Source organism: uncultured Altibacter sp. (assembly GCF_963972995.1).
GTDB lineage: Bacteria > Bacteroidota > Bacteroidia > Flavobacteriales > Flavobacteriaceae > Altibacter.
Map to the genome: position 1 here is coordinate 113,395 of NZ_CAXAXI010000003.1, position 40,861 is coordinate 154,255.

At 41.3% G+C, this 40,861-nt stretch carries 42 protein-coding genes (1 of these 42 cut by a window edge); 9 read left to right on the top strand and 33 right to left on the bottom strand.

The annotated features are described in order from the left end of the window. A protein-coding gene (locus AACZ11_RS02275) for a cytochrome c (protein ID WP_290627717.1) crosses the window boundary here: on the bottom strand, positions 1 to 132 show its beginning. 300 nt of this gene lie to the left of the window's left edge; only the first 132 of its 432 coding nucleotides appear in the window; it begins with the start codon at positions 130 to 132; the stop codon falls past the left edge of the window. 174 nt (positions 133 to 306) lie between these two features. Between AACZ11_RS02275 and AACZ11_RS02280 the strand changes: the two genes are divergently transcribed. After that, positions 307 to 2,385 (top strand): acetate--CoA ligase family protein, encoded by a 2,079-nt coding sequence (locus AACZ11_RS02280; protein WP_290627719.1) that lies wholly within the window; start codon positions 307 to 309, stop codon positions 2,383 to 2,385. A 2-nt stretch (positions 2,386 to 2,387) separates the two neighbouring features. On the opposite strand, the gene AACZ11_RS02285 is transcribed toward AACZ11_RS02280, so the two are convergent. The 17 genes from AACZ11_RS02285 to AACZ11_RS02365 form a co-directional block, all read right to left on the bottom strand. Next, entirely contained in the window at positions 2,388 to 2,621 is a 234-nt protein-coding gene (locus AACZ11_RS02285; protein WP_290627721.1) for a cytochrome C oxidase subunit IV family protein, read from the bottom strand. Positions 2,622 to 2,623: 2 nt separating this feature from the next. Then, a complete protein-coding gene (locus AACZ11_RS02290) occupies positions 2,624 to 3,208 on the bottom strand; it encodes a cytochrome c oxidase subunit 3 (RefSeq protein ID WP_290627723.1) in 585 nt (194 codons plus the stop codon). Between the two features lie 4 nt (positions 3,209 to 3,212). Further along, positions 3,213 to 4,982: a VWA domain-containing protein gene (locus AACZ11_RS02295; protein WP_290627725.1), complete on the bottom strand. Its 1,770-nt coding sequence runs from the start codon at positions 4,980 to 4,982 to the stop codon at positions 3,213 to 3,215. 11 nt (positions 4,983 to 4,993) lie between these two features. Beyond that, entirely contained in the window at positions 4,994 to 5,833 is an 840-nt protein-coding gene (locus tag AACZ11_RS02300; RefSeq protein WP_290627727.1) for a CbbQ/NirQ/NorQ/GpvN family protein, read from the bottom strand. A 105-nt stretch (positions 5,834 to 5,938) separates the two neighbouring features. Then, positions 5,939 to 7,279: a cbb3-type cytochrome c oxidase subunit I gene (locus tag AACZ11_RS02305; protein WP_290627729.1), complete on the bottom strand. Its 1,341-nt coding sequence runs from the start codon at positions 7,277 to 7,279 to the stop codon at positions 5,939 to 5,941. 10 nt (positions 7,280 to 7,289) lie between these two features. Then, complete coding sequence (locus AACZ11_RS02310) at positions 7,290 to 7,739, bottom strand: cytochrome c (protein WP_290627731.1); 450 nt, start codon at positions 7,737 to 7,739, stop codon at positions 7,290 to 7,292. Positions 7,740 to 7,884: 145 nt separating this feature from the next. Then, positions 7,885 to 9,756: an anaerobic ribonucleoside-triphosphate reductase gene (gene nrdD / locus AACZ11_RS02315; RefSeq protein WP_290627733.1), complete on the bottom strand. Its 1,872-nt coding sequence runs from the start codon at positions 9,754 to 9,756 to the stop codon at positions 7,885 to 7,887. A gap of 4 nt (positions 9,757 to 9,760) precedes the next feature. Beyond that, positions 9,761 to 10,210, bottom strand: a complete 450-nt coding sequence (gene nrdG / locus AACZ11_RS02320; protein WP_290627735.1) for an anaerobic ribonucleoside-triphosphate reductase activating protein — start codon at positions 10,208 to 10,210, stop codon at positions 9,761 to 9,763. 186 nt (positions 10,211 to 10,396) lie between these two features. Then, a complete protein-coding gene (locus AACZ11_RS02325) occupies positions 10,397 to 11,692 on the bottom strand; it encodes an acetyl-CoA hydrolase/transferase C-terminal domain-containing protein (protein ID WP_290627737.1) in 1,296 nt (431 codons plus the stop codon). Positions 11,693 to 11,755: 63 nt separating this feature from the next. Next, positions 11,756 to 12,538: an ABC transporter permease gene (locus AACZ11_RS02330; RefSeq protein ID WP_290627739.1), complete on the bottom strand. Its 783-nt coding sequence runs from the start codon at positions 12,536 to 12,538 to the stop codon at positions 11,756 to 11,758. Beyond that, positions 12,531 to 13,241, bottom strand: coding sequence for an ABC transporter ATP-binding protein (locus AACZ11_RS02335; protein WP_290627740.1), 711 nt, complete (start codon positions 13,239 to 13,241; stop codon positions 12,531 to 12,533). The genes AACZ11_RS02330 and AACZ11_RS02335 overlap by 8 nt, the downstream gene beginning before the upstream one ends. Continuing rightward, on the bottom strand, positions 13,234 to 14,502 hold the full coding sequence (locus tag AACZ11_RS02340; RefSeq protein ID WP_290627742.1) for a nitrous oxide reductase family maturation protein NosD: 1,269 nt from the start codon (positions 14,500 to 14,502) through the stop codon (positions 13,234 to 13,236). Before AACZ11_RS02340 ends, AACZ11_RS02335 begins: the two co-directional genes overlap by 8 nt. Position 14,503: 1 nt before the next feature. Continuing rightward, a complete protein-coding gene (locus tag AACZ11_RS02345) occupies positions 14,504 to 14,935 on the bottom strand; it encodes a nitrous oxide reductase accessory protein NosL (protein WP_290627744.1) in 432 nt (143 codons plus the stop codon). A 12-nt stretch (positions 14,936 to 14,947) separates the two neighbouring features. Then, positions 14,948 to 15,538 (bottom strand): hypothetical protein, encoded by a 591-nt coding sequence (locus AACZ11_RS02350; protein ID WP_290627746.1) that lies wholly within the window; start codon positions 15,536 to 15,538, stop codon positions 14,948 to 14,950. Between the two features lie 103 nt (positions 15,539 to 15,641). Continuing rightward, positions 15,642 to 17,603, bottom strand: a complete 1,962-nt coding sequence (gene nosZ / locus AACZ11_RS02355; RefSeq protein ID WP_290627748.1) for a Sec-dependent nitrous-oxide reductase — start codon at positions 17,601 to 17,603, stop codon at positions 15,642 to 15,644. A 34-nt stretch (positions 17,604 to 17,637) separates the two neighbouring features. Then, on the bottom strand, positions 17,638 to 18,213 hold the full coding sequence (locus tag AACZ11_RS02360; protein WP_290627750.1) for a fasciclin domain-containing protein: 576 nt from the start codon (positions 18,211 to 18,213) through the stop codon (positions 17,638 to 17,640). A gap of 81 nt (positions 18,214 to 18,294) precedes the next feature. Further along, positions 18,295 to 18,801, bottom strand: a complete 507-nt coding sequence (locus tag AACZ11_RS02365; RefSeq protein ID WP_290627753.1) for a cytochrome c — start codon at positions 18,799 to 18,801, stop codon at positions 18,295 to 18,297. Between the two features lie 135 nt (positions 18,802 to 18,936). On the opposite strand from AACZ11_RS02365, the gene AACZ11_RS02370 reads away from it, so the two are divergent. Together AACZ11_RS02370 and AACZ11_RS02375 are read left to right on the top strand one after the other, a co-directional pair. Further along, positions 18,937 to 19,335, top strand: coding sequence for an Rrf2 family transcriptional regulator (locus AACZ11_RS02370; RefSeq protein ID WP_290627755.1), 399 nt, complete (start codon positions 18,937 to 18,939; stop codon positions 19,333 to 19,335). 77 nt (positions 19,336 to 19,412) lie between these two features. Continuing rightward, entirely contained in the window at positions 19,413 to 20,243 is an 831-nt protein-coding gene (locus tag AACZ11_RS02375; RefSeq protein WP_290627757.1) for a universal stress protein, read from the top strand. 5 nt (positions 20,244 to 20,248) lie between these two features. Here the strand turns inward: AACZ11_RS02375 and AACZ11_RS02380 are convergent, their stop codons facing one another. The 12 genes from AACZ11_RS02380 to AACZ11_RS02435 form a co-directional block, all read right to left on the bottom strand. Continuing rightward, positions 20,249 to 20,890 carry a hypothetical protein gene (locus tag AACZ11_RS02380; RefSeq protein ID WP_290627759.1) on the bottom strand — a complete coding sequence of 214 codons (642 nt, stop codon included), beginning with the start codon at positions 20,888 to 20,890 and terminating at the stop codon, positions 20,249 to 20,251. Positions 20,891 to 21,032: 142 nt separating this feature from the next. Beyond that, positions 21,033 to 22,403 (bottom strand): MBL fold metallo-hydrolase, encoded by a 1,371-nt coding sequence (locus AACZ11_RS02385; RefSeq protein WP_290627761.1) that lies wholly within the window; start codon positions 22,401 to 22,403, stop codon positions 21,033 to 21,035. Further along, positions 22,400 to 23,254 (bottom strand): ATP cone domain-containing protein, encoded by an 855-nt coding sequence (locus tag AACZ11_RS02390; RefSeq protein WP_290627763.1) that lies wholly within the window; start codon positions 23,252 to 23,254, stop codon positions 22,400 to 22,402. Before AACZ11_RS02390 ends, AACZ11_RS02385 begins: the two co-directional genes overlap by 4 nt. Positions 23,255 to 23,260: 6 nt before the next feature. Further along, positions 23,261 to 24,067, bottom strand: a complete 807-nt coding sequence (locus AACZ11_RS02395) for a universal stress protein (protein WP_290627765.1) — start codon at positions 24,065 to 24,067, stop codon at positions 23,261 to 23,263. 202 nt (positions 24,068 to 24,269) lie between these two features. Continuing rightward, positions 24,270 to 24,476, bottom strand: coding sequence for a DUF2892 domain-containing protein (locus tag AACZ11_RS02400; protein WP_290627767.1), 207 nt, complete (start codon positions 24,474 to 24,476; stop codon positions 24,270 to 24,272). Positions 24,477 to 24,526: 50 nt separating this feature from the next. Then, a complete protein-coding gene (locus tag AACZ11_RS02405; protein ID WP_290627770.1) occupies positions 24,527 to 24,832 on the bottom strand; it encodes a hypothetical protein in 306 nt (101 codons plus the stop codon). Between the two features lie 39 nt (positions 24,833 to 24,871). Further along, on the bottom strand, positions 24,872 to 28,084 hold the full coding sequence (locus tag AACZ11_RS02410) for an efflux RND transporter permease subunit (protein ID WP_290627772.1): 3,213 nt from the start codon (positions 28,082 to 28,084) through the stop codon (positions 24,872 to 24,874). Between the two features lie 2 nt (positions 28,085 to 28,086). Next, positions 28,087 to 29,187, bottom strand: coding sequence for an efflux RND transporter periplasmic adaptor subunit (locus AACZ11_RS02415; protein ID WP_290627774.1), 1,101 nt, complete (start codon positions 29,185 to 29,187; stop codon positions 28,087 to 28,089). Between the two features lie 38 nt (positions 29,188 to 29,225). Beyond that, positions 29,226 to 30,530, bottom strand: coding sequence for a TolC family protein (locus AACZ11_RS02420; RefSeq protein ID WP_290627776.1), 1,305 nt, complete (start codon positions 30,528 to 30,530; stop codon positions 29,226 to 29,228). 149 nt (positions 30,531 to 30,679) lie between these two features. Beyond that, complete coding sequence (locus AACZ11_RS02425; protein WP_290627778.1) at positions 30,680 to 32,020, bottom strand: MBL fold metallo-hydrolase; 1,341 nt, start codon at positions 32,018 to 32,020, stop codon at positions 30,680 to 30,682. 228 nt (positions 32,021 to 32,248) lie between these two features. Further along, entirely contained in the window at positions 32,249 to 33,097 is an 849-nt protein-coding gene (locus AACZ11_RS02430) for a universal stress protein (protein WP_290627780.1), read from the bottom strand. Between the two features lie 15 nt (positions 33,098 to 33,112). Further along, positions 33,113 to 33,961, bottom strand: a complete 849-nt coding sequence (locus AACZ11_RS02435; protein WP_290627782.1) for a universal stress protein — start codon at positions 33,959 to 33,961, stop codon at positions 33,113 to 33,115. A gap of 140 nt (positions 33,962 to 34,101) precedes the next feature. On the opposite strand from AACZ11_RS02435, the gene AACZ11_RS02440 reads away from it, so the two are divergent. Next, a complete protein-coding gene (locus AACZ11_RS02440) occupies positions 34,102 to 34,326 on the top strand; it encodes a hypothetical protein (RefSeq protein WP_290627784.1) in 225 nt (74 codons plus the stop codon). Positions 34,327 to 34,328: 2 nt separating this feature from the next. Here AACZ11_RS02440 and AACZ11_RS02445 read toward each other — a convergent pair whose 3' ends face one another. The 3 genes from AACZ11_RS02445 to AACZ11_RS02455 form a co-directional block, all read right to left on the bottom strand. Beyond that, on the bottom strand, positions 34,329 to 35,168 hold the full coding sequence (locus tag AACZ11_RS02445) for a universal stress protein (protein WP_290627786.1): 840 nt from the start codon (positions 35,166 to 35,168) through the stop codon (positions 34,329 to 34,331). A gap of 77 nt (positions 35,169 to 35,245) precedes the next feature. Continuing rightward, entirely contained in the window at positions 35,246 to 36,304 is a 1,059-nt protein-coding gene (locus tag AACZ11_RS02450) for a response regulator (protein WP_290627788.1), read from the bottom strand. 7 nt (positions 36,305 to 36,311) lie between these two features. Next, positions 36,312 to 37,559: a PAS domain-containing sensor histidine kinase gene (locus AACZ11_RS02455; RefSeq protein ID WP_290627790.1), complete on the bottom strand. Its 1,248-nt coding sequence runs from the start codon at positions 37,557 to 37,559 to the stop codon at positions 36,312 to 36,314. A gap of 88 nt (positions 37,560 to 37,647) precedes the next feature. Here AACZ11_RS02455 and AACZ11_RS02460 point away from each other — a divergent pair, with 88 nt between their 5' ends. Genes AACZ11_RS02460 through deoD form a run of 5 tightly spaced genes read left to right on the top strand, consistent with a single transcriptional unit; the run spans position 37,648 to position 40,644 of the window. Beyond that, positions 37,648 to 38,052: a hypothetical protein gene (locus tag AACZ11_RS02460; RefSeq protein WP_290627792.1), complete on the top strand. Its 405-nt coding sequence runs from the start codon at positions 37,648 to 37,650 to the stop codon at positions 38,050 to 38,052. 10 nt (positions 38,053 to 38,062) lie between these two features. Continuing rightward, positions 38,063 to 38,944: an RsiV family protein gene (locus AACZ11_RS02465; RefSeq protein WP_290627794.1), complete on the top strand. Its 882-nt coding sequence runs from the start codon at positions 38,063 to 38,065 to the stop codon at positions 38,942 to 38,944. Positions 38,945 to 38,991: 47 nt separating this feature from the next. Beyond that, positions 38,992 to 39,291, top strand: coding sequence for a thioredoxin (trxA, locus tag AACZ11_RS02470; RefSeq protein ID WP_290627796.1), 300 nt, complete (start codon positions 38,992 to 38,994; stop codon positions 39,289 to 39,291). Next, on the top strand, positions 39,291 to 39,935 hold the full coding sequence (gene deoC, locus AACZ11_RS02475) for a deoxyribose-phosphate aldolase (RefSeq protein WP_290627806.1): 645 nt from the start codon (positions 39,291 to 39,293) through the stop codon (positions 39,933 to 39,935). Before trxA ends, deoC begins: the two co-directional genes overlap by 1 nt. 7 nt (positions 39,936 to 39,942) lie before the next feature. Then, entirely contained in the window at positions 39,943 to 40,644 is a 702-nt protein-coding gene (deoD, locus tag AACZ11_RS02480) for a purine-nucleoside phosphorylase (RefSeq protein ID WP_290627798.1), read from the top strand. Positions 40,645 to 40,861 lie beyond the last annotated feature (217 nt).

Sequence of the window (40,861 nt, forward strand, 5' to 3'; positions counted from 1 at the left end):
CTCGATGGCTTGAGAGGTTAATGCAGATGAAGGCGTATAAGATTCTGCGCTGTAAATGAAATAATTATAAATTGAGAAAAGTACAAGTAACATTGCGATCACAAAAAAGTACTTTCTCGTAATTTTTGACATTTTGAACAAATAAATACAGCGATAAAAGTAACCATAACAGCGCCCTTCAAATATGACATTTATCATTTTTGACGACTATTGCTTCAGCATGCTTTTAGTGAAACATATATGATTTAAATCATACTCAAGTTGAGGTCGATTCTCTAGTTTTACTCCTTTATTCTCAAAAAGGATATGCTAAACAAAAAATTAATCTCCCCATCAAGTATCGCAGTTATCGGGGCTTCCAATGATGTGAAGAAGCCGGGAGGGAAAATGCTTAAGAATATTTTGGATGGAGGCTTTAAGGGAAACCTTTGTGTCGTCAATCCTAAAGAAGAAAAAGTACAGGGAGTACACAGTTTTCCCAATGTAGGATCCCTTCCAAATATCGATCTTGCGATCCTTGCCATTCCTGCCCGACATTGTTTAGAAGCAGTGACCGTTTTGGCAGAGCAAAAAAATACGAAGGCCTTTATAATTATTTCGGCGGGATTTGGTGAAGCCGATGCGGTCGGGGCATCCTTGGAGCGTCGTATCACTGAGATTGTAGAAAAGGTCGAGGGCTGTTTAATAGGTCCTAATTGTATTGGTGTGATCACAGAATACTATAAAGGCGTGTTTACCTCGCCAATTCCCAAATATGATTCAAGTGGTTGTGATCTAATCTCCGGGTCGGGTGCTACGGCAGTATTCATTATGGAAGCGGGAATGGCTTTAGGAGTTACATTTGCGAATGTTTTTTCGGTTGGTAATGGGGCGCAAACAAGCATAGAAGATGTATTGGAGTATATGGATCGCAACTATAATCCGGCTACCGATGCTCCCATTAAGCTTCTATATTTAGAGACTATAAAAGATCCCGAAAAACTCCGAAGACACGCTGCTTCTCTTATTAAAAAAGGAGTAAGGATCGCTGCAATTAAAGCCGGAAGTACCACAGAAGGAAGCAGAGCGGCAACTTCGCATACAGGTGCCTTGGCAAATAGCGACATGACAGTACGGGCATTATTCAATAAGGCCGGAATAGTATATTGCAGCAGCAGAGAAGAATTATTGAGTGTAGCTTCTATCTTTAAATATAAAAAGTTAAAAGGAAAGAACATTGCCATTATAACACATGCCGGCGGCTCGGCAGTTATGTTGGCCGATGCCCTATCCAAAGGCGGATTAAGTGTTCCGGTTATAGAAGGACAAGAAGCTGAAAAATTAAAAAGCTACTTATACCCGGGATCTTCGGTTGGTAACCCTATTGATTTCCTCGCTACAGGAACAGCCGAACAATTAGGTATCATTATAGATTATTGTGAACATAAATTTGATATAATCGACGCCATGGTGGTAGTTTTTGGGAGCCCGGGTCTGTTGGACGTGGAGAATGTGTACAACGTTCTGGGTGTTAAACTGGATGTTTGCAAAAAACCTATATTTCCCGTTTTACCTTCCGTAATAAATGCCCGGCGTGAAATTAGCCGGTTCATTGCGCAGGGGCATATCAATTTTCCGGATGAAGTTGTTCTGGGAAAAGCATTGGCTCAAGTTTATAAAACCCCTCAGCCATCTACTGAAACAATTGTTCTTCCTTCAATAGACCTTAAAAACATTAGAAAAATTATTGAACAAAACCCATCGGGATACTTAACTGCAAGTGATACTGAAGCGCTACTAAAAGCCGCCAACATCCCGCATGTTCCCACTATAGTTGAAAATACAAAAGCAGCACTGCTTTTAAAATTAGATGCGTTCGATTTTCCCATTGTAATGAAAGTAGTAGGACCCCTTCACAAGTCTGACATAAAAGGCGTGCTAATAAATATCGCTTCGGTAGCGGAAGCTTCTGATGCTTTTGATCAATTGATGAACATTGATAACGCAACAGCTGTAATGGCACAACCGCAATTAGCCGGTTTAGAGCTTTTTGTTGGTGTAGCAAAAGAAGCAGGGTTTCCCCATACCATAATTTGTGGTTTAGGAGGAATCTTTATTGAAATTCTCAACGATGTGGCGGCCGGATTAGCTCCTATTTCAGAAAAAGAAGCAAGAGCAATGCTTCAATCGCTGCGTGGTTATAAATTATTGCAGGGTGTTCGGGGTAAGGACGGAATCAACGAAGCTGCTTTCATAGCTATAATCCAACGTATTTCGGCACTTGTTCAGATCGCTCCGGAAATAACAGAAATGGACATTAATCCGTTGATTGGAAATCCAAAGGACCTTGTTGCGGTAGATGTTCGTATCAAAATTGAAAAAACAGTAGTTTCCGTAGCGAACTAATCCTAAAGAAGTAAAAGAATTACGCAAATTAGAAGCGTAAAACCTATTATGAGCACCTGCCAGAACAGGTGTGCCTTTTTCAGTTCCATGAAATTTAACGCGACACCAATAATCTTAAAAATCGCTAAGCCTAGAATAATTGCGGCTATATAATCTTTCACAAATTGCGATAGGATCACAGAGATACCTGTGAGTGCCAAAAGAATTATCCATGTAATATTAATTGTTCTTTCCATAATTAATACAGCAAATAAATAACAGGGAACAACAATAGCCATATTAGATCACAAAGATGCCAAAACGCGCCGGCAGCTTCAAAATCATCAAGTTGTATACGTTCCGGGTTTTTACGAAGCCCTAAAAGCATGGTTCCTAGTATCACCAAGCCTACAAATACGTGTATCACATGGAACAAGGTGAGCATCCAATAATATGAAAAGAATGTATTGAATCCCATGGTAAGACCTGCGTCTACTTTATCATAATACTCTATTCCCTTTATTACGATAAATAGTAAGCCTCCCAGCATACTGCCTACCAAAAATAGTCTGCTCTTAGCAAAATTCCCCTTTCTAAAAAAGTGTAGGGATTGCGCCATGGACCATCCGCTACTCAACAAAACTATTGTATTGATAGTGCCTAAAGACCGATCAAGAAGCAATCTTGATGCATGAAATAACTCCGGCATATCAGAAGCGTGAATACCCATAAATACGAGAGCAATCCCAAAAGTGATAAGTTCCAAATAGATAATTATCCAAAGTAAGATTCCCCCGGGAGGATAATACAGGTTTTTGTAGTTTATTATTTGCGTACGCGCCACTATGCTAGTTTTGATGTTTTATTTTATCGTATAATTTAACCAACGCCTCTAATAATGCTACCGGTGTGGTTAAGACTTGGTAGTGATTTTGCCCAAACATTTGCGGCAGGTAGTATTTTGCTTGTGCCTCTATTGCCAAAGCGTAAGAGTTTATACCTTGTTGATTCAATTCCCTCAATGCCTGTTTCACATCCTGTATCCCATACGTTCCTTCGTATTTATCGTAATCGTTGGGTTTTCCGTCAGAAAGCAAGATCACCCACTTATTTTTAGAGTTTCGTGATTCCAACAGTGCGCCGGAGTGCCTTAGAGCAGTTCCTATTCGCGTATATCCACACGGCTCAACAGCTCCAACCCTGTGTTTCGCCTTATTCCATTCTTCATCAAACCCCTTTAGCGTTATATAGGTGCTGTGGTTCCTGGTCTTGGAATAAAAACAATCAATGGAAAAATCCACTTTAAATTCTACCAAAATTTCCCCAAAAATAATGGAGACCTGTTTTTCCACATCGATCACCTTGTTTCCGGCGGCATATCCATCGCTGGAGAGACTGCTATCCAATAAGATAAGAATGGACAAATCCTTTTCTTTTTTTCGTTTTGAAAGATATATTTTATCTGAAGGTGTATGACCCGAATGAACATCTACAAACAGATCTGTAACAGCATCCAGATCGAGTTCTTCACCATCGGTTTGCCGCCGTTGTTGCCGGTATTTATTATTTACCGATGTAAGCATTTTACGAACTCCCATCAAGGTGGACGTGTGAAGCTTAAGTGTTTGTTTGTAATAATCGCTATTGGTTTCCGCTTGGATTTTAGGATATACCTTACAAAAATTAGGTTTATACGTACGTTTGTTATAATCCCACTCATCATACGAAAAATACTGTGCTTCCGTAAGGATCTCTGCACTTTCTGAAATAGTTGTATTTTCAATAAATTCGGCTTGATAGATCGAATGTGTAGGGTCATCGACCCGTACCGTATTTTTCATGTGTAAATCTTCCAAGGCGTTGGCATGCTCGTCCAGATCATCGTCGCCGTCAAAATCACGCCAGCCTCCTTCCCATTCTTCAGCAGTTTCCACTTTTTCAAAATTATGAGTGAGCACATAATCTTCCTGAGCCTTTTTATCTATTTCCAGAGAGACGATCTCTTCTACGGCATTGGCTTTTAGAATGGTATTGATCTCATCTTGGATAGCTGTTTTTACTTTTTCTGAAATATTCTGAAGTGCTTTCTTCTTGGTCACTTCGGGATCGTTCTGCATCCACTTTCCGTAGAGAAACGTATAATCAGCCTTCATTTTTTCTGAAGCTTTTTTCTGAAAAAGTTCCAACAATGCATCGTGAACCGGCTCTACCATTGGGAATTGGTGAAAAAGTTCTGCTAACACCATTTCCGAAGTATCCAACGCATTCTCCCGAGCCTCTTCCAGTGTGTGCTCCTGTTCCGACATATAATTGAGTTGTAAATCCATTTGAATGGACAGATATAGCACGCGGTAGAGATAAAAACTGGTGTTTTGAGCCGTTGTCTCGAATAGCGCGAAGCGTTCAGGTAGAAAGAAATTGGTATTCTTATACCCCCCTTCCCGTTCGGCGGGATAGATCTCTATGGAAACTCCCGTAATTGCCCTGGCAATAAGGGCAAGGCGGGGTTTTATTTCCTCCAACTTTACGGCATACGCAATTGAATCCTTGGCGTTCTTCTTCCGGGTTTTAAGGAATTTAGCAACTTTCGAAAATAGAAATTCATCTGGTTCGAACATAGAAAACACATTTAGATCATAAGATCACACAAGTCTGAAAGGGCTTCTGTAATCTCTAAATCGTCGGTGAGCGGTTCAATCACTGCAACACGTACCGATAGGCGTTTGGGTAAACCGGAACCAATTAGTTTTGCCGCATCCACAAGTAATCGCGTCGAAACAGTTTCTGTAAGACCTAGTTCTGTAAGGTTGCGGATTTTGTTAGCGATGTGAACCAGTTTTTTTGCGATCGGCCTATCGATCCCGGTTTCAATGGTAACGATTTCCGCTTCATCCTGAGGATTGGGATATTTGAAAGGAATCGCTACAAAACGTTGTCTAGTGGAGGGTTTCAGCTCCTTGAAACCTTTTTGATACCCGGGGTTAAAAGAAGCCACCAGCATAAAATCCGGGTGCGCCGAGATCGTAATTCCCAATTTATCAATATGGAGTTCTTTACGGTGATCGGTAAGTGAATGGATGGCGACGATTACATCGGGACGCGCTTCGGCTATTTCATCTAAATACAATATAGCGCCTTCTTTTATGGCACGTGTTAATGGCCCATCGATCCATATTGTTTCGGCTCCTTTAATTATGTAACGCCCTATAAGATCTGTTGAAGAAGTTTCTTCATGACAGGAAATGGTAATCAGCGGACGTTCGACTTCATGAGCCATAAATTCGACAAAGCGGGTCTTTCCTGTCCCGGTAGGACCTTTAAGAAGTAAAGGTAGTTTATTGATAAAAGCTTGTCTAAAAACATCCATTTCCTTGCCCGTTGCCTTATAAAAAGGTTGTTTCTGTTCCGGCTGTGAATTCTCGGGGGTAGTGATCGTTTTTTTTTCGTTTACTGAAGCAATGTTTGTCATATTGTATATTTTAAAAAAAGGCCCAAATTAATTATCGCATTGAAAGGAGACATTTTAGGTTTAGGTATATTGATAATTATCTCAAGCCTTTTTAAGTCAATAATTCTATCCATCTATCTTTTGGAGTGCTTCGTTATTGGGACGTCCATGTTTCACGAAGTCTATAATGTATGTCGTTATTCCTACGGCGAACAAGGTTGCGCAAAGTATGAGCACGACAAAGTGAATACTAATCTCTTCTTGTACTTCCATAAAATCCATCTTAAATTTTCGTTCCAAATAAACTTGAGCAACTCCTGCAACACCAAACGCTACCGTCATCCCGATCATGCCAATATTGGCCGTCCAAAAAGCGAGTCGGCCTCGTACTCCGTCGTATAATTTGCGACCTGTCATATTTGGAAGCGAATAACTTATAATGGCCAGAACGATCATAGCGTAAGCACCCCAAAAAGCAAGATGCCCATGCATGGCAGTAACTAGTGTACCATGTGTATAAATGTTGGTTTGTGGCAGCGTATGAGCAAAACCTAATAGTCCCGCTCCAACAAAAGATACAATTGCAGAGCCCAGGGTCCAAAAAAGAGCAATTTTATTTGGATGCTTCTTTTCGCCTTTTCGGTACATATTAACAGCAAACAATGCCATGGCAAGGAATGCCAACGGTTCTAAGGCCGAAAATATACCCCCAACAATGATCCAGATCTTATTCACACCAATATAATAATAGTGATGACCTGTTCCTAAGATACCCGATAGGAAAGTAAGTCCTACGATCACATAAAGCCATTTTTCAATCACCTCTCGGTCAACCCCCGTTAATTTAATTAAGAGGAATGAGAGAATACCTCCCATGATTAATTCCCATACACCTTCAACCCATAAGTGGACAACCCACCAACGGAAAAAGGAATCTGTCACCTGACTGTCGAACGGAAGCATTCCGGGTAAGTATAACAAGGCAGCAAATAGCAATCCCATTGTAAGCACCAGAGCCGTGGTTGTCTTTCGTTTACCTTTAAAAAGGGTGATTAAGATCAAGGTTAGGAACAATAGAACATTTACAACAACAAGATAATCCAGTTGCCGTGGTATTTCAAGGAATTTACGTCCTTCCCACCAATTGAAGTGATACCCAACAATAGCGGTTACCCCTACTAGAGCAAGAGAGATAAGTTGCACATAAGCTAATTTTACACTTACAAGCTCACGCTGGGCTTCTTCGGGGATAATATAATATGCTGCTCCCATAAAACCTGATAACAGCCAAACTACCAATAGGTTTGTGTGAACAGCTCTTGCTGTATTGAATGGAATAAACTCATGTAAGCCATCCATGCCAATTCTGGCAAAACCCATAATGAAGCCGTATGTAAGTTGTAAAACGAGGAGTAGCATGGACAATGCAAAGAACCAATACGCTACTTTTTGCGATTTGTATTTCATGATTTTTAGTTTAGTTTGTGTCTATTGATTTTTCATCTTTCGCAAGGGGCGATACCACGCGATCAAAACCATTAAGGTCGATGTCGCCTATCCAATCCAAAAATGCGATTACATCCATAGCTTCTTCTTCAGAAAAACCATAGGCGACCATTTTCCGACCGTTGGGAGCCCATGGATTGGGTGTCATGAGAACCGCTTTCACGTATCCTTCCCCTCGTCTATCCATAACTTTGGTGAGCTCGGGAGCGTAATAAGCCCCCTCTCCTAGAATAGTATGGCACCCCATACAATTGTTTGTTTCCCATATTTCTTTTCCACGCACTACGCTATCTGTAATAGCTTCGTAATTGGTTTGATCTTGGTCCTTACTGAAAGAGAAAATGGTGAGTCCGATGAACACTAAAAAAGTGACTAATGTCCCTCCGAGAAAAAAGGCTCGGGCTTGTTTTTTTGACAACATAGAAATCGAGTTATTAAATTATAAAAAGACCTTTTTATCTTTTTACAAAGATTTGATATTTTTTAAGTTTTAAATTATGACTAAAATCATTTCAGAAAATTTACTTTCAACTAAAAAGAATTGAAAGACCCAGTTTTCCTCACGATTAATCGATGTTTGGATGGTGGGTTACTTGCTCCGCTGTCTTTGGACGTAATGAAGAAAGCACTCCTACTCTATGTTCATTGAGCGCATTCTTTCGATTTTGTTTGTGGTAGTGTCTTAAGCCATGTTCCCTTTGTCGTCCCGAACTAAAACTAGAAACGCGTTTCAAGTAACCGATCACTCTTGTAGCGTGGTCGACATCCACCGAACCGCATTTTGAACAGCTATAAAGCGTTCTTTTATCGATGTGTTCACAATCATTGCAAAGGGTGATCCTGATATTAAAGCAAAAATAATTACATCCGGCGGCGGCAGTAGCGTGAATCAGTTTTACAAAGCCTTCTGCCGTTGGGGTTTCCTCTAGGTTAAGGTGGAGTGCGGAGCCTCCGTCGAGATATTGAATGATTTCTTTTCCGTGCAGAATGATCTTATCCAATGAATTTGTTTGTTGATCTTCAACGACATAGAAATAAGAATTGTAACAATCCCTAGGAACAAAAAAACCATCCTCCCGATCCCATTTCGCGTTCTTTACCCCTAAATTCTCAGCCGGCACGAACTCTGTATTGAACATATACCCATAGGTTTCTTTGGCTGCTTTATTTTCGTTATAGATGGCTTTAAGATAGGTATTGACAAACTGTTTATAGGTACTGTTATTTTTAACTTCAATACCTAAACTTTCGGCCGCTTCTACCATCCCATTAATACCAATGGTTAAGAATTGTTTGTCTAGCGAAATAAACCCTGCGTCATAGACAGGTAATAAGCCCGATGCCTCATATTCTTCAATTAACTTACGGTAGGCCACTTGGTATTGATGGACCTTTCGTACTTCTGTAACAATATCTGCTCCTTTTTGGATAAGTCTATTCATATTGAGGGTGATCACATTAATAGATCCTGTTGCAACGCCTCCGGCCCCTAAGGAATAACTAAAGGTATTATCACTTATCTCATTCCGAAGTCTGCAACAAGATGCCAAGCTGTCGGCGTTTTCAGATTGATAGATAAAAAAAGAATTTCCTTCGCTTAACTCCTGTGCACACATAGTCGTAAATTCTGTATCCACAGGTGCTCCATTTTGCACCAACATCGCAGCCGTTACTACGGGAAAGGTGAGTACAGCCTTGTTTCGCTCTTCGTTGAACCATTTCATAAAAAAGGTTTGTAAGCGCTTTACACTCTCCCATTCAGGTCTTACCATATCCGGAAAGACAAAGGCTCCAAACATGCTGTTAAAATAGGCTTCGTCGTAGAGTGAAATATTCCAAAACACCGATTGGTAACCACGTGCCGCAGCGGGTTGATTTATCGCGTAGACCACATGCTGAAGGTGATTCTCCACTGTTTTTGTATGTGTCGATACATAATTGGCGCCATAGTCTTTCTTCGCAAAGTGATCAAAATACAAGAGAAATTCTACGGTCGCTAACGCACCGGCAAATTGGGAACTCACTGCAAACACAAGATTAACGAACTCCCCGCAAAAACTTTCTAAGTGTTTTGGCGCCTTGCTCTCCCCTCCCATTTTAGTAAGTCCGTCAAGCAAAAAAGGATACATGCTTATACTTACACAATACGGTTTCAAAGAAGTCTCATCGTGGACATATATTTCATGGTTTTCAATTTGTCGCAGGTATTCTTTTGCACTAGCTTCTCCAAAAAGTTGCGAAATTTTACGCGCCACCAATGCCCTATTTACTTGAATATTGATGTCTTTATTTAATTCGGCCTCCATAGTGGCAATATTCTTGGAGGTAACATTGGCATTGGCATCTACTTTAGAGCCATCGGCGGCATTAGAGGATTGAATGTACTGATCAATAAAACTGATTTTTTTTGCCACCTGAGTATCGGTAAGTCGTATCATGTTATTAGTTTTTGGTGAATAAATGATTGAGGTTTCTGTTGGTTTCTACTTCTATAAATCGCTGATTGGTTTGAGGGCTGTCAAGACCTCCCAATGTGGGATCCCATTTACCTGTCTTGATAAAATCCAACTGTTCCAAAAGCATCGTATCTACGTTTTCCTCTCCGGTATAAAGACAGGTCTTATACCCTTCTCTCTTTGCTATTTTAAGAAGTTTTAGGAGCTTTTCTCCATGCCATTCCCCGCCCATAAAAATGACACAGCTGGCAAAGCCCTTGTACCTATATACTGTCTGGGCAAACAACTTCTTAGTAAGGGGTGTCCCGTTACTTAGTTTCCAAAGGAAGGGAGAATGACAGCCGTCGCAACGTAACCGGCAGCCGGTAATGGAATAACACAAACTAATCTCCCCGGGAACTTCCTGTAAAACAACTTGAAAATCGTGATAACGCATATTTAAGTATAAAAGATCTTTTTATCTTTTATAAAATTAAATAAGATTAACGGAGGTTTCAAGTGCGAGGTTCGAGAGTTATTAAGAGGGTTATTAACAGAAAGGTTTGTCTGTCACAAACGCTGACAAACAAACCTTTAACCGTATAAATTAAGGAATCTAGGTAAGATCTCTGGATTTCTCCAATTACTGTAGATTGAATCTATTGAATGCTTCCCGCTCCAAACTTTCCCTATGGTCGGGATGTGCAATGGAGATCAACGCTTGGGCACGTTGCTTTAAACTCTTTCCAAAAAGATTCACGATTCCATACTCAGTGACAACATAATGAACGTGAGCTCGGGTCGTGGTGACACTGGCTCCTTCCTTTAAGAAGGGGGTTATCTTAGACAGTCCTTTGGTAGTGACAGAAGGCATGGCAATTATTGGTTTTCCTCGTTCGGAAAGGGACGCACCTCTTATAAAATCCATCTGTCCCCCCACACCCGAATATTGATATGCTCCTATCGAATCTGCACAGACCTGTCCTGTAAGATCGATCTCTATGGCACTATTGATGGCAGTTACTTTAGGGTTTTGCCTAATGAGGGCGGTATCATTCGTATATCCTGCTTCCTTAAAATGAACAATAGGATTATCGTCCACAAAATCGTAGAGTTTTTGGGTTCCCATGGCAAAGCAGGTAACGATCTTTCCGGTCTTGATCTCCTTCTCTTCCCCGGTGACGATCCCTTTTTCCACCAAGGGTAGCAGTCCGTCACTAAACATTTCGGTATGTATTCCCAATCGTTTATGGTTCATTAGATTGCTTAATACAGCGTTAGGTATGTTGCCAATTCCCATTTGCAAAGTAGCGCCATCTTCCACCAAACTCGCCACGTGTCTTCCAATGGTCGCCTCTATTTGTGAAGGCGCCCCCAAAGGGGAAGCGTGTATAGGCGTATCGACCTCAACAGCATAATCGATACTATTGACGTGAATAATTCCGTCACCATGGGTTCTTGGAACCATCGGATTGATCAATGCTACTACTTTCTTTGCAGTTTGTATCGCCGGAAGGGTAATATCCACCGAAACGCCCAATGAACAATACCCGTGTTTATCGGGAAGTGAAACCTGTATAAACGCCACATCCAGCGGAAGGATTTTTCTTCTAAACAACCAGTGAATCTCACTCAGAAAAACTGGAATATAATCCCCTGTGTGTGTGGCAACACCTTTTCGAACATTTTCCCCTACAAAACAGCTGTGTAATTTAAATGCATTACAATAAGGCTGCCGTGTGTATTTGGCATCACCATGCGTGTGAATTTGAATGATTTCAATATCTGAAAGCTCTTCGTATCGATCACATAAAGCATCAATCAAAAGATTGGGGGTCATTGCGGCTCCTTGAAAGAACACACGGTTTCCGGGTTGTACAATTGAGACAGCTTCAAGCGGTGATACTAAAGTAAGTCCTGTATAAGGGGTGGAATGCATAACCATTAATTTTTTGGCAAAGATTCCATTTCACTCCCTTTCAGGCAATGATATTGCTCATATCTAGAAATCTTTCCGCTTTGCTTTCCGCTGAATGATCCATGTTGGAATCACCACCCACAACAACAGCATCACAATAGAGATGATCACGCCAAAACTGGTTCCGAAGAATTTCTGAAATACCGCTCCCGTATATCCCAAAAGGGCCGAAATATCAAGCTTCAGCAGAATAAGTACACGCGACAGATCAATAGGATTTGCCATGGTACCGATTAGTGAAAAGCTATCTAATGGATATTCTTCAAAGGCGATCAAAGACATCAAAAAGATTCCGTCATAGATCACTGCCATGAACAGCCACAGCAAAATAGCATACCCGAATCCTTTAATCTTATTTTCATTGGACAGTGCGATCATAAAAGCCAGAGCAGTAAAGATCAGGGTTAAAAAGGTTCCGGTGATAAGCAGTAATGAAAAGTCCCAAATGGCATTGGACCTGAATATACCGTAAAATATAAATGGTACTCCTAGTCCAATGATCAAACTCATGGAGAGTGAAAGCGCGACACCCAAATACTGACCCAAAAATATGGAAGTACGTTTTACAGGCTGTGCTAAGAGAAGTTCGGTAAACTCTTTCGAATTGTAATAATACATCACGCCAAAGATGGTTCCAATTAGCGGGACTAATACAATGATCACATTCATAAGGGTGATCACTGCTTTGGACAGATCGTTATTGAGAAAAAGCAGGACAACGCCTAACAAAAGGTAGAATGCGAAGTACACGTAACTCCAACGGCTCCGCATGAGATCGTAAAAACTATATTTGAGAATTTTAATCATAGCTCTGTTGTAAAATCGACGCAATGGCGTGTTCAAAATCGGGTTGCTGAGTTTGCTCCTTCAATTGTGTGATACTTCCTTTAAAATAGATCTTTCCTTCGAGTAGAAAAACAATATCGTTGGTTACCTGTTCCACAAAACTCATTATGTGTGAGGTGATAAGTATGGTCTTCCCTTTTTCCTTTTCTGAATTGATCAAATCCTTTAATCGCAATAATGATATAGGGTCGAGTCCGGAGGTAGGCTCGTCGAGGATAAGGAGCGGACTATCGAACATAAAGGCTAATACGATATTTACCTTTTGTTTAGTTCCCCCGGAAAGATTGCCCAGCTTCTTTTTTAAGAAAGGCTGCAACTTAAAAAGTTCAATAAGCCGCAAGTCGTCTACATTTTCTTTGCCACGAAGGTCCTTAATCATATTGATGAGTTCCTGAACCGTAAGATTAGAAGGAAAGTTAGCGATCTGTGGAAGGTAATCGATCTTATGACGATACTTCCAGTCCTTTTTAATAGGTTTACCTTCAATTTTTATTACGCCCGAATTTGGGATGACCATCCCCAAAATACTTTTAATAAGGGTGGTCTTTCCCGAGCCATTGGGACCCAGGATGGCAAAGATCCCGCCCTGCTCTATTTCCAGATCCACGCCTTGTAGCACTTGGTTCTTTCCAAATTTTTTATGTAAATCTTGAACTTTAATCATGGGATATCAATTTCATTTTGGGTGCTGCATCCACTAAGTTGTCCGGGGTGAAGACCGGTGAAACTTTTTCAGAAAAATCTATAATATCGATGAACAAGCTCCGCAATAAAATAATGGCTTCCGGAGTTCTGTTCACCACGTAAGAGAATAATTTTACCGGACGGTACGGTACATCTCCGATACCATCTTTATTAAGGTCGTAGCCGGTATAATTGCTCCAATAGTTATTACTGAACTTATTGTCGTTGAGCTTGCTGTTATACGAAAGATCGAAAGAGTTATACAAAAAATTATTCTCTGTAAAAAGATTGGCATAACACGCGCCTCGGGATTTAATGGCCCATCCGTTATTGATGAAGTCATTGTCCTTATAGTTCACCCGGTTGGAACCCTCTATGTTAATGCCTACGGTATTACTTTCAAATACATTGCCTACAATTTCAGAATCGTTGATTTCCTTTAATAAAATTCCGAAGGAAGCAGACCCCCAATTATCTTTAAAGATATTATCATACATCTCAATTTTTTTAGAGAACATTACGGCAACCCCTGCGCCGTTATTCTGAAAGGTATTCCCTTGATATATATCATCGTTGGAAAACATAAAATGCAGCCCATACCTAATATTGTGCGAACTTGTATTGTTGGTGATCTTGCAAAAGTCTGAAAACTCCAAATAGATACCATCCCTCACGTGGGTGATTATGTTTTGATCTACCTCAATATTATTGCTGTACCACAATTGAATTCCATTACCCGAATTGTACTCTTCTTTGGCATCCCCTATAATCTTATTATGAAAAACCTTGCCATCACTAGCCTTTTCAAGATAAATTCCGAAGAAAAGCTTTTCTAAGACCAAATTCTGGAGGATAAAATTCTTGCTTTTAACCACCCGCACGGCGGCATAATCTTCGGTGTAACTGGTTCCCACATTAATAATAAACAGGCCGTCCAGCGTAACGTTATCAGCAAGGATCTTAATGATCTCCCCTTTGTTCTGTCCGTCGATCACAGGATAATTGTCGCCTAAAAGGGTAAGGGGTTTATCAATAATAATATTATATTCCTTATAAGTCCCTTTTTGTATCAAGACAGTGTCAAAGGGTTGTGCTATTTGCACCGCTTCCCGAATACTCTTATAGGAGCAGGTAGCACAAACTTCCAATGTATTGGCAAAAAGAAAAGGGATACCCGCCAAGAAAAAAAGAATGCTATGTATCAGTGGATTTTTCAAAAAACCTGTAAATAAAGTGACCATGTTAAAATTTTGAAACTTGATCTTGTATCTCGTCCCACGTATACAGAGTGCCGCCTTTCTCTTGCTGCAGTTTCCGGGCCACTTCGTTTGATTCCAAAGCAGATAGATTGGCTCTCATGGGGCTGGGAATATTTTCAGAAATAATAAAGGTGGCCTTTGTGGCATCAATAAGTTTTTCAGGTTGTGCATAATCCGTAACAAGATAGAGTTCCACTTCCATATCGTTCTCTTTCATAAAATGAAACATGCATTCTGCCGCATCAAACTTATACGCTTTTCCTTTATTGGTAACCAATTGGGCAGCATGTTGCCTATCGACAATGGTCATACTACAATAGACACAACCGTCTTCTCCATAGTGTATTTCTTGTGGTTTAATGGTACAGGAAATACTAAGGAAAGAAATAAGTAATATGTAAAAAATTGTTCTCATGTCTTAGGTGTATCAATTTAAGCTTTTAAACCTTTTACCCACAAAGTATGCTACTAAAGACAGGGCCATCCCTGCAGCTAAAAAGTAAGCCCCTAATTGCGGATAGCTGTGCGCCTTGAAATTAAGAATATCTTTGGTTCCAAACAACGGCGGTTGAAAACCCATTACGGTACCGTCCTTATTGGTGAATTTTAGAATAGCCTTAGGGTCCAGGTTATGTCCGTAGTCGTGTTCCCATAGATAGAAATCGTAGATCCCAGCTGCGGCCAATACGAACATGAGCAGGAACCATCCCAGGAACCATTTGTAATTTGCTTTTAATGCAATAAATAACCCTAATACACACATTATAATGATCACCACGGGAAAGATTTGAAATTCGGGAATACTTTCCGGTATGTACTTCATGCCCACGTAATGGTTCATGAGGTTGATGTTCTTTATATCATGGGGATTTGTGTCTGCAAAATCATTGATGTAAATATCCATACCCAATGGAGTTGGATATTGTGGTGCTTCTAGAGTTATATTCCAAAGCGGGAAAAGAAACAGCCCTAAGATCAAGACGGCTGAAAGTCCCATAAGTATACGCGATTTTATCATGACATTTTATTTTAATGAAAGACGGGAGCAGTCGAAAACTCCCGTCTTTGTATGGAAATACCACTAATCACTACGCAAATGTATTTCCGCTATTAACAACTAATTAATCCTCTCCCAATGACCAGCTCAACTCGAGCGGTGACGAAGCGGGAGATACTCTTACATAACCTTGCATCTCTTGGTGTAGTGCAGAACAGAAGTCGGTACAATAGAATGGCCATACCCCTACCTGTTTCGGCTCCCACACAAAGGTTTCGGTTTGTCCCGGCATGATCAACAGCTCAGATGTGTTAGCACCAATCATACTAATTCCGTGTGGTACATCGTAATCCTGCTCTAGGTTGGTCACGTGGAAATACACCTTATCCCCAACCTTAATCCCTTCTATATTGTCCGGGTTAAAGTGACTGCGTATCATGGACATGTATACATGGACTTCGTTTCCGTTACGTTCCACACGAGCTTCCGATTCCGATTTGATACCATACTTGTGTTTGTTTTCCTCGATCTTAAAGATCTTCTTAGAGTTCTTCATTACCACATCGGCTGCGATACCTGCTGCATAGTGGGGCTCCCCTATGGTTGGGAAGTCCAACAACAGTTCCATTTTCTCTCCGGAAATGTCGTATAATTGAGCCGACTGGGTGACCTCGGGTCCTGTGGGCAGGTATCGGTCTTTGGTGATCTTGTTCATAGCCACCACATACTTACCTGAAGGCTCTCTCGAATTTCCACCCGGGATCATTAAGTGACCTACAGAGTAATAGCATGGTTGTCTATCGACTACTTCCCAAGTTCCTAATTTCCATTTCACCACTTCAGAAGAAATAAAGAAGGTGGTATATGCATTTCCTTTATCATCAAATTCAGTGTGTAAAGGTCCTAATCCTGGTTGTTCAACCACGCCTGCCAGTACATCCTCGAATTTTAAAATAGGGATACCGTATGCTTCTCCGTCAAACTTCTTATTCTCGATAGCATCTAGCATCTTGGTGAAGGAGTGTATTGTTAGATTAGCAGATAATTTTCCGTTTCCAACGATGTATTCTCCTGAAGGATCTACGTCACAACCGTGAGGTGATTTAGGCGTTGGCAAAAAATACACAGCTCCCGGAACCTCGGTTGGATCTATCACCAACACCTCCTTCTTCATGGTAGACGTTGCTGTGTGGGTTTCCTCGTCATACACATTATGAGCGTAATTAGTAGGCATTTTAGTACCCCCACCATTGTTCACATATTCTTCAATTTTCTTCCAGTTCACAGCAGCAATGAAATCCTTATCATTTTGAGAAGCATTCACTTCCAATAAGGTATTTGCCTCTTCAGAATTATAGGTAGTAAAGAAGAACCAACCGTGTGATTTCCCTCTTCCGGGATGCGAAAGATCGTAATCGAATCCGGGCATTAACAACTGGAATTTTATATCCATGCCTCCGTCTTCCGGATCTACACTAATAAATGATAATGAGCCTTTAAAGTTCCCTTTATAGTCCTTAATAGGCATATCCCGTTGCGGGATGGGCACCGAAAAACGTGTTCCTGCCACTACATACTCCGTATTCTCGGTTACGAACGAAGAGCTGTGGTTACCGGCACTGTTAGGTATCTCAATGATCTCGGTCGTTTCAAAGGTCGTGAGGTCAATCTTTGCGATACGCGGTGTATTGTTACCATTAATGAACACCCAACGGCCGTCTAGAACCCCATTGGTTTGAGAAATATCCGGGTGGTGCGCATCGTCCCATGGCACAAATCCGTGAGATGTGTTTAACATGGGTTTGGTCTCTTCATTGTATCCCCAGGCTTTTTCGGCATCTTGTGAAAATACAGGAATGACCTTGAACAATCGTCCGGACGGCAAACCGTAAACCGAGAGCTGCCCGCTAAAACCTCCGGAAATAAAGGCATAGTACTCATCGTATTCTCCCGGCGCCACGTAGACCTTCTCTGCAGCGTTGGAGCTCAGGGCTCCTTTATTCTTGTTACTGGATTCACTATTGTTACAGCTTATTATCCCAAAGAGGACCACAAACGACAATAGTATGTTAAATGATTTTTTCATGATAGTATTTGATTAAATGGTTGTTTTTTCTGAATTAATTGTTTGGAAGAATTACCTTATCCACCACATGCACGATCCCGTTTCCGGCAGGAACGCTCGCAATGATCTTGGCGCCTCCCACATACACATCGCCACCCTTCACTTCAACAGGAACATTCTCATTACTTGCTTGTCCTAACGATTTGAACTTTTTCAAAAATTCCTTATCGTAATTTCCTGGTGTAACATGATGTTTCAAGATATAGGCCAATTTCTCCTTGTTCTCTGGCTTTAACAGGTCCTCAACGGTGCCCGCAGGCAGCGCTTCAAAAGCTTCGTTCGTGGGTGCAAAGACCATTAACGGACCGGCATTTACAAGTGCATTTTCCAATTCGGCTGCTTGTACTGCCGCAACCAAGGTTGAATGGTCCTTAGACCCAATTGCAATGTGAAGTACCGTGGGCTTCCCTTCATCATCTTTTAAAAAGGCTTGCCCTTGTCGTTCGGAATCTGCAACTTCTTCTGTTGCTGCCGGTGAGGCGGCGGCCGGTGAATCATTTTTGGTCTCAGACTTACAGTTGGTAAAAAAAACTAAGATTGAAACCAGTACGAGTTTACTTATTGTTTTCATGGGTTTCGTTTTTATGCCAAAAGCACTTCAAAGTACGTCTTGGCTGGTTGATTGGTTGGTGATATATGCTTCTTTACTGAATTATTGATCCAAGGTTCTAAAATACTCCAGAATGCTTCGTGCTTCTGCTTCGGTCAAGCTCTGGTTGGCCATTGGAGATCCGTTATAATCTATAAGCAATTGCTTTGCGATTGGGTCCTTCTGTACCATTTCTTCAGGGTTCAAGATCATGTTCATGATCCATTCCGGACTACGTCTTTTTGTGACCCCATCGGGAGCTGGTCCGATGAATTTTTTTCCTACCTTGTGGCAAGCCGTACATTTTGTTTTAAACAATTCTTGACCTTGAGACGCTAAGCCCTGATCGATCGTTTCGGGTAATTCTAAATTCTTGATAGGTCCTACCCCTTTACTGGAAAGATCGATCGTAGCGGTTGTGGCCGGAGTCTTTTCCACAGCCTTGGTAGTTTCTTCTTTTTTATAACTTCCAATTTTTACTTGTTCCTTTTCCTTTTTTTCATCGCCTCCTCCACAGCTTAGCAATGTGAAGACAAAAAGAACCGACAGCGATTTAAATAGATATTTCATGGTACATTTGATTAAATATTACGGGTCAAAAGTAGCGGTGAAAACCAATTTAAAATATGATATTTATCATAAAAGGATTGTTTTCTCTTTTTATAATGTATATTTGATTCCGGTTATCCTTAACGATACGATGTCATGCTGTTACATTCTTCAAAATATGCGGTAAAAGCCTTGGTCTATTTGGTGGCAAATGCTTCGGAAGAAAAAAAATTGTTGGTCAAAGATATTGCCGAAGCAACCGAGGTTCCACAGGCGTTCCTGTCAAAACTGTTTCAGCAACTTGCGGCAAAGAACCTAATTTCATCTACCAAAGGGAGGCATGGGGGTTTTTACCTGACCGATGCGCAATTACAGCATTCGGTTTTAGACATTATTATCGAATTGGAAGGTAAGGACCGGCTCCAAGAATGTGCTTTAAATTTAGAGAACTGCGATGCGCAAAATCCATGTGCCATTCATGAACTTATTGTTGAGGAGAAATCTGCACTTCGCGAACGTTTTAAGAACATTACCTTAGCGCATTTAAAAGCATAAGGAAATGCTTTTTGTAATATGACCGAAATCATACCTATGTACGCACCTTCTTACTATTTTTGAGAAAATATAGTAGCATGAAACATATTCTTCTTCCTACCGATTTTTCAGAAAACGCCATGAATGCCATCACATACGCAATGAAATTCTTTGCCGGAATGGAAATGCACTTCTATGTGTTGAACGTTCAGAAAACATCCGATTTCACCTTAAGTGAGGTAATGAGCGGATCGCCGACAGATTCGATTTACAATGGTGTTCTTCAAGACAATAAGAAAGCAATTAAGGAAGTAATCGATTACCTCCAAAAAACATACAAAGAGGAACGCTATACCTTTAAACCCCTGCTGGATTACGACGTTTTTTGCGATGCCGTGAACCAAGCGGTGGTGACATACAATATCGATCTTATTATTATGGGAACCAATGGTGCCACCAATGCCAAAGAAGTTGTCTTTGGCAGCAATACACTACAGGTAATTCGCAAAGTAGACTGTACCGTACTTACGGTTCCGGAAGCGTATCGGTTCACGCCGATAAAATCGGTTTTACTATCTCTTAACTACCAGTCCTTTCCTATGTCGCAGGTTCCCTTATTAAAAGAGGTGCTGTCATTACACAAAGCAAACTTAAAAGTCTTGGACATTAAAGAATCGGAAGCTGCAATAACTGCCAAAGATACTACTGCCAATTTGGAGCGATTGCAGAAGATGCTCAATTACCAGTTATTTCGTGTAAAGGATATTCCTGAAGCCATGGCCATTAAAGCCTTTGAACAATTAATGCCCGTCGAACTGCATACCGTCATCGTGGAAGAACAGCATTTTTTAGATAGATTGCTTTTTGGGTCGGGGGCTTCAAAAATAAGTTATGAAAGTCCGGTACCCTTATTGATCATCCATTGCTAACAATATCAATTGGCAACCAACAGCATTTGTTGCTGTGCCATTTCCTTCATAAGAATTCGGGCGTAATCTGCCACGGCACGCCCTGCTCGTTGCGGATCTATTACATCTATCATTCCTTTCCATAACAACTCTCGTTCTTTCCCGGGGCATATACAAAAGAGTGAGGTTTCGGTATGGTAAACCTTGTACGAAGAAGGTTGCTGTGCTTCCGAATAGATTTGCTGATTCTCGTAATAGTATTCTCTAAAAGAGCCTATTTCGTTCCTAAATGCGTTGATCGATCCTACTAGCGTAGTTCGGTCTTCGGAACCTGTGACCTTTGATATTAAAACAGCATCAAATCCGGCTTGCAGCAGTTGGTTCTCGATGGCATTGAGTTCGGCTTCGGTCTTTTCGGCATTCGTAAAAGAAGTATCGAAAAAGTCGACGCTTTTCACGGCGATCACGCCTTCTTTCTCCAAACGAGACACCAGCTCATCCTCGAACATCCTTCTGGAATCAATATTTGCCGTCATCCCTATCACCAATACTTTATTCGCTTCAAAAACGGGGGTGTCGGGACTTTTCCATTGGTTCACCAATCTACTGGAGGCGCATCCGCTAAGAAGCCCTAATAGTATTCCAAAAAAAACATAGTGTAGTCGCATTGTCTTTTGTTTGATAGGGTTAAAAAAATTTTTGATCATAGGTGCTACAGGTATCTTGTACCAAGTTCCCTAAATACGCATTAAAAGTAGCGTAATTGGTCTTCCTTACATATGATATCCCTCAGCTTCCCAAAGAATTTTGTTAGATATAGATTTCTTTGATGTCGTATAACTTCGGAACGGAAACCCTCCACGCATACGTATCCTTCAGTTTTACACGCAATGCATGCTGTGCCGAAGGTTCTCCATGAATAAGAAAGGTTTCTTCAGGTATGTTCTTTATGTTGCTTGTCCAGTTTAACAGCCCTTGCTGATCTGCATGCGCCGAAAGACTTTCTATATGATCCACTGTTGCCTTGACCTCGTAATACTTTCCGAAGAACTTTATTTCATGCGTTTCTTCCAGCAACTGCCGTCCGCGGGTTCCTTCAGCTTGGTACCCCACCAATAATACTGTAGTATTCGTTTTATCTATCAACTGCTTCAGATAGGTCAAAACCCTTCCGCCGGTGACCATGCCGCTACCTGCTATCACCACTTTGGGCTGCGGATTATCTATGGTTTCCCATGTTTCTTTATAGGAGGTGATGATATTCATTCGGCTGTTCATGGCGTTGAAATCTTTCATAGGAAGTTTGTGCCAATCCGGAAATTTCTGAAACACAGATAATACATTGTTGCCCATGGGGCTATCTATAAATATTGGGATATTCGGTATTCGGTTTTTGTCGTACAATTTCCAAAGCAGAAACATCAACGTCTGTAATCGTTCAACCGCAAAGGAAGGAATGATCAAATTGCCGCGATTGTGTATGGTCCTGTTGATGAGTTCCACTAATTTTTCTGAAACACTTTCGGTGGGGTGTAATTTGTGTCCATAGGTGCTTTCCATAAAAAGATAGTCTGCCCATTGGGGTCTTTTCGGGGGAAAAAGGAGCAGATCGTTCTCTCTTCCCACATCACCGGAAAAGACGAAGATCTTTCCGAAGAGATCCAATTCGATAAAGGTCGCACCAATGATATGACCGTTATATTGGAATCTGTATTGTATGTTTTCTGAAAGTCGGTTCCAGCTATCCTTTTCCTCTTTCTGAAAGAATCCAAGGGTGACTTCGGCATCCTCGACAGTATAGAATGGCTCTGCAGGAGAATGCTTAGAATAGCCTTCTTCGTTGGCTTTTTCGGCTTCCTCTTCATGGATCTTGGCACTGTCTAATAAAATAATCTTTGCAATTTCCAGCGTGGGTGCTGTACCTACGATCTTACCTCGAAATCCTTGCTTTACCAATCGTGGCAAATAGCCCGTATGATCTAAGTGACCATGTGTGAGCAGCACCACATCTATTTTTGAAACATCCACAGGCAAATATTCCCAGTTTTTTTCGCGCAATTCCTTCAGTCCTTGGAACATCCCACAATCAATAAGAATAGTCTGCTCGGGGGTTTCCAACAGAAATTTAGACCCCGTAACGGTTCCTGCTGCCCCTAAAAAATGCACCTTGATTTTTTTCATGATGTACCTTTACAAAGCGAGGATATCTCTGCAAGAATTTTGACTTTCCTACCGTTGGAAATCCCCAAATGATCTAAGTAGAACGCATCATTGACCAACTCCCTGCAAAGTACCACATCCCGGCTCAGTAGAAACTGCTTTTCTCTAGAGGACAATAATGTAGAAACAGTAATTGGATATAAGCCCAAACGGTCAATACGTTCCTTTAAACTATGACCCTTCGGATAATCCCAGCTTAACAATACCAAGCCTGCACAGGTACCGTATTCGATCGCATCTGCTGTAAACCGTGTGTTGGTCACCACCCATCCTTCGTTAGGCGTGATCTTAGGATTCTTGAGCTCCATACCATACGCTTCAATATCTTTAAAACGAGAATGGATATAAAGCGGCACTTTCACATTGCAATTGCGCCCTTCATCACTGTGGAATTTACATTCGGCTACGATATGTTGACCGTTCTTAAGAGCGACAACATCCACTTCATGATCTACACAACGTCCCTGTAGTATTTGCCCTGTTCGCGTAGCATATCCTGAATAGAACAACAGTGCTGCAATAAATTTCTCGAATGGAAATCCTGTGGGGCCCAGTTCGTAGATCGCTTTCTTTAATTTGTATTTGGAGGCATATACCGATTTCTTTTTCTTTAGCAATGCGAAAGCCCTATTATAGATCTCTTTGGTAGAAATACCTTGGTAGAGTTCGTCACGAACAATATCGACAATCTCCTGTACGGCTTTATCATCGGCGCCGCTACGATGTAAGGAATGTTTTAGTTTTTCCACAGAGAATCGCACTACCTCCCCGGAAGACTTGACCACATCAAATTTTTGATGGGATTCTTTCATCTAGGGTTAATTACGAAAATCATGGAGTGCGAGGACCGGTACTTTGGAGTACAATCCTAATTTTTTTACCAAAGGGTTTGAAAAAACACTTCCGAAGAAAAGGTGCTTTTTATTAATAAAGGCGATCATCCCGCTCTTTCGTTCTTCAACAAATTGAAGAAGCCCTTCTTGAATGTCTATATTTTCCAACCAGTGAAAGCTAAACTGCGTACCATCCAAACAGTCTTCCAACAGTTCTTTATTGTGTTGCTGTGCCTCGCTAAGTTTTTCTTTTTTCTGAACGTGTAGAATTCGTATAGGCGCATTGGTGATCCTAGAAATTTCGAACAGGTGCTGCATTTCGCGCTTTTTGTAATGCGTTTTATAACTGGTGGGAAAAACGATCTCATTTGGATCTTGATATATTACATTACCCGGGACTGCCAATACAGGGCAATTACGTATCTTTTCCATGGCATTTATGGTATTACTGCCAAAGAGCACATCGGTCGCATCGGTTTGACCTTTGGTTCCCATAACCACGAGTTCGATATCGTATTTTTCTATAGTCTGCTTTAGCGCTTTTAGAGGTAAAAGATCTAATGCTAACGTACTGTAGTTATGTCGCGGATGGATGGTTCGTATTTCTAAATGTTGTAAGGTCTTTTGAAGTTCCTTTTCGGCTTTTTCATTTGCGATCTTAGAGCGGGAATCCCCATAGGCATGTACCAGATAGAATTCTACTTCTTCCCTTTTATAGAGATCGGCAGCATAGGCGATGGCGTTCCATGCGTTCTTGGAGAAATCTGTAGGGATCAAAACTTTCTTTTTCATCGTTGAAAACTTTAAATTTTTTTTGGGATTGTATCGCTCCTACTGTTTTTAATATTGGACAATGGATCTCCTCCCAAAATGGAATTTACTAATTCAAAGATATGCTTTTCAGCCTCCTCGTAATATGATTATAATCATATCCAATAGGATAGGACTGATCAAGTTATAAATCCGTTCTCACACTTACAAGTAGAACAGATTTCTACACGCAACAGTCTCCTCCCGTTTCTTGAACCCCAAACTTTTTGAGAATTTTTTCCATCAAACACCATCTGGTAAACGATGATTGTAGCAAGTTGACACCTACAAAACCTGTGAACCACAACCAGCTTATATTTACATAAACAGCCAACAAAAGGCTGATCAAAATAAAAGTTCCGGCAATAGCTCTAATATATCTGTTGATCATACTAATTATTTTAATGTTAGAATTCCTCTCTTTATTTGTTTCGCTTATCTTTAAATACTCCGTTCTATAGGAACAACCACTGCATGGATCGGGTTGTTAGTTTCCATCATTGTATTGAATTGCACCACTAAGTTGAAAAACGAATCAATATTCTTATCTTCGGTGAAGGAGAAGAACATACTGCTGTCTGCGCCTCCTTTTTCAGAAGGAAACCAACTGGAGTTTAGCATAAAGGAAGATGCGTTCTTATAGCCTTCAATGTCAGAACCGCTGAAGCTCTCAATATTTGCTTTTTTGAAAAGTTGCAACACGTCTTTCTGAAATTCGTCTACAGTGGTTACGATCAATAATTTCATCCGTTTATAGTTTTAATTATTTATTCTTATTACTCACTACTATTTATTGTTTTTCCGTTCTATCATATAATAAACCAGCGGTACAACAAGCAGCGTGAGTATTGTGGAAACTATGGTTCCGCCCATCAATGAAATGGCGAGCCCTTGGAAAATCGGGTCAAAAAGTATTACGAAAGCACCAATAACAACAGTTCCCGCCGTCAACAAGATGGGGGTTGTTCGTACAGCACCCGCCTCAATAACGGCTTGTTTTAACGGAATTCCTTCAGCAGTTCGCAGATTCACAAAATCAATCAACAGCACCGAGTTTCGCACCATAATACCTGCCAAAGCGATCATTCCGATAAATGATGTAGCTGTGAAAAACGCACCCATAATCCAATGACCGAGTACAATTCCTATTAACGATAAGGGAATGGCAACCATCATGACCACAGGAGCCTTAAAATTTTGGAACCAACCCACGATCAACATGTAAATGAGAATGATTACACCTAAAAAAGCAATTCCCAGATCACGGAATACTTCCAGCGTAATCTGCCACTCGCCATCCCACTTCACGGTAAAATCGTCTGCATGTTCTGGCTGTTGCAAGTACAGTTCATTCATTTTGTAACCCGTGGGCAACTCAATTTCATTAAGCTTATCGGTCATTCCCAAAATGGCGTACACCGGGCTTTCGAGTTCGCCTGCCATATCGGCCAGCGCATAGACTACTCGCTTTTGGTTTTTGCGATAAATACTCTTGGCCCGGATGCTTTGTCGGATATCGACCAAATCGCCTACCGAAATCATATGTCCTTGTTTTGAGGCAATCTTCAACTGGGAAATATCCTGAATGGTGGATTTTTCCTTTTCATCCAAAGCAAGCAGTATTCCCACTTGATCGGTAGCTGTTTCATCATAGAGTTGGGTTGCTGGCCTATCCGAAAGGGCTATATTCATCATATTGACAATCTGCTGCGGCGTCACGCCGTAACGCATCGCCTTCTCCTTGTCAATAATGAACTCGTACTCTTTTTGATCGGCTTCTACCATCCAGTCCACGTCAACCACATCCTGAGTTTCGTTGAGAATGTTTTGTATCTTTTCGGCCACTGCAATTTGCTGGTCGTAATCAGGTCCGTAGATTTCTGCCACAATGGTGGATAAGACAGGTGGCCCAGGCGGTACTTCCACTATTTTTACGTTGGCACCAAACTTATTTCCGATTTCCTGAATATGTGGCCGAAGTTCTTTCGCAATGTCGTGGCTTTGATCGCTACGATCTTCCTTTCCAACTAAATTCACTTGGATATCGGCCATGTTACTCCCTCCTCGAAGGTCGTAATGACGCACCAAACCGTTAAAGGTTATGGGTGCCGAGGTACCCACATAATTTTGGTAATTCACTACCAAAGGATGCGTTGAAAGGTACTGCCCAATTTCACGGGCAACCACCGCTGTTCTTTCCAAGGTGGTTCCTTCGGGCATATCGATCACTACTTGCATTTCATTCTTATTGTCGAAAGGAAGCATTTTCACGGCAACTGATTTTGTAAAGAATAACATGACAGAACCCAAAAGCATAACAACGGTAATTCCCAAAAACAGCCAACGCGTCTTCTTGTTTTCGATCAAAGGGGTTTCCAGTTTTGAGTAAACTCTATAAATGAAGGTGTTTTCCACCGGTTTTTCTTCTTTTGGACCTTTCCCATTCCCACCTCGGCGGACAGGTTTCTCTTTCTGTCTTAGGAAAATATACCCTAAATAAGGCGTAACCGTTAAAGCCACAAACAACGACAGTATCATCGCAATGGAGGCTCCAATAGGCATTGGCGACATATAAGGCCCCATTAGTCCGGAAACGAACGCCATGGGTAACACTGAAGCAATTACCGTAAACGTTGCCAAAATAGTTGGGTTTCCTACTTCATTTATTGCATAAATGGCCGCCTGCTTAAAAGGCAAGCGTTTCATTTTGAAATGCCGGTGCATATTTTCGGCTATGATAATGGAGTCGTCCACCACGATTCCCGTGACAAAGACCAAGGCAAAAAGTGTAATTCTATTAAGCGTATAATCGAGCAGATAATAACTCAAAAGTGTCAGCGCAAAGGTGATGGGTACCGAAAGGAATACGACCAATCCACCGCGCCAGCCCATTGCTAACATTACAATTAGAGTAACGGCCAAGATGGCTCCTAATAGGTGCATTAATAATTCTGAAACCTTTTGGGAAGCGGTTTCCCCGTAATTTCTGGTAATTTCTACACGAACATCATCCGGAATTAAATTGCTTCGCAAATGTTCAACCTTATCGATTATCACATCGGCAATCTGCATGGCATCGGCTCCTTTTCTTTTTGCAACAGAAATGGTCACGGCAGGATATTCCGAAAGGTGTTTTAAGGCATTTTCACCTGCGCCACCAAAGCCAAAGGAAACATAATGTCTAGGTATTTCCGGTCCATCAACAATACTTGCAACCTGTTTAAGATAGATAGGCTGATCCTGCTGCACACCCACCACCAAATTCTCAACATCGGCAGCACTTTTTAGGAAATTCCCGGTGGTGACCAAAAACTCTGTATCATTCTTATCAAAACTGCCTGAACTCATTTGCTGGTTGTTTGCTTTTAACATTTCGGCAACGCCCAAAAAGTCGAGACCGCTTGCAGCCAATTTGTCCTTGTCTAATATTACCCGCAATTGTCTGTTTCTACCTCCAATTTTCTGAGTGGCTGAAACCTGTTTTACTTCTTCAATTTCTTGGGTGAGTTCATCGGCAATCTGCTTCAGTTGAAAATCATCATACGTTTCGCTCCAAAGCGTTATTCCCAGCATAGGCACATCATCAATGGCACGAGGTTTCACAAGTGGCATGGTTACGCCCGGAGGTATTTGGTCCATATGTTTGTTCATCTCATTATATAGCTTGACGAACGAACGTTCAATATCTTCGCCTACATAAAACTGCACGATTACTAGCGCTCCTTCCTTTGAGGAGGTGGAATACACATACTCAACTCCCGGGATGTTGGAAACTAATTTCTCCAAAGGTTTTACTACCCTCGATTCTACTTCGGTTGGAGAGGCACCCGGGTAACCAACAAAGATATCGGCCATGGCGACATCAATCTGCGGTTCTTCTTCGCGGGGTATCAAAAACGAGCTCCAGACACCTACGACCATAAATACGATCATCAACAGTACTGTAAGCTTTGAACCTATAAATAATTTAGCAATCTTGCCAGCTAATCCGTCTTTCATTCTTATTCTTTAGGGGTTATTTTCGCTCCGTTGAAAAGCTTTCCATGCTGTCCGGCAGGCAGGCCTTCGGCAGCAATAATATAGTTTTCATCTGCGGAAAGGCCCGAAAGCACCTCCACATTCTCTCCAAAAGTCCGGCCTAGGCGCAACCAACGCAGTAAGGCGGTATTGCTCTGACTTACAGTATAAATCCCTGTCAATTGTCCGCGTTTTACTAAAGCGTCCTCCGGGACCATAATTAAGCTCGTTTCCGTCTTCGCTTCTAAGGGAAATTGTACCGTAGCATACATACCCGAAAGAATTGTTGCATCAGTTCTGTCCAAAACCACTGTTACAAGATATTGGCCACCCGTGTTTTTAGCGGAACTACTAACTTCGGTAACCGTGCCGTGAAGTATTCTATCTAAAGACTTCACGTGCACTTGTACTACTGCTCCCGACTTTATTTTTGAAATTTCACCTTCGGGTACTGAAGCGGTAACTTCAAAAGTACCCGGACCCTCCACCGAAAGCAAAGGCTCTCCCGGGTTCGCCATATCACCTACTTCAATAAAATGGTTGGTCACTACGCCGTTGAAAGGCGACCGCAGATTTACATAGGCAAACTGCGATTGTATTTCATTTTTGATTTGCTTTGTCCCTTCTAGTCGGGCTTTTGCCATTTCATACCGTGCACGTTGGTCGTCGAGTTCCTTTTGGCTCGCACTGTTATCGTCAAAGAGGTTTTGAAATCGATGGTAATCTTTTTCAGCATTGTTAAAAGCCGCTTGTGCTTCGGCAATGCCGGCACTGGTCTGCGCTTGTTTTGCCGAAAGATCGGCATTGTTTATACTAATTAACAACTGTCCCTTTGTAACTTTATCCCCAACATTCACGTGAACCTTATCCACAAAACCCATCATTCGGGTGCTGAGGGTGGCGCTATTTGCGGCTTCTATTTTTCCGCTGGCCGTTAAGAAAGGGGTGTTGTTTTTTGCAGTTACTGAACGCACCGTCACCGGAATCGCTGCTGAATTGTCAATATTTTTTTCTTCGGAAGAATTGCCGCAACTGCTAAAGCCAAGAATTCCTAAAAGAAGTATGCCGGTATAAATTTGTTTCATTTTTTATGTTTTTTTAAATCTTGTTGATTTCGGTTTCTTTAGTTTTTTGTTAAGAATTGTAAATACGCTAAGGCGTAATTATGCTGAAAAACGATATTGAAATACTCCAATTGTTTCTGTGAATATTGCGTTTCTGCCATTAACAAATCAGTTGTTTTTTCTAGCCCTTCCTTAAATCGGTTGGTTCGGATTCGCAGGGCTTCTTTTGATTGCTCCAATGCCAGTTCAGTCAACTTTAAACTGTTCTGCGCATCTAGGAACATACGTCTCGCCTTGTTTAGTTCCATTTGGCTTTCAGCCCTGTATTGTTCCAACGCCAGATTTGCCTTGTTAAATTCGGCCTTACTTTTTTCAATCTTTCCAAAGCGTTTTGAACCTTCAAAAAGATTCCAAGTTAAAGCTGCGCCAAACAAATAACCGTTCGCGTCTGCCTGAAAAATCTGATCGTCATATAGTTCGTAGCTTCCAAAGGCATTCAGCCTAGGGAGAAACGTCATCTTATCGGCTTTGTAGTTTTGTTTATAAGCTTCCGCTGCAAATTCCATCGCCTGTATATCGGCTCTGGAATTCGAAATGGTTTCGGCGGTATTCAATTCCGAAACAACCCTTAACGAATCGATTGGATCTAAAACTCCAAAAATCTCTTCATTCATAAGCACCCCAAGATATTCCGAAGCGTTTAATACGTTACTCTTAGCGTATTGCAATTGATTCTCAACTTCAGAAACACGCACTTGCACGGCCAGAACATCACTTTGATGTAGATATCCTTGTTTAAACCTGTTATTTGCCAATCGCAGATTCTCGTTAGCAGCTTCCAAGGCTATTTCCAACACAGCTACACTTTTATAAGCTAACTGTAGTTGCATATAGGCCTTTTCGGTTTCCAACCAGAGATAATCGGCGGTTCGCGCCAACTGCATTCGAGTGGCCTCCCAGCTTGCTTTTGCCGCTTTTCGCTGAAATATACCGTCAATATTTATAAGAGGCTGTTGCATTTCAACCTTTGTTGCGAACAGATTTATTTGGGAAGGATCATTTAGGTTGTTTGGATCAAAATCGGCTTGGGTGACTAATTCTTGGTTTAGTCTAAAACCGAACGCCATTAAAGGGTTGGTTGTTGTCATTCCACTGTGCGAAGCATTGATCGTTGGAAGAAACACCGCGTTGGTTTGGCGGTAATCTCCCTTAGCGGCAAGTACTTGCTGTGCTCCTATCTTCAATTCATTATTTTGCTGCATCACCTTTTCCATCACTTCTGCCTTGGAAATGGGTACCGCTTGCTGTGCGGAAATTATCGCGGGTAGCAAAGCAATGAGTACACCTATATTTTTAATTCTCATTTTAAAATTTAATTTGATGCAAACCTACGGTAGATATATAGGTGGGTCAGTAACTAATGTTACCAAAGATTCTTATGGTGAAAAAAAAAAGCACCCACTTTGGGGTGCATAATACAATGAATGTCGAGGTCTTTATGACGCGAACTCTATCATTTGAAATCTTTTACATCATCGCTAAGGTCATAAACAGCCGCATTTTTTATTGCTCTTTGAAGAATACTGGTTCCGGCAGCACTGCGATAGCCTCCGGCACAATGCACCACTATAGGTTTATCCGTGGGTATTTCATCTACTTGATCGCGCAATCGGTGCAGTGGAATCGGCAGTGCGTGTTCGAATAATTTTCCTTCGGAAACTTCACTCTCATTCCGAACGTCTATGATCGTGTAGTCTTTGGGATTTTCTTTGAATGCTTCCAAATGGAACGAAGGTGACGCTTCTAATTTGACATCGCCGAGAGTAAGTACCGTTTTAATATTAGTCTCATATCCGATCTTGGCGGCTCGGTTCAGTATATTCTCAACATTTTCTATGGAATCAACGACCAAGTGGAATTTCTCGTTTGGTCGTACGATCGATCCTAACCAAGTTTCAAACTTTGATGCTTTAGACGTAGCCATAATATTAAGACTGCCAGGAAGGTGCTTCTCTTTAAAGGTTTCCTCATCCCGAATGTCAATAATCAATGATTCTTCTTTTACTTCTGTTACATTTAGCTTGCATTCAATGTTGCCTAAAGCAGCGCGCATATTGACAGCACCATTTTTATTAACATCCACATTGTACCCAAAGTAGTGTGGAATGAAAGGTTGCGAATCCAGCAAATGGTTTATAAACTGTTCTTGTGTTTGTTTTTTGAAGGCCCAATTCCCAACGCGTTCGTTACCCAATGTACTAGACGAGGCGTCCTCGCTCATCCCTTTTCCACAGAGGGAACCAGCGCCATGTGCCGGATATACATAAGCGTTGTCCGGTAAATTGGTAAATTTATTCTGAATGGTTTCATACATCATTTTTGCCAATTCTTCGCGTTTGGCTTTCATGTGACCGGATTTTTCACGAAGATCAGGTCGTCCCACATCACCCACGAATAAAGTATCTCCCGTAAAAAGTGCTGTTTTATTCGCTTCCGAAGCAACGATAGTGATACTGTCCGGAGAGTGACCCGGTGTATTGATGGCTTTAAATGTACAATTCCCAATCATCACTTCATCAGTTTCATCAAAAGGCACATGGGGGTAATCGGCACCCGTTTTTTTACTACAATAGAGGGTAGCACCCGTTTCTTTATGGATTTGAAGATGTGAACTTACAAAATCGGCATGCGGATGAGTTTCAAAAACAGCAACAATCTGCGCGTTGTTATCTTCTGCGTATTTATAATACTGTATAGGATTTCTCTCAGGATCTACCAACACCATTTTTCCTTCGCTTACAATAGCATATGAAAAGTGTGAAAGTGGCTCATATTCAAATTGTTTGATCTTCATAGAATTATTTATTTTTTTGAATTTACTAAACTTAGCATTAAAAGAAAAAGAGAAGGTCTTATTCTAACAAAACTTTAAAATTATTTTTTCTACTAAAGTGCAAAAACGACTTTGATCTTTACTAATTACGGTTGTGAACTATGTAAAAAGAAAGATTAGAATTCGCTTTTCCTGTAACAATTGTTTCACTTACCCTACGATTCTTTGTGCACTTTAGCTACCTGTTTATTAAACATTTATTTCGGCAGGAACCACCAGAAAAGGAATGTTTGTATGATACGCAACTTGATTGATCACGGGCTTGAAAAGCATATTCTCGAAAAAAGAATGCTTGTTATGGACCATCACGAGTAGATTGATCTTTTGTTTTCTCTGAAACTGCTCGATCGCTCCCAAAACGTCGGTATTTTCAGCAATATGAAAAAGGTGTGCATTATCTTTAAAATAGTGATCCAAGAAATCCTTGATATCTTCCTGTTCCTCTGTTAAGGGCTCGCCGTAGTAAGCATTCAAAATATTGAGTCGGGCCACATGGTTCTTACAAATTTCTTTGATCAAAGCAAGATAAGGATTCGTTTTACTCACCGTGTAATCGGTAGGAAAAAGAATTTCTTTGGGAGCCTCATAATGAAATCCTGAAGGTACTGCCAACACGGGGCACTTCACCTTTTTAATCGTGTATGTGGTGTGAGTTCCTAGAAATACCTCCTTGGCTCCGGTGGCTCCTTGTGTACCCATCACGATCATGTCGATATCTTGCGTTTCGGTTAGATCGATCATTTCCATAACGAGCAAGTTAAAACTGGCGATGCGTTCAAAGCTGTGTTTTGGATTGTTAAATTCTTGTGTTAAAGTCTTCTCCATGCGCTCCAGGCCTTTCTCTGAATTCCCCCGTACGATCTCCTGGAGTCGTAAAGCCGAATAACTATCTGCCATCATTCCCACATTGTAGGCGGCAGGCGTAAAGGTATTGAGCAAATAAAAGGTACAGGTTTCGTTCGCGAAGAATTGCAGGGCGTATCTTGAAGCGTTCAGGGCATTTTCGGAAAAATCGGTAGGCAACAGGATCTTTTTCATGGCTGCGGATTTACATTAATTTCGTGGTAAATTTTGTAGGACTAAAAAGGGTATTTGGATCTGTAAACCAATCTCTTCCACCTTGGAAGTATGTAATACATGCTCTAAATACGAATGACGTGAATTGGTCATTACCAACATATCAATCTTATGGTCTTTAATAAAGGTGTGTATCCTACTCGGAATATCTTTGCCTTCTTGTTGATGAAATTGTGTTTTATTGTCTGAAAGAAAACAGGACAGCAGGAATTTATTATCCTGTTGCCTAAATGAAAGGGAGCTAAACGGTGATATGTACAGAAAATGAACGGTTGCAACAAACTTTTTGGCGATAGTGCTTACTAATTTCAGTTCACGTCGTTGGCAGGGTAACATATAATCTGTGGTATAGAGTATATGTTTGGGATGTACGTCGTGAAATCTTGAGGGAATTGCCAAAACCGGACATTTCACATACTTTATAACCTGAAGGGTATTACTCCCAAAAGTGATCTCCCGTTGGTCTGTTGCACCCTTGGTTCCCATCACAAGCACATCGGCATTTTCGGAGTCAACAAGGTCGTTCGATACATCTACCAGACTCCCAAAGACCGAACGGAAATTGTACTCATGTCGTGGATTGGGAGATATACTAAGCATTTCCTTTAGAATAGCTTGTAGTTCTCTGTCCGAGCGTTCTTGCACCTTTTCTCTAAATGCTTCAAAGAGTTCACGAGACATTTCCAAGGTATTCTCATAGACCTCATCTGCATACGCATGAAAGATGATAAATTCGCTTCGCTCGTATTTGAACAATTCTAACGCATAGCGTATCGCATTCATGGCATTTTCAGAAAAATCGGTGGATATGAGTACTTTTCGCATGGTAAAAGATTACATGTTGATAGTCTCAAATATACACTGAACGTCTTGGAAAAAGAATGATAATTATCAGCTAACCTATTGATTTTTAGCGAAACCTTAAGATAAATTCTCTAGTACAAATGGTATCTTGTAACCAAAAAATGAAACTTAGTGCTATGGCATGGGTGGCCATTTCCACCCTTATTCTACTTACGGTCGTCGTCTTTGTTTCGATGGACATGCCGTTTGGCTGGGTCTTCTATCTTACCACGCTTGGCCAAGCCATATTGGTATATACCGTTTACCGTGTTTTGACAGATGACTACAGTACCGAGAAGACTTTTGAGGATTTTTACGAAGACCATCCTATTGGCAGGAACGACTAGCATTATTCGTGCAAGACCAAGAAAGGTATCTTAGTATGGTAACTTATCTTTTCTACTGTGGGCCGAAATAGTATGCGTTGGAAGAAATTCAAATTTTTCGCCACCATGGCGATCATATCGGTATCATTCTTTGCCACGAAACTCTCTATGGCGTTGTCAATATTTAAATCTGTGATATAATAGAAGTGATGTGGTTTATTTTCAAAGTGTTCCTGCAAAAAATTTCTGTTCTTTTGCTGAAGGGAACTCAATTCATGTACTTTCTTAGAAACATACAATACTCGTAAGGCTGCTTCTTTTACCCGAAGTATTTCGGAAAGGGTCTTTAAAATCCGGGACTTATAATACATGTTGAAATCGGTTGGGAAAAGAATGTTTTTTGGCGGTGTATACCTTGCCTGCTCCGGAATTACAAGTACAGGGCATTTCACCCGGGTGATGACCTCGCCCGTATGACTGCCAATGGTAGAGGCATTCAATTGAGAGGCTCCTTTAGTTCCCATAACGATATAGTCGATCTTCTTCTCATCCACATGTTTGCGGATGGCTTCCACAAAATGTATATATTCATGGATCGCATAAAAATGGTGCCTTGTATTGGCAGTGAGCTTTTGTACTTTTCTAAGTTCGGCGGTTAAGGTTTCAGAAGGGTCGTAGATTACTTTTTGATCTGTAACTGTTTCAGAATATTTGTAAAAACATTCTTCTTCGTTCAATTCTTCCACCAACGAGACATGCAGCAGAAAAAAATTGGCAGGGGTATCTTCGAAGAAGGACAGCGCATACCGTATTGCATTCTGAGCATTTTTTGAAAAATCTGTTGGGATAAGAATATTCTTCATCTCACTACTTTGTAACAAGACAAAAGTATCGGGAACGGGTCAGCTAAAGAATGACAATAATCAGTTTTGCAAAAAAACTATTCGATGGTCTCGAGACGGTCAAGATCGAGGATTCTAATGTTACGTCCTTCAATCTCTATGAGCCCCTCTTTTTTAAAACCGGACAAGGTTCTAATAAGGCTTTCGGTGGCGATCCCTGCCACACTTGCGAGATCATTCCGTGAAATTTTAATGGTGTCTTCAGATTTCTTATTCAATACAGCGGCAAATTGAAGAATGGTCTGTGCTGTTTTTTTCCGAACGGAACTATAGGCCATTTGCAGCAGTTGTTGTTTAATTTCTGAAAGATTATCGGTGAGCACATTCATTAACTCTAAGGATACATTCTTGCTTTTGCCCAACACTTCTTTTAATTCCATTTTAGAGATCGCAGCCAGTTCGGTATCTTCAACGGCTGTTGCCGACTCCTGATAGGGGAAGTTTTCTTCAAAAGAAGTAAACCCTAAGAAGTCATCTGCTTTGTGTAAAGCGGTAGTTAACTCCTTCCCGCTTTCATCCATTTTATGACTTTTCACGACGCCTTTTAGAATGAGAAAGATATTATTCGAGTGGTCGCCTACGCTGTAGACAGGGTCTCCTTTTTTCACTTCGATGATCGTTCCATTATCGTCGAAGAAATTTTTTAGCTCGTGCAAATTGCGTACACTATCCTCTTCGCGGGCGTCGATGGCGGACTGTTGTGCCTCTTTTGCCATTGCCGATAGAATACTCGATTTGGCCAAGCGGCTTTCTATAGCACTTAAAAGTTCATCTTCATCAAAAGGTTTTGTAAGGTAGTCATCGGCCCCCAGGTCCATTCCTTTTCTAATTTCCTTATGCTCGGTTTTGGCGGAAAGAAAGATAAAAGGGATCTGGCGTGTGTTCGGGTCGCTGGCGAGTGCCTGCAGCACCCCATACCCGTCCACCTCGGGCATCATGATATCGCATACAATAATATCCGGCTTTTCCTTCTTTGCCTGCTCAATACCGGCAGCCCCATTAGGAGCGGTTAGCACCCTGTAATGTGAAAGTTCCAGTAGCTCTGCCGTATTCTCTCGAAGGGCCATATCGTCTTCTATAATAAGTATGGTTTTCATGCTGCTTCTAATTATGCGTAATAGGAAGAACCACGGTAAAGGAACTTCCTTTATTTTCCTTACTGCTAAACATTATGGTACCTCCTAAGTTCTCCAAATGACTCTTTACAATGTTAAGACCAATTCCGGTGCCTTGATCCAAAAGGGCATTCTCCGCCCTAAAGTACCTGTTAAATATAAACTTTTGTTCTTTTTCGGGGATGCCCATGCCTTCATCAGTTATCATAATTGATAAATTGTCTTTGTTCAATGCTACCTGCACGTCGATCACCGTATGCTCCGGAGAATACTTGATCGCATTATTGATCAAATTCGTTAAGATGAGCTCAAGGATCTTCTCGTCGAACTCGATCACGATGTCATCAATGTTGTGAGGATAATTGATCCTCTGTCCGTCCTTGAGCAACATGTTAGCATCATAGATCACCTCGTTGATCACCTTACTCAATGGGAACTCACTAAACTTGTAAGTAGCTTTTCCTGTTTCAATACGCTCTATGGACAGGAAATCATCCAAGATGTTATTGAGGTACTTCACTTTACTTTGAATGGTCTTTAAGTGCTTTTCCCGCTTCTCTTGTTGTTCGGTCTGGGTATATTTACGTGCCAAAGTAGCAGAAGTGAGGATACCGCTTAAGGGTGTTTTAAACTCGTGTGAGACCAACGAAAGGAATTTTGTCTTTAGCTCGTTCAATTCACGTTCTTTTTGGAGCGATTCTTTCATCTTGTTCTCGGCCTCTTTTCGCTTAATGACCTCATCTTTAAGCTCCATGATCGTACTGTGAAGTTCCTTGGTACGTAAATCGATCCTTTGCTCCAAACTTTCATTAAGGGTGCGTATCTCTTTCTCTTGTTGTTTCCGTATGGAAATATCACTCACCAAAGCCATTACGTACGTACGCTCATTGATCTCAAAAGGGTTGAGACCGGCTTCCACGGGAAAGATACTGCCATCTTTGCGCAGTCCATACAGATCGCGTCCATGACCCATTTGCCGCGTGTCACTATTCTCTACGAAAGCTTCAAAATGACCCTCATGCTTTTTGTGGTATTCCTTCGGAATAAGAAGATTTAAGTGTTGCCCGAGGAGTTCGTCCCCCTCGTACCCAAACATAGCGTTGGCAGCCCCGTTTGAAGCAACCACTTCCTGACGGGCATTCACGATAATGATTCCTTCAGAAATAGCTTCAGAAAGAAGTTTGAAAATGGTATCTTTTTTTTCTTCAAAAACCTTCATTCCCCCAAAAGTAATCATTTTAATAGAGTTTTTGGAACTGATTTTTATCATAAAACAAACCGGTAGAATTCGTTATTTTTATCTCATATTTTAAAACACTGAAATTATGGACACTACACATCCGGCCCAATTGAAATTCTACCAAAAAATAGGAAAACTATTCTATGCTGTAGCTGCTGCCGACAAGGTAGTACGCAAAGCCGAATACGATATGCTTTTAGATATCGTTTCGTCTCACTGGATGAATGTGGACGAAGTGGAGGATGAATTTCACAGCGATGCGGCATTCCAGATTGAGATCGTCTTTGGATGGCTGGATTACAACAATGCAGCCGCCGATGATTGTTTTGAAGAGTTTCGTGAATTCAAGAAAGAACACGAACATCTTTTTGACGACAAACGAAAGAAACTGATCTGGAAGACGGCCCAAGCCATCGCCGATGCTTTTGCCGGCACCAACAAATCGGAATTGGTACTCTTGTCCAAATTAAAATTAACCCTCAATTCTTAAAATACTAAACATGCATATTCTAAGAGCAGTATTGGCCGTAACACTTGTAATAATCACCTACGGTTGTAAAAATGACACTAATAAAAAAGAAGGTGTCCCCTTTATGGAAGACGCCACAGATCCCGTGGAAGACTCCCTTGTAAGATCATTGGAAGACTCCGATCTGAAAAAACAGCAGACCATACAAATCAAGCGAGAGGAACTCATACAAAAGGCGGATGAACGATCTGAACTTGAAGAACTGGTGGTTGCAAAGTCTTTCTTTAAAGAGGAGGATATGTATGTGCTGGATTTTAAATATCCGTATCTTAATGAATCTCTCAAGCCTTCCTACAATAATTTTAACGAATATCTCCAAAAATACTATATCGATATTAAAGGGGTGGAAGCGCAGATCCTGGAGGACAAGGAACTGTATTGCGACACGCTTCGCACCAATAGATACCGGGAAAAGCGCAAAGTAGACTATAAGATCTATTCCATTAATGAAAAGCTCATTAGCGTACTCTTCTACAAGGAAAATCACTACGCCGGCGCCATGCATCCTTCCTACACTTTCGATTGTCTTAATTTCGATCTGGTTCGTTCGGTGTTTATGAATTACGAAGATTTCTTTATCGATGGCTCGGAAGAAGAATTACGCACGATCCTAAATGAATTATTGAATGAGAAGATCGCTTCCGGAGAGTTCTTCTACGATTGTTGGGAGATCTCTGAAGACGATTTCTTTGAGTACAAAAATAACTTTGTTGTCAACGACGATATGGTAGAATTCTATTTCGACGACTGTGTGATATGCCCCTCCTATACGGGAACGTATTCCATTGAGATACCCTTGACTAAGTTGCTTCCGGTGCTTCGAAAGTATAAGAACAACCCACTGTTGGGCTAAATATTTCTTCGGAATGAAGTATCTTTCTATAGCATAAAATAATACATATGAAACAAAACTTTAATGCCATAATAGATTCTGAAACACCTGTGTTGGTCGATTTCCATGCCGATTGGTGCGGACCCTGTAAAATGCTCGCTCCCATCCTAAAGCAAGTTAAGGACGAATTGGGAGATGCTATCAAGATCGTAAAGATTGATGTGGATAAAAATCAAGCGGCTGCAGCTAAATTTAATGTTCGAGGTGTGCCCACGCTCTTGCTGTTTAAGAACGGACAACAGCAATGGCGCCAATCGGGGGTCTTGCAGAAGGATGCCATTATCGCAGCGATAAATGCGCACAATTAATGGAACTACGGCAGTATATCGATCACACTTTGCTCGCTCCTACCGCCACACCCGAAAACGTGTTGCAGCTTTGCGAAGAAGCAAAACAATATCATTTCTATGCGGTGTGCGTGAACAGTTGTTATGTTTCTCTTGCGAGCAACGCACTGTTAGACACCCCTATAAAAGTAGCAGCTACTGTTGGATTTCCCTTAGGTGCAGCCTCAAGCAAATCAAAACGAAGTGAAGCAGAGCAGGCCATCAAAGATGGGGCACATGAAATCGATATGGTCTTGAATATCGGTCTTCTAAAATCACAACAATACAAAAATGTTCACGAAGAGATTACCGCCATCAAAGAGGTCATTGGGAACGCTGTTCTCAAGGTCATTATAGAAACTTGTTTTCTTACCGATGAAGAAAAACGCATTGCTTGTTCTATAGCCGCTAAAGCCGGTGCCCAGTACGTAAAGACCTCCACGGGATTTGGCACCGGCGGTGCGACCTTAGATGATGTGGCACTCATGGTGGAAGAAGTAGGCCCCTCGGTAAAAGTAAAAGCTTCTGGGGGTATAAAAGATGTAAAAACAGCCCGTAAGTTTATCGCATTAGGGGCGAGCCGTATTGGCACGTCATCGGGTATCGCTATTGTTTCAGAAACATAAGAGAAAAATGAGTATACATATTGAAGCTAAGAAAGGACAGATCGCCGAATCGGTCTTGCTACCGGGTGATCCCATGCGCGCCAAATGGATCGCTGAAACATTTTTGGAAGATGCCGTATGCTATAATGACGTTCGGGGAATGCTGGGATATACGGGAACCTATCGCGGAAAAAGGATCTCGGTGCAGGGAACGGGAATGGGCATCCCTTCGGCCCTTATCTATTGCCATGAACTTATAAACGACTATGGTGTAAAAAACCTAATTCGCGTAGGTAGCGCCGGCTCGTACCAGCCCGATATTAAATTAAGGGATATCGTTATTGCCATGGCGGCCTCCTCTACGTCAGGGATCAATAATTCTCGTTTTATCAATGCCGATTATTCACCAACGGCCGATTTCGACCTATTTATGAAGGCAGCCAAATATGCCGATTCACAGGGTATTCCCATAAAAGCGGGTAACGTGCTTTCGGCAGATGAATTCTACGACGATGACTTCGATTCGTATAAGAAATGGGCCGATTTTGGTGTGTTGTGTGTGGAAATGGAAGCAGCCGGACTCTATACCATTGCAGCCAAATTCAAGGTGAAGGCACTGGCTATCCTAACCATTTCAGATTCTTTGGTATCTAAAAAAGAAATTTCGGCCGAAGACAGAGAATCTACCTTTAGCACGATGATCGAGATAGCGCTCCATACCGTACCATAAAAAAAGAGGCTCCATTGCTGAAACCTCTTAATAAAACATAGTGTGCGTAAGAATACTGAGCTCCTCCTGATATACCAAGATGAATTGCAATTAGAATTTTGTTAGAAGCAGACGAGGGTGTAATGTCTATACTCATTCCAGTAACGTCTACTAAAGAAGAACTGGTTGTAGAAAATGAATCAGTTTTAAATGTTTGTTTTACTTGAAGAATTTTACC

Coding starts and splice junctions, on each gene's coding strand:
- nrdD (WP_290627733.1), bottom strand. CDS start 9,756: ATGATACGACTTACCGATACTCAGGTGGCAAAAAAAATCAGTTTTATT.
- AACZ11_RS02280 (WP_290627719.1), top strand. CDS start 307: ATGCTAAACAAAAAATTAATCTCCCCATCAAGTATCGCAGTTATCGGG.
- AACZ11_RS02400 (WP_290627767.1), bottom strand. CDS start 24,476: ATGATCAACAGATATATTAGAGCTATTGCCGGAACTTTTATTTTGATC.
- AACZ11_RS02380 (WP_290627759.1), bottom strand. CDS start 20,890: ATGCGACTACACTATGTTTTTTTTGGAATACTATTAGGGCTTCTTAGC.
- AACZ11_RS02445 (WP_290627786.1), bottom strand. CDS start 35,168: ATGAAGAATATTCTTATCCCAACAGATTTTTCAAAAAATGCTCAGAAT.
- nrdG (WP_290627735.1), bottom strand. CDS start 10,210: ATGCGTTATCACGATTTTCAAGTTGTTTTACAGGAAGTTCCCGGGGAG.
- AACZ11_RS02410 (WP_290627772.1), bottom strand. CDS start 28,084: ATGAAAGACGGATTAGCTGGCAAGATTGCTAAATTATTTATAGGTTCA.
- AACZ11_RS02415 (WP_290627774.1), bottom strand. CDS start 29,187: ATGAAACAAATTTATACCGGCATACTTCTTTTAGGAATTCTTGGCTTT.
- AACZ11_RS02330 (WP_290627739.1), bottom strand. CDS start 12,538: ATGATTAAAATTCTCAAATATAGTTTTTACGATCTCATGCGGAGCCGT.
- AACZ11_RS02450 (WP_290627788.1), bottom strand. CDS start 36,304: ATGAAAACCATACTTATTATAGAAGACGATATGGCCCTTCGAGAGAAT.
- AACZ11_RS02430 (WP_290627780.1), bottom strand. CDS start 33,097: ATGAAAAAGATCCTGTTGCCTACCGATTTTTCCGAAAATGCCCTGAAC.
- AACZ11_RS02300 (WP_290627727.1), bottom strand. CDS start 5,833: ATGACAAACATTGCTTCAGTAAACGAAAAAAAAACGATCACTACCCCC.
- AACZ11_RS02435 (WP_290627782.1), bottom strand. CDS start 33,961: ATGCGAAAAGTACTCATATCCACCGATTTTTCTGAAAATGCCATGAAT.
- AACZ11_RS02310 (WP_290627731.1), bottom strand. CDS start 7,739: ATGTTGTCAAAAAAACAAGCCCGAGCCTTTTTTCTCGGAGGGACATTA.
- AACZ11_RS02360 (WP_290627750.1), bottom strand. CDS start 18,213: ATGAAAACAATAAGTAAACTCGTACTGGTTTCAATCTTAGTTTTTTTT.
- AACZ11_RS02440 (WP_290627784.1), top strand. CDS start 34,102: ATGAAACTTAGTGCTATGGCATGGGTGGCCATTTCCACCCTTATTCTA.
- AACZ11_RS02340 (WP_290627742.1), bottom strand. CDS start 14,502: ATGGTCACTTTATTTACAGGTTTTTTGAAAAATCCACTGATACATAGC.
- deoC (WP_290627806.1), top strand. CDS start 39,291: ATGGAACTACGGCAGTATATCGATCACACTTTGCTCGCTCCTACCGCC.
- AACZ11_RS02335 (WP_290627740.1), bottom strand. CDS start 13,241: ATGATTAAAGTTCAAGATTTACATAAAAAATTTGGAAAGAACCAAGTG.
- AACZ11_RS02395 (WP_290627765.1), bottom strand. CDS start 24,067: ATGAAAAAGAAAGTTTTGATCCCTACAGATTTCTCCAAGAACGCATGG.
- AACZ11_RS02425 (WP_290627778.1), bottom strand. CDS start 32,020: ATGAAGATCAAACAATTTGAATATGAGCCACTTTCACACTTTTCATAT.
- AACZ11_RS02325 (WP_290627737.1), bottom strand. CDS start 11,692: ATGCATTCCACCCCTTATACAGGACTTACTTTAGTATCACCGCTTGAA.
- AACZ11_RS02285 (WP_290627721.1), bottom strand. CDS start 2,621: ATGGAAAGAACAATTAATATTACATGGATAATTCTTTTGGCACTCACA.
- AACZ11_RS02365 (WP_290627753.1), bottom strand. CDS start 18,801: ATGAAATATCTATTTAAATCGCTGTCGGTTCTTTTTGTCTTCACATTG.
- AACZ11_RS02350 (WP_290627746.1), bottom strand. CDS start 15,538: ATGATAAAATCGCGTATACTTATGGGACTTTCAGCCGTCTTGATCTTA.
- AACZ11_RS02305 (WP_290627729.1), bottom strand. CDS start 7,279: ATGAAATACAAATCGCAAAAAGTAGCGTATTGGTTCTTTGCATTGTCC.
- nosZ (WP_290627748.1), bottom strand. CDS start 17,603: ATGAAAAAATCATTTAACATACTATTGTCGTTTGTGGTCCTCTTTGGG.
- deoD (WP_290627798.1), top strand. CDS start 39,943: ATGAGTATACATATTGAAGCTAAGAAAGGACAGATCGCCGAATCGGTC.
- AACZ11_RS02385 (WP_290627761.1), bottom strand. CDS start 22,403: ATGAAAAAAATCAAGGTGCATTTTTTAGGGGCAGCAGGAACCGTTACG.
- AACZ11_RS02460 (WP_290627792.1), top strand. CDS start 37,648: ATGGACACTACACATCCGGCCCAATTGAAATTCTACCAAAAAATAGGA.
- trxA (WP_290627796.1), top strand. CDS start 38,992: ATGAAACAAAACTTTAATGCCATAATAGATTCTGAAACACCTGTGTTG.
- AACZ11_RS02455 (WP_290627790.1), bottom strand. CDS start 37,559: ATGATTACTTTTGGGGGAATGAAGGTTTTTGAAGAAAAAAAAGATACC.
- AACZ11_RS02345 (WP_290627744.1), bottom strand. CDS start 14,935: ATGAGAACAATTTTTTACATATTACTTATTTCTTTCCTTAGTATTTCC.
- AACZ11_RS02370 (WP_290627755.1), top strand. CDS start 18,937: ATGCTGTTACATTCTTCAAAATATGCGGTAAAAGCCTTGGTCTATTTG.
- AACZ11_RS02390 (WP_290627763.1), bottom strand. CDS start 23,254: ATGAAAGAATCCCATCAAAAATTTGATGTGGTCAAGTCTTCCGGGGAG.
- AACZ11_RS02420 (WP_290627776.1), bottom strand. CDS start 30,530: ATGAGAATTAAAAATATAGGTGTACTCATTGCTTTGCTACCCGCGATA.
- AACZ11_RS02295 (WP_290627725.1), bottom strand. CDS start 4,982: ATGTTCGAACCAGATGAATTTCTATTTTCGAAAGTTGCTAAATTCCTT.
- AACZ11_RS02465 (WP_290627794.1), top strand. CDS start 38,063: ATGCATATTCTAAGAGCAGTATTGGCCGTAACACTTGTAATAATCACC.
- AACZ11_RS02375 (WP_290627757.1), top strand. CDS start 19,413: ATGAAACATATTCTTCTTCCTACCGATTTTTCAGAAAACGCCATGAAT.
- AACZ11_RS02405 (WP_290627770.1), bottom strand. CDS start 24,832: ATGAAATTATTGATCGTAACCACTGTAGACGAATTTCAGAAAGACGTG.